44 protein-coding genes and 2 tRNA genes (1 of these 46 running past the window's edge) are annotated in these 57,671 nt (G+C 71.1%); 27 read left to right on the top strand and 19 right to left on the bottom strand.

Features of this window, described 5'->3' with window-relative positions; genetic code table 11:
• A protein-coding gene (pepN, locus tag AC07FK_RS08940; protein ID WP_479103808.1) for an aminopeptidase N crosses the window boundary here: on the bottom strand, positions 1–2,386 show its 5' portion. The gene continues 209 nt to the left of window position 1, outside the view; only the first 2,386 of its 2,595 coding nucleotides appear in the window; it begins with the start codon at positions 2,384–2,386; the stop codon falls past the left edge of the window.
• Positions 2,387–2,513: 127 nt separating this feature from the next.
• On the opposite strand from pepN, the gene AC07FK_RS08935 reads away from it, so the two are divergent.
• A complete protein-coding gene (locus AC07FK_RS08935) occupies positions 2,514–3,224 on the top strand; it encodes a mycothiol-dependent nitroreductase Rv2466c family protein (RefSeq protein WP_479103807.1) in 711 nt (236 codons plus the stop codon).
• 108 nt (positions 3,225–3,332) lie between these two features.
• On the opposite strand, the gene AC07FK_RS08930 is transcribed toward AC07FK_RS08935, so the two are convergent.
• The 10 genes from AC07FK_RS08930 to AC07FK_RS08885 all read right to left on the bottom strand — a co-directional run bounded on the left by AC07FK_RS08930 (position 3,333) and on the right by AC07FK_RS08885 (position 14,214).
• Positions 3,333–3,974, bottom strand: a complete 642-nt coding sequence (locus AC07FK_RS08930) for a superoxide dismutase (RefSeq protein ID WP_479103805.1) — start codon at positions 3,972–3,974, stop codon at positions 3,333–3,335.
• 84 nt (positions 3,975–4,058) lie between these two features.
• A complete protein-coding gene (locus tag AC07FK_RS08925; protein ID WP_479103804.1) occupies positions 4,059–5,111 on the bottom strand; it encodes a glycerophosphodiester phosphodiesterase family protein in 1,053 nt (350 codons plus the stop codon).
• A 229-nt stretch (positions 5,112–5,340) separates the two neighbouring features.
• On the bottom strand, positions 5,341–6,774 hold the full coding sequence (locus tag AC07FK_RS08920; RefSeq protein ID WP_479103951.1) for an FGGY family carbohydrate kinase: 1,434 nt from the start codon (positions 6,772–6,774) through the stop codon (positions 5,341–5,343).
• A gap of 107 nt (positions 6,775–6,881) precedes the next feature.
• Positions 6,882–7,895, bottom strand: a complete 1,014-nt coding sequence (locus tag AC07FK_RS08915) for a 2-hydroxyacid dehydrogenase (RefSeq protein ID WP_479103802.1) — start codon at positions 7,893–7,895, stop codon at positions 6,882–6,884.
• Positions 7,892–9,028 carry an ABC transporter ATP-binding protein gene (locus AC07FK_RS08910; protein WP_479103800.1) on the bottom strand — a complete coding sequence of 379 codons (1,137 nt, stop codon included), beginning with the start codon at positions 9,026–9,028 and terminating at the stop codon, positions 7,892–7,894. The genes AC07FK_RS08915 and AC07FK_RS08910 overlap by 4 nt, the downstream gene beginning before the upstream one ends.
• On the bottom strand, positions 9,021–9,869 hold the full coding sequence (locus AC07FK_RS08905; protein WP_479103798.1) for a DeoR/GlpR family DNA-binding transcription regulator: 849 nt from the start codon (positions 9,867–9,869) through the stop codon (positions 9,021–9,023). Before AC07FK_RS08905 ends, AC07FK_RS08910 begins: the two co-directional genes overlap by 8 nt.
• Complete coding sequence (locus tag AC07FK_RS08900; RefSeq protein ID WP_479103796.1) at positions 9,866–11,005, bottom strand: ABC transporter ATP-binding protein; 1,140 nt, start codon at positions 11,003–11,005, stop codon at positions 9,866–9,868. The genes AC07FK_RS08905 and AC07FK_RS08900 overlap by 4 nt, the downstream gene beginning before the upstream one ends.
• The gene (locus tag AC07FK_RS08895) at positions 11,002–11,832 is read right to left on the bottom strand and encodes a carbohydrate ABC transporter permease (RefSeq protein WP_479103794.1); all 831 of its coding nucleotides are present in this window, start codon (positions 11,830–11,832) and stop codon (positions 11,002–11,004) included. The genes AC07FK_RS08900 and AC07FK_RS08895 overlap by 4 nt, the downstream gene beginning before the upstream one ends.
• Entirely contained in the window at positions 11,829–12,788 is a 960-nt protein-coding gene (locus tag AC07FK_RS08890) for a carbohydrate ABC transporter permease (RefSeq protein ID WP_479103793.1), read from the bottom strand. Before AC07FK_RS08890 ends, AC07FK_RS08895 begins: the two co-directional genes overlap by 4 nt.
• 7 nt (positions 12,789–12,795) lie before the next feature.
• Positions 12,796–14,214 (bottom strand): ABC transporter substrate-binding protein, encoded by a 1,419-nt coding sequence (locus AC07FK_RS08885; RefSeq protein ID WP_479103791.1) that lies wholly within the window; start codon positions 14,212–14,214, stop codon positions 12,796–12,798.
• Positions 14,215–14,434: 220 nt separating this feature from the next.
• Here AC07FK_RS08885 and AC07FK_RS08880 point away from each other — a divergent pair, with 220 nt between their 5' ends.
• Positions 14,435–15,865, top strand: coding sequence for an FGGY-family carbohydrate kinase (locus tag AC07FK_RS08880; protein WP_479103950.1), 1,431 nt, complete (start codon positions 14,435–14,437; stop codon positions 15,863–15,865).
• 67 nt (positions 15,866–15,932) lie between these two features.
• On the opposite strand, the gene AC07FK_RS08875 is transcribed toward AC07FK_RS08880, so the two are convergent.
• Both AC07FK_RS08875 and AC07FK_RS08870 read right to left on the bottom strand, forming a co-directional pair.
• On the bottom strand, positions 15,933–17,555 hold the full coding sequence (locus tag AC07FK_RS08875; RefSeq protein WP_479103790.1) for an amino acid permease: 1,623 nt from the start codon (positions 17,553–17,555) through the stop codon (positions 15,933–15,935).
• A 120-nt stretch (positions 17,556–17,675) separates the two neighbouring features.
• Positions 17,676–19,040, bottom strand: coding sequence for an amino acid permease (locus AC07FK_RS08870; protein WP_479103789.1), 1,365 nt, complete (start codon positions 19,038–19,040; stop codon positions 17,676–17,678).
• A 268-nt stretch (positions 19,041–19,308) separates the two neighbouring features.
• On the opposite strand from AC07FK_RS08870, the gene AC07FK_RS08865 reads away from it, so the two are divergent.
• Positions 19,309–19,911 (top strand): biotin transporter BioY, encoded by a 603-nt coding sequence (locus tag AC07FK_RS08865; RefSeq protein ID WP_479103787.1) that lies wholly within the window; start codon positions 19,309–19,311, stop codon positions 19,909–19,911.
• Positions 19,912–19,979: 68 nt separating this feature from the next.
• Here AC07FK_RS08865 and AC07FK_RS08860 read toward each other — a convergent pair whose 3' ends face one another.
• Entirely contained in the window at positions 19,980–21,446 is a 1,467-nt protein-coding gene (locus tag AC07FK_RS08860) for an amino acid permease (RefSeq protein ID WP_479103785.1), read from the bottom strand.
• Positions 21,447–21,628: 182 nt separating this feature from the next.
• Here AC07FK_RS08860 and AC07FK_RS08855 point away from each other — a divergent pair, with 182 nt between their 5' ends.
• Both AC07FK_RS08855 and AC07FK_RS08850 read left to right on the top strand, forming a co-directional pair.
• A complete protein-coding gene (locus AC07FK_RS08855) occupies positions 21,629–22,117 on the top strand; it encodes a ribose-5-phosphate isomerase (RefSeq protein WP_479103784.1) in 489 nt (162 codons plus the stop codon).
• A gap of 221 nt (positions 22,118–22,338) precedes the next feature.
• Positions 22,339–23,154: an Fpg/Nei family DNA glycosylase gene (locus tag AC07FK_RS08850; protein ID WP_479103782.1), complete on the top strand. Its 816-nt coding sequence runs from the start codon at positions 22,339–22,341 to the stop codon at positions 23,152–23,154.
• 27 nt (positions 23,155–23,181) lie between these two features.
• Here AC07FK_RS08850 and AC07FK_RS08845 read toward each other — a convergent pair whose 3' ends face one another.
• Positions 23,182–24,402: a GNAT family N-acetyltransferase gene (locus tag AC07FK_RS08845; RefSeq protein ID WP_479103780.1), complete on the bottom strand. Its 1,221-nt coding sequence runs from the start codon at positions 24,400–24,402 to the stop codon at positions 23,182–23,184.
• A 106-nt stretch (positions 24,403–24,508) separates the two neighbouring features.
• On the opposite strand from AC07FK_RS08845, the gene AC07FK_RS08840 reads away from it, so the two are divergent.
• Both AC07FK_RS08840 and AC07FK_RS08835 read left to right on the top strand, forming a co-directional pair.
• On the top strand, positions 24,509–25,654 hold the full coding sequence (locus AC07FK_RS08840; protein ID WP_479103778.1) for a PP2C family protein-serine/threonine phosphatase: 1,146 nt from the start codon (positions 24,509–24,511) through the stop codon (positions 25,652–25,654).
• A 52-nt stretch (positions 25,655–25,706) separates the two neighbouring features.
• The gene (locus AC07FK_RS08835; protein ID WP_479103776.1) at positions 25,707–26,168 is read left to right on the top strand and encodes an HD domain-containing protein; all 462 of its coding nucleotides are present in this window, start codon (positions 25,707–25,709) and stop codon (positions 26,166–26,168) included.
• 4 nt (positions 26,169–26,172) lie between these two features.
• On the opposite strand, the gene AC07FK_RS08830 is transcribed toward AC07FK_RS08835, so the two are convergent.
• Positions 26,173–27,408: an acyltransferase family protein gene (locus AC07FK_RS08830; RefSeq protein WP_479103774.1), complete on the bottom strand. Its 1,236-nt coding sequence runs from the start codon at positions 27,406–27,408 to the stop codon at positions 26,173–26,175.
• 517 nt (positions 27,409–27,925) lie between these two features.
• On the opposite strand from AC07FK_RS08830, the gene AC07FK_RS08825 reads away from it, so the two are divergent.
• The gene (locus tag AC07FK_RS08825; protein WP_037649254.1) at positions 27,926–28,120 is read left to right on the top strand and encodes a hypothetical protein; all 195 of its coding nucleotides are present in this window, start codon (positions 27,926–27,928) and stop codon (positions 28,118–28,120) included.
• A 106-nt stretch (positions 28,121–28,226) separates the two neighbouring features.
• Here AC07FK_RS08825 and AC07FK_RS08820 read toward each other — a convergent pair.
• Positions 28,227–28,300 (bottom strand) — tRNA-Gly (locus AC07FK_RS08820).
• A 137-nt stretch (positions 28,301–28,437) separates the two neighbouring features.
• On the opposite strand from AC07FK_RS08820, the gene AC07FK_RS08815 reads away from it, so the two are divergent.
• From AC07FK_RS08815 to clpX, 5 genes are all read left to right on the top strand, one after another.
• Positions 28,438–28,514: transfer RNA gene (locus AC07FK_RS08815), tRNA-Pro, on the top strand.
• 180 nt (positions 28,515–28,694) lie between these two features.
• On the top strand, positions 28,695–30,074 hold the full coding sequence (gene tig, locus AC07FK_RS08810; RefSeq protein WP_479103772.1) for a trigger factor: 1,380 nt from the start codon (positions 28,695–28,697) through the stop codon (positions 30,072–30,074).
• Between the two features lie 249 nt (positions 30,075–30,323).
• Complete coding sequence (locus tag AC07FK_RS08805) at positions 30,324–30,929, top strand: ATP-dependent Clp protease proteolytic subunit (protein ID WP_138894507.1); 606 nt, start codon at positions 30,324–30,326, stop codon at positions 30,927–30,929.
• A gap of 41 nt (positions 30,930–30,970) precedes the next feature.
• Positions 30,971–31,642, top strand: coding sequence for an ATP-dependent Clp protease proteolytic subunit (locus tag AC07FK_RS08800; RefSeq protein WP_138894505.1), 672 nt, complete (start codon positions 30,971–30,973; stop codon positions 31,640–31,642).
• A gap of 148 nt (positions 31,643–31,790) precedes the next feature.
• Positions 31,791–33,086 (top strand): ATP-dependent Clp protease ATP-binding subunit ClpX, encoded by a 1,296-nt coding sequence (clpX, locus tag AC07FK_RS08795; RefSeq protein ID WP_214905055.1) that lies wholly within the window; start codon positions 31,791–31,793, stop codon positions 33,084–33,086.
• A gap of 74 nt (positions 33,087–33,160) precedes the next feature.
• Here the strand turns inward: clpX and AC07FK_RS08790 are convergent, their stop codons facing one another.
• Positions 33,161–34,132 (bottom strand): hypothetical protein, encoded by a 972-nt coding sequence (locus AC07FK_RS08790; protein WP_479103769.1) that lies wholly within the window; start codon positions 34,130–34,132, stop codon positions 33,161–33,163.
• Positions 34,133–34,268: 136 nt separating this feature from the next.
• Between AC07FK_RS08790 and AC07FK_RS08785 the strand changes: the two genes are divergently transcribed.
• Complete coding sequence (locus tag AC07FK_RS08785) at positions 34,269–36,893, top strand: valine--tRNA ligase (protein ID WP_479103767.1); 2,625 nt, start codon at positions 34,269–34,271, stop codon at positions 36,891–36,893.
• A 71-nt stretch (positions 36,894–36,964) separates the two neighbouring features.
• On the opposite strand, the gene AC07FK_RS08780 is transcribed toward AC07FK_RS08785, so the two are convergent.
• Positions 36,965–37,987 (bottom strand): rod shape-determining protein, encoded by a 1,023-nt coding sequence (locus tag AC07FK_RS08780; RefSeq protein WP_479103765.1) that lies wholly within the window; start codon positions 37,985–37,987, stop codon positions 36,965–36,967.
• 150 nt (positions 37,988–38,137) lie between these two features.
• Here AC07FK_RS08780 and folC point away from each other — a divergent pair, with 150 nt between their 5' ends.
• The 13 genes from folC (at position 38,138) to AC07FK_RS08715 (ending at position 57,565) form a co-directional block, all read left to right on the top strand.
• Entirely contained in the window at positions 38,138–39,652 is a 1,515-nt protein-coding gene (gene folC, locus AC07FK_RS08775; protein ID WP_479103763.1) for a bifunctional tetrahydrofolate synthase/dihydrofolate synthase, read from the top strand.
• Positions 39,653–39,657: 5 nt separating this feature from the next.
• Positions 39,658–40,020, top strand: coding sequence for a DUF4233 domain-containing protein (locus AC07FK_RS08770; protein ID WP_479103761.1), 363 nt, complete (start codon positions 39,658–39,660; stop codon positions 40,018–40,020).
• A gap of 94 nt (positions 40,021–40,114) precedes the next feature.
• Positions 40,115–40,528 carry a nucleoside-diphosphate kinase gene (ndk, locus tag AC07FK_RS08765; RefSeq protein ID WP_453404167.1) on the top strand — a complete coding sequence of 138 codons (414 nt, stop codon included), beginning with the start codon at positions 40,115–40,117 and terminating at the stop codon, positions 40,526–40,528.
• A gap of 289 nt (positions 40,529–40,817) precedes the next feature.
• Positions 40,818–41,837, top strand: a complete 1,020-nt coding sequence (locus tag AC07FK_RS08760; RefSeq protein WP_028813452.1) for a rod shape-determining protein — start codon at positions 40,818–40,820, stop codon at positions 41,835–41,837.
• A gap of 101 nt (positions 41,838–41,938) precedes the next feature.
• Complete coding sequence (gene mreC / locus AC07FK_RS08755) at positions 41,939–42,892, top strand: rod shape-determining protein MreC (RefSeq protein WP_479103759.1); 954 nt, start codon at positions 41,939–41,941, stop codon at positions 42,890–42,892.
• A gap of 12 nt (positions 42,893–42,904) precedes the next feature.
• Positions 42,905–43,576 (top strand): rod shape-determining protein MreD, encoded by a 672-nt coding sequence (gene mreD / locus AC07FK_RS08750; protein ID WP_479103757.1) that lies wholly within the window; start codon positions 42,905–42,907, stop codon positions 43,574–43,576.
• A 37-nt stretch (positions 43,577–43,613) separates the two neighbouring features.
• The gene (mrdA, locus tag AC07FK_RS08745; protein ID WP_479103755.1) at positions 43,614–45,782 is read left to right on the top strand and encodes a penicillin-binding protein 2; all 2,169 of its coding nucleotides are present in this window, start codon (positions 43,614–43,616) and stop codon (positions 45,780–45,782) included.
• Positions 45,782–46,981, top strand: coding sequence for a rod shape-determining protein RodA (gene rodA / locus AC07FK_RS08740; protein ID WP_479103753.1), 1,200 nt, complete (start codon positions 45,782–45,784; stop codon positions 46,979–46,981). The genes mrdA and rodA overlap by 1 nt, the downstream gene beginning before the upstream one ends.
• Positions 46,982–47,020: 39 nt before the next feature.
• Positions 47,021–48,568: a CYTH and CHAD domain-containing protein gene (locus AC07FK_RS08735; protein WP_479103752.1), complete on the top strand. Its 1,548-nt coding sequence runs from the start codon at positions 47,021–47,023 to the stop codon at positions 48,566–48,568.
• Positions 48,569–48,619: 51 nt separating this feature from the next.
• Positions 48,620–50,548: a TIGR03960 family B12-binding radical SAM protein gene (locus AC07FK_RS08730; RefSeq protein ID WP_479103751.1), complete on the top strand. Its 1,929-nt coding sequence runs from the start codon at positions 48,620–48,622 to the stop codon at positions 50,546–50,548.
• 571 nt (positions 50,549–51,119) lie between these two features.
• The gene (locus AC07FK_RS08725; RefSeq protein WP_479103750.1) at positions 51,120–52,292 is read left to right on the top strand and encodes a hypothetical protein; all 1,173 of its coding nucleotides are present in this window, start codon (positions 51,120–51,122) and stop codon (positions 52,290–52,292) included.
• Positions 52,293–52,421: 129 nt separating this feature from the next.
• Positions 52,422–53,204 (top strand): TIGR03936 family radical SAM-associated protein, encoded by a 783-nt coding sequence (locus AC07FK_RS08720; RefSeq protein WP_479103749.1) that lies wholly within the window; start codon positions 52,422–52,424, stop codon positions 53,202–53,204.
• Between the two features lie 230 nt (positions 53,205–53,434).
• Complete coding sequence (locus tag AC07FK_RS08715) at positions 53,435–57,565, top strand: Rne/Rng family ribonuclease (protein ID WP_479103747.1); 4,131 nt, start codon at positions 53,435–53,437, stop codon at positions 57,563–57,565.
• The last annotated feature ends 106 nt before the right edge of the window (positions 57,566–57,671 follow it).

Here is a 57,671-nt window from a genome sequence, read left to right as displayed (position 1 = left end):
CCCACACCCGCTCGATCGCCGCGAAGTACTTCTGCGCGTACGGAGCGAGCAACTCCCGCTGCGCCGGCTGGACGAAGCCGTCGATCGTGGCCACCACCAGCGCGTTCGACAGCGAGTCGGACTCCACGACCGCCGCCCACGCCTGCGCCTTGACGGCCGCCGAGGGGCGCGAGGCGAGGCACCGCACCTGGTGCCGCTTGCCCGACGCGGTGTCGTCGCGCGCCAGCTCCGCGTCGATCACCTTCTCGTCGGCGACGCCGTGCGACGCGAGCGGCCCGAGGAAGGCCCAGCGCAGCTCCTGGTCGACCTCCAGGCCGTCGATCCTGGCCGTGCCCTCCAACAGTCCCTGGAGCAGCTGGAAGTCCGCGTCCCGGCAGGCCGTCGCGGCGAAGAACCGCGCCCAGGTGAGCTGGTGCTCGCTGCCGGGCTCGGCGATCCGCAGCTCCCGCAGCGCCCCTTCCGCGAGCGCGCGCCCGCCCTCCTCGCGCCACTCGGGCGCCGCGTAGTGCGTCAGCGCGGACCGGGTCCACGCGTGCAGCATCTGGAGGACGCCGATGTCGGTCTCGCGCCCGGCGAACCGCAGCACCAGGCCGACGAAGTCCCGGGCCGGCATCAGCGCGTCCCGCGTGAGGTTCCACAGGGCCGACCAGCACAGCGCCCGTGCCAGCGGGTCGCTCACCTCGCCGAGGTGCGCGCGGAGGGTGGCCAGCGACTCCGCGTCGAAGCGGATCTTGCAGTACGTCAGGTCGTCGTCGTTGACCAGCACCAGGTCCGGCTTCTCGCTCCCCGCGAGCTCCGCGACGACCGTGCGGGGCCCGGCGACGTCCACCTCCGCCCTCGCGTACCGCACCAGCTCGCCGCCGGTTTCCTCGCGCCGGTACAGCCCGACGGCCACCCGGTGGGGCCGCAGCTCGGGGTGCGACTGGGCACTCTCCTGGAACACGGCCAGCTCGGTGATCCGCCCCGCCGCGCCGTACACCACCTGCGGGGTGAGCGAGTTGACCCCGGCCGTCTGCAGCCACGCCCGCGACCAGGACGCGAGATCCCGCCCCGAGGTCTCCTCCAGCACCGCCAGCAGGTCCTCCAGCCGGGTGTTCCCGTACGCGTGGCGCTTGAAGTACCGCCGGGCGCCCTCCATGAAGGCGTCCTTCCCGACGTACGCGACGAGCTGCTTCAGCACGGACGCGCCCTTGGCGTACGTGATCCCGTCGAAGTTCAGCTTCGCGTCCTCCAGGTCACGGATGTCGGCCGTGATCGGATGCGTCGAGGGAAGCTGGTCCGCCCGGTACGCCCAGGACTTCCGGTTGTTGGCGAAGGTGATCCACCCGTTGGTGAAGCGGGTGGCCTCCACCATCGAGTACGACCCCATGAAGTCGGCGAAGGACTCCTTCAGCCACAGGTCGTCCCACCACTGCATGGTGACCAGGTCGCCGAACCACATGTGCGCCATCTCGTGCAGGATGACGTTGGCCCGGCGCTCGTACGACGCCCGGGTGACGTTGCCGCGGAAGACGTACTCCTCGCGGAAGGTCACGCAGCCGGGGTTCTCCATGGCGCCGATGTTGTACTCGGGCACGAACGCCTGGTCGTACTTCCCGAAGGGGTACGGACAGTCGAAGTTCTCGTGGAAGAAGTCGAGGCCCTGCTTGGTGACGGTGAAGATGTCGTCCGCGTCGAAGTGCCGGGCGAGGCCCTTGCGGCACATGGCGCCGAGCGGGATCTCGATCTCCGTGCCGTCGGCGAGGGTCCGCCGGTAGAGATCGCTCTCGTAGTGGTACGGGCCCGCGACGACGGCGGTGATGTAGGTGGAGATCGGCGCGGTCTCACGGAAGCGCCACACCGTGGCGTCGCCGTCGTCCGCCGCCTCCCCGACCCCGTTGCTCCACACCGTCCACCCGGCGGGCGCGGTCACCTCGAAACGGAACGGCGCCTTCAGATCGGGTTGTTCGAAGGTGGCGAAGACCCGCCGCGCGTCGGCCGGCTCGTACTGCGTGTAGAGGTACACCTCGCCGTCCTCCGGATCGACGAACCGGTGCATGCCCTCGCCGGTGCGGCTGTACGCGCACTGCGCGTCCACGACCAGGACGTTCTCCTCGCGCAGCCCGGCCAGCGCGACCCGCTTGCCGTCGAACACGGCGGCGGGGTCCAGCGACTCCCCGTTGAGTGTGACGGCTGTCACGGACGGAGCCAGCAGATCCGCGAAGGTGCCGGCCCCGGGCCGCGAGCACCGGAAGCGGAGCGTGGTGACGGAGCGGAACGTGCGCGGCTCGTCCTTCCCGGTCTCGCCGACCGCCGATCGCAGGTCGAGGGCCACTTCGTAGCCGTCGACGGACAGCAGCTCGGCCCGCTCGCGGGCCTCGTCGCGGGACAGATTCTCACCGGGCACGGGCACTCCTTCGTGTCTCGTTCGAACGCCCCGATCCTCCCACGCGGCCGTGACCGGGAAGGCCCGGGGAATGCCGCCGGTGGCCGGTGGTGTTGCCCGGGCAGGTTGCGACCCCACGAGGAGAGACATGCCCGAGAACCTTGAGACCGCTGACCCGCTCGTGACCGCCCAGAGGTCCGCAGGCCCGGCCCGGTCCACGAGCGTCGACAGCGGCAGGACCACGGCGGACTTCTGGTTCGACCCGCTGTGCCCGTGGGCCTGGATGACCTCCCGGTGGATGCTGGAGGTCCAGAAGGTCCGCGACGTCGACGTCCGCTGGCACGTCATGAGCCTTGCCGTACTGAACGAGGACAAGCTGGACGAGCTGCCGGAGCAGTACCGCGAGCTGCTCGGCCCCAAGGGCTGGCGACCGGTGCGCGTGGTGGCGGCGGCGCGTGAGCTGCACGGCGACGAGGTCGTCGGCGCGCTCTACACGGCACTCGGCACGCGCTTCCACAACAACGGCGAGGGCGCGACCCTGGAGGCGATCGCGGGCGCGCTGGAGGACGCGGGCCTGCCGGCCGAGCTGATCGAGTACGCCGACAAGGACACGTACGACGCCGAGGTGCGCGCGTCGCACAAGGTGGGCATCGACAAGGTGGGCCAGGAAGTGGGCACCCCGGTCATCTCCGTCCCCGGCGCGAACGGCGACGAGGTCGCCTTCTTCGGCCCGGTGGTCACCCCCGCCCCCAAGGGCGAGGAGGCGGCGCGCCTGTGGGACGGCACGCTGATGGTGGCGTCGATCCCCGGCTTCTACGAGATCAAGCGCACGCGCACCCAGGGACCGATCTTCGACTGACCCGGAACGCAGCCGGCCCCCGCGAGTCACGTCCTCGCGGGGGCCGGCCCTTTTCCGCCCGCACGTGAAGGGTGAGAAGACGATCACGAGCAGGACGACATCACGCGCCTACGGCGCGAGCAGCAGGTTGAACGCGCGCTCCCTGGCGGCGGCGTAACGCTTCGCCACGTCCTGCCAGTTGACGACCTTCCACATCGCCTCGACGAAGTCCACCTTCTGGTTCTTGTACTGCAGGTAGAAGGCGTGCTCCCAGGCGTCGAAGACCAGGATCGGGACCGACCCCTGGCCCACGTTGCCCTGGTGGTCGTAGATCTGCTCGACGATCAGACGGTGGCTGACCGGCTCGTACGCGAGCACGCCCCAGCCCGAACCCTGTGTCGTAGCGGCGGCCTTGGTCAGCTGGGCCTTGAACTTGCCGAAGGAGCCGAACGACTCGGCGATCGCGTCCGCGAGCTCACCGACACCGTCCGCGGCCACCGGCTCACCGCCGCCGTCGCCGGTCATGTTGTGCCAGTAGATGGAGTGCAGGATGTGGCCGGAGAGGTGGAATGCGAGGTTCTTCTCCAGGCCGTTGATCGCTCCCCACGACTCCTTGTCGCGGGCCTCTTCCAGCTGCTCCAGCGTGTCGTTCGCGCCCTTCACGTAGGCCGCGTGGTGCTTGTCGTGGTGCAGCTCGATGATCTGCGCGTTGATGACGGGTTCGAGGGCCGCGTAGTCGTACGGGAGTTCAGGAAGTGTGTACATGGCCATGTCCGAGCCCTCCGACTGCTTATTGCGACTGGTATGCAAGTGCAGATTAGCAGCAAGAGGTTCGGTGTGGATCATCCATGGGTCCTAGGACCCGGCGACACTCCTCGCGAGGACGGCCAGATCGGGAAAGTCGGTCACCACCGCGTCGACGCCCATCCCGTAGTGCAGGGCGTACTCCGCGAACGCGTCGCCGAAGTCGTTGGGCGCGGCGCCGCGCCGGAACTGCGCGGGCAGGAACTGGTTCTCGCAGCGGAAGGTGTACGCCCCCACCTTCAGCCCCGCCGCGTGCGCGTCCGCGAGCAGCGTCGAAGGCGGCAGGAGCGACGACTTGTCCGGTCCGATCCAGTCGGCGTACTCCGCGATCCCCGCCAGACCGGCCGGCGTCATCATCTCCTTGTACGTCTGCGGGTGGCCGTACGGCCCGCCCGTCGTCCCGAGCGCCTGCCACAGCGGCAGCCGCAGCCGCGCCTCCGCCACGCGGGCCAGGCTCGACGGCTCGAACGACTGGACGACGCACTCGTGGGCGCGGAGCCGGTTGCGCCGGACGACCGCGACGAGCGCGGGTTCGAGGGGCAGACCGATGGAACGGAAGTAACCCGGGTGCTTGGTCTCCGGGAACACGGCGACGGTCCGCCCGTACCGCCTGGACAACCTCCTTGCCAGGTCAACGACTTCCTGGAAGGTCATGACCTCCATACGGCCGTCGAAGACGGTGTTCCGGTTCCTGACGAGCGGCAGGCGCTCCACGGCGCGCAGGGTCTTCAGCTCGGCGAGCGTGAAGTCCTCGGTGAACCAACCGGTGACCGACCGGCCGTCCACGGTCTTCGTCGTACGGCGCGACGCGAACTCCGGGTGGTGCGCGACGTCCGTGGTGCCGGAGATCTCGTTCTCGTGCCGCACGACGAGGACGTGGTCCTTGGTCGGTACGAGATCGGGCTCGATCCAGTCGGCGCCGGTCTGGACGGCGTGGGTGTACGAGGCGACGGTGTGCTCGGGTCGCCACCCGGCCGCACCCCGGTGTCCGATCACCACGGGCCCCGGCCGCCGCGGCCCGGCCGCCGCTCCGCCGGCGCCGGTGACGGTGACCGCCCCGGCGGCGAACAGAACGGACCGGCGTCTCGGCAGTGCTGCGGGCATAAGAGCCTCCCTGACGTCTCGACCGACACACGAGCCCCACCAAACCCCACGACCCCACCGGCCCCCGCAGCAGTGGTGTGCCGAGGGCCCACGCACGCTCCGCCCGCCCTCTCGCGGTGGTGGGAGGGGACGTGCCGGGGTGCTCCCCGCAGGGCGTCGAACGCAACCCGGGCGCGGCACCGGCCCCCGAGCCCCCGTAAACGGGCCGCGCCCCACCTCGCAGAAGAACTCACCCCGCACCGCCCCGCGTCCCCGCCCGCGCCTGACCCAACCGCGCCAGATGCGCCGCGTACCCCACCGCGTAGAACTCCGCCCGCTCTACGTCCGGCTCGACCACCGCCGTGGGCCGGGTCCAGGCGGCCACATCCAGGGCCACCCCGAACCGCTCCGCCGCCGCCAGCACCGCCCCCCGCGCCCCGACCTCGCCCTCGACCACCCGCAACGGCCGGCCAAGGACGTCGGCGAACAGCCGCAGCCACGCCGGCGAGCGTGTCCCGCCGCCGCACACCGCCAGGTCGCCCGTGAGGCCCGCCGCCTCCAGGCAGTGGCGCGCGGCGAAGGCGATGCCCTCACAGGTGGCCCGCACCAGATCGCCCTTGGTCGTTTCGAGCGACACACCGGTCAGCTCCGCCCGCAACCGCGGCTCCACGAACGGCGCCCGCTCGCCCGACGGCGCGAAGTACGGCAGGACCCGCACCCCGTTCGCTCCCGGCGGCGTCGCCTCCAGCAGGGCGTCGACCTCCGCGTGCCGTACGCCGGTGGTCCGCAGCACCCAGTCCAGCGCCGCCGTGCCCACCATGGCCGGCATCGCCCGCAGCCACTGCCCCCGCCGGTCGGTCGAGATGTGCAGCCCGGCCGGTTCGCCGCGCTCCAGGTCGAGTTCGTCCGTCGCCACCAGCGACGCCAGGCACGTACCGATGATCAGCAGCCCGTCCCCCGGCCGTGTCACCCCCGCGCCGAGCGCGCACGCGGGCAGGTCGTACGGGCCGTCCGCGATCCGGGTGCCGGGCGGCAGGCCGGGGCCGCGCGTCTCCCCGGTGGCCACCGGGTCGGCCACCGGGGCCAGGAGACCGCGCCGGTGACCGAGGCCCAGCAGGGCCAGGGTCTCGTCGTCGTACTGCCGGGTGCGCGGGTCCAGGAACGGCATGGACGCGTCCGAGACGTCCGTCGCCCGGACATTCGTCAGGCGCTGGAAGACCATGTCCTTGCAGTACAGAGCGGTGGCGGCCGCATCCAGAACCTCCGGCTCGTGCCGGTCGAGCCAGGCCAGCACGGGCCCCGGGCAGCCCGGGAACATCGCGCTGCCCGTCCGCCGGAACACGGAGGTGAAGACGCCCGAAACCATCCACGCGTCGAGTGCTTCGTGCGCCCGGCCGTCCATCCACGAAATGGCCGACCGCACCGGGCGGCCGCCCGCGTCCACCAGCCACACACCGTCGCCCTGGCCGGTGAGCCCGGCGAGTCCTACGGGACCCGGGAGCCCGGGCACCAGCGTGGCGAGGACGTCCACGACCGCCGCGTACACCTCGTCCATGTCCTGCTCGACGAAGCCGTCGCGGATGTCGAGCGCGACGGGACGGGACTCGACCGCGACCTGCCGCCCCGACGGGTCGAAGGCCGCCGCCTTCACCATCGACGTGCCCACATCAATACCGACGTACAGCATTCCCGCACTCCCCACGGACCACGTCCACGCATCGCCACACCCGCCGCACCCACGTCACACCCGCCGCACCCACATCCACCTCCACGCCCGCACCCACGCGCACGTCACGTCAGGCAGTGCGCCGGCGGCGACCCGGCCGCATACCGCGCCACCTCCGCCGCGGCGATCCGCGCCGCCTTCTCCGCCACCTGACGGCTCGCACCGCCCAGATGCGGGGTCATCACGACCCCCGGCACACCCCGCAGCCGCGCGTCGGCCGGCAGCGGCTCCCGCTCGTAGGTGTCCAGCGCGGCCGCCGCCAGCCGCCCGCTCTCCAGCGCGTCGCACAGCGCGTCCGTGTCGACGAGCGGCCCGCGCGCCACGTTGACCAGCACCGAACCCCGTGGGAGCAGGCCCAGTTCGCGCGCGCCGAGCAGACCCCGCGTCTCATCGGTGAGGCGCGCGTGCAGGGTGAGCACCCGCGAGCGGGACAGCAGCTCGTCGAGCGAGGCGACCCGCACGCCGTGCACGTCACCGCGCACGTACGGGTCGTACACCTCCACCTCCGCGCCGAACGCGCACAGCACCCGCGCGACCCGGCTGCCGACCGCGCCGTAACCGACCAGCCCGACCCGCGTGTCCTCCAGCTCCGCCCCGCACCGCTCGTACGTGTAGTACGAGCCGTCCCACACCCCGCGCCGCGCGAGCGCGTCGTGGGTCTGCGGGATCCGGCGCATCGCGGCCAGCATCATCCCGACCGTGAACTCGGCGGTGGCGGCCGCGTTGCGGCCCGGCGCGAAGCACACCCGCACGCCGCGGGCCCGCGCCGCCGACACGTTGACGTTGACCGGGCCGCCCCGGCAGACGACGACGAGCCGCAGCGCGGGGCAGGATTCCAGCACCCGCTCGGTGAACGGCGCCATCTGGGTCACGCACACCTCGACGCCCCGCAGAGCCTCGATCAGCGCGTCCTCGCAGTCGGCGGCCTCGTCCACCTCGGCCACCTTCGTGAAGGGTTCGAGCGGCCAGGGGAGGGTGAGTTCGGTGAGTTCGAAGGGGGACGTGGTGACGGCGGCCTCCAGGGCCTCGCCGATCAGCGAGTTGAGGACGAAGTGGTCACCGGCTGCCAGGATTTTCATCGCAGTACCTCTCCTGTCTCGGCGTCGAAGACGTGCGTGAGCCGCGGGTCCGCGGTCACCCGCACGGTGTCGTCCCGGTTGAGGCGCACCTCGGGACCGGTCTGTACGACGAGCGGCTCGGCCACTCCGTCGAGCGCGAGCGTGGCGATGCCCGCTTCGAGGAGCGGCTCGTACGCGCTGACCCTGGCCGGCACCGAGCCGCCCGCACCCTCCGCGTCGCCGGAGGGCCGCCCCCCGGCGCCCCGCCCGCCGACGAGACGCTCCCCGGCGAGCCGGAGATCCTCGGGCCTGATCCCCAGTACCACCTCCCGCCCCGCCGCGAGCCGCACCGCGACGGCCGGCCGCACCGCGTCCGAGAGCCGCACGCGCCCGTCGGCGCAGGCCACCCCCGGCAGCAGATTGATCGCCGGCTCCCCGACGAAGTCGGCCACGAAGAGGTTCGCCGGGCTGTCGTAGATCTCGTACGGCGTGCCGAGCTGCTGGATGACGCCGTCCTTCATCACCGCGATCCGGTCGGCCAGCGACAGCGCCTCCTCCTGGTCGTGGGTGACCAGGATCGTGGTGTGCCCCAGATCCTGCTGGATGCGCTTGAGCTCCCGGCGCGTGGTGTCGCGCTGCGCCGCGTCCAGGTGCGACAGCGGCTCGTCGAGCAGCAGGACGTCCGGCTCGCGGATCAGCGCCCGCGCCAGCGCCACCCGCTGCTTCTGGCCGCTCGAGAGCCCGCCCGGCCTCGCGTCGAGCAGCTCCGTGAGGCCGATCCGCTCGGCCATGTCCCGTACCCGCGAGTCCACCTCGGCGCGTGGCCGGCCGCGCGCCGCGAGCCCGAACCCGAGGTTGTCGGCCACGGTGAGCGGCGGATAGAGCGCGTAGTTCTCGAACGCGACTCCGATGTTGCGCCGCTGGGCGGGGACCTTCACCACCGACGCGCCGCCGACGAGGATGTCCCCGCCGGTCACCTCCTCGAGGCCCGCGATCATCCGCAGGGTGGTGGACTTGCCGCAGCCGGAAGGGCCGAGCAGCCCGAGCAGTTCACCGGAGCGCAGGTCCAGGTCGATGCCGCGCACGGCCTCCACCCGCGGACGCCCGCGCACCGCGTAGGTCTTGCGCAGCGCCCGCAGTGCCAGCTCAGTCATGGTCCGCGCCTCCCGTCGCCGTCGGGCACACCTCGTACGGGACCTTGTGCTCGTCGAGGTCGCGCAGCAGCTCCGCCGACGCCCCGTCGTCGACCAGGACGAGGTCGAAGCGGGAGAGCGGGGCGAGCCGGTGCAGGGCGACGCGGCCGAGCTTGGAGTGGTCCAGCAGCAGCACGTTCCTCGCTGCGGAGTCGAGCATGGCGCGTTTGACGGAGACGATGTGCTGCTCCTGGTGGTAGGCGAAGCCGCCCGAGACGGCCGAGGTCGACGTGAAGCAGATGTCGACCCGCAGGAGCTGGATCGCCTCCGTGCAGGAGACGCCCAGGAACGACGAGTGCAGCGGATCGTAGTCGCCGCCGAGCGCCATCAGGTGGATGCCGCGCTCTCCCGACAGCAGTGTCAGCGCTTCGAGGAAGTTGGTGACGACGGTCAGCGGAGTGATCTGTGAGGGACCGCCCGGCCCGCTCCCCGACGATCCGCCCGGGGAGCCGAGCCGACGGGCGATCTCCAGCGTGGACGTCGAGTCGTCGAGCATCACGGCCATGCCGGGCTCGATGAGCCGCAGCGCCCGTTCGGCCACGGCGGCCTTCTGCGCGCGCATGGTCTTGAGCCGGTAGGCGACGTTCGACTCGAAGACGCCGGACGGCTGCGCGGTCACGCCGCCCCGGAACTTGCGTACCAGCCCCTGCCGTTCGAGTTCGTCCAGGTCCCGGTGGATGGTCATCAGGCTGACGTCGAAGCGCTCGGCCAGTTCGGCGGCGGTCGCCGAGCCCGCCGCGAGCACCCGTTCCGCGATGGCCGCCTGGCGGGGCGCGGGACCGCGCTGCTGGTCGCCGCTCATCCGGTGATCCTCCGCCCCGGCCGGCCCGGCCCCCCGGTGTCGTCCGCCTCGAACAGCAGCAGGCTCTCCGGCCGTACCGACAGCCGCACCGGCGCGTCGGGCCGCAGCCCGGCGGCGTCGGCGCGCGGCACGACCAGCGACAGGTGCTGCGCCCCGAGCCGTACGGTGACCTCCGTGGCCCGGCCCAGGGCCTCGGTGATGTAGACGCTGCCCATCAGCTCGATGCCGCCGGGACCGAGTGCGGAGGAGCCCAGCGACAGGTCGCGCGGCCGCACCCCGATCTGCACGGGCGTGCCGGGGGAGACGGACCGTACGCCGGGAAACGCGACCGCGCTCGGCGGGATCTCGAAGAAGCGGTCGGCGGAGACGAAGCCGCCGCCTTCCGTGACGGAGCCCGGCAGCAGGTTGATGCGCGGCCTGCCGAAGGAGCGTGCGACGAACGTGTCGTACGGCTGGTGCCAGATCTCCTCGCGCGTCCCCGTCTGCACGATCCGGCCCGCGCGGATCACCCCGATGCGGTCGCCGAGCGCCAGCGCCTCCACCGAGTCGTGGGTGACGTACAGGGTCGTGGTGCGCCGCACCGCGCCGATGGCCTTCAACTCGGCGCGCATCGCCTGGCGGAGCTTCGCGTCGAGGTGGGACAGCGGCTCGTCGAGGAGGAACGCGCGCGCCGGCCGCACCAGGACGCGGCCCAGGGCGACGCGCTGGCGCTGCCCGTTGGACAGCCGGCCCACCGGCCGCTCCAGGAGCGCCCCGATGCCGAGGAGGTCCGCGACCTCGCCCACGCGCTCGCGCGCCTCGGCGGCCGGCAGCCTGTAGCGGGGGGAGCGCAGGGGAGAGGCGAGGTTGTCGTACGCGCTGCGGTGCGGGTAGAGGGCGTACGACTCGAAGCACATGGCCACGCCCCGGTCGTACGGCTCGACCCCCGTCATGTCGGCGCCGTCGAGCGAGACCGTCCCCGACTGGGGTTCCTCGAGCCCGGCGACGGTCTTCAGCGTCGTCGTCTTCCCGGCGCCCGAGGGGCCGAGCAGGCAGAAGAACTCGCCCTGTGCGACGTCGAGGTCGAGACCGTCGAGCGCGGTGTTCCGGCCGTACGCCTTGTGGACGCCGCGCAGCGATATGGCGGAACTCGTCACGACTTCACCGCCCCGAACGACAGCCCGCGCACCAGGTACCGCTGGATGGTGAGCGCGAGGAGCAGCGGCGGGATCACCGACACCAGCGCGGCGGCCGCCGTCAGGTTGTACTTGGGGCGGTCGCCCCCGAGGAAGGACAGCGCGCCGACGGTCACCGTCTGGGCCCGGGACGAGGTCAGGATCAGCGGGAAGACGAAGTTGTTCCAGGCGAAGATGAAGGCGAGCAGCGACACCGCCGCGATGCCCGGCTTGACCAGCGGCAGCGCGATCCTGAAGAACGCCTGCTTCCTGGTGTAACCGTCGAGCAGCGCGGCCTGCTCCAGCTCGGGGGAGAGGTCGGAGAAGTACGAGCGCATGATCCAGACGATCAGCGGCAGCGTGACGAGCTGGAGCACCCAGATCATGCCGACGTACGTGTCGAAGAGCCCGAGCTGCTGGTAGAGCACGAACAGCGGGATGATGACCGTCAGTTCGGGCGCGAACCGGAAGGACAGCAGGGTGAACATCAGGTTCTCCGAGCCCCGGAACCGCCACCGGGCGGCCGCGTAGGCGGCGGGCAGCCCGATCACCAGCGAGAGCCCCACGGCCCCCAGCGACACCACCAGGCTGTTGACGAAGAACCGCAGGAACGGCACGCCCTCGTCGTCCCCCGCTCCGAGGACGGTCCGGTACGCGTCGAGGGTGGGCGTGAACGAGAAGTACGTGCTGAACAGCTCGTCGGCCGGCTTCAGGGACAGGATGACCATCCAGGCGATCGGGAAGAGCGCGAAGACGAAGTAGAGGATCAGCGCCCCGTCGGCGGCGATCGCCAGCAGTCTGCGTTTCACCTGGGCACCTCCGCCGCCCGGTTCTGGACGGTGCCCAGGTAGCGCACCAGCACCATCGTCACCAGGTAGACCACGGCCCACAGCACGATCATGTAGCTGATCCCGAACGAGTACCGCTGGAAGCGGATGGCCTCCAGGTACGCCCGGATCTGGAGCACCACGGTCGAGTCACCGGGACCGCCCTCGGTCAGGGCGTAGATGATGTCGAAGACCTTCAGCGAGTCCATGAACCGGAAGATCACCGCGACCAGGACGTACGGCCAGAGCATCGGCAGCGTCAGCTTCCGGAAGGTGAACCACCAGCCGGCCCCGTCCACCGCCGCCGCCTCGAACGGCGACGTGGGCAGCGACCGCAGCCCCGCCAGCGCCAGGATCGCCACGAACGGCGTGTAGACCCACACGTCCACGGCGATCGAGGACAGCAGCGCGCCCGCCGGGGTGTCCGTCCACTGCACCCCGCCCAAACCGAAAGGTTTCAGCAGGTGGTTGACGACCCCGACACTCGGCTGGAGCATCAGCTTCCACATGATCGCGGCGATCACCGGCGCGATCATCAGCGGCAGGATGAGGATCTTCTCCAGCACCCGCCCCACCCGCGTCGAGCGGTGCAGCAGCAGCGCCACGCCCACCCCGAGCACCGTCTCGAACGCCGCCGCGCCCACCGCGTACAGCACCGTCACCCACGCCGAGTCCCAGAAGGACGACTCGCCGAAGATGCGCCGGTAGTTCTCCAGGCCGACCATGTCCGGCTGCGGCCTGCTCGCCGCGAAGTCGAAGAGCGTGTAGTACAGCCCCAGCCCGAAGGGGTAAAGGATCCCGCCGGTGAGCAGCAGGGCCGGAACGATCAGCAGGTACGGCCGCAGCCCGCGCCGCCAGCGCGGAACGACACGCGCCGGCGGCCCGCTTCCCCCGTGCGAGGCCGCCCCGTGGCCGGTCTCGGTGAGGGACGACGACACGGAGCCGTCACCCGACCTTCGCGGCCAGGTCGCTCGCCAGCCCGTTCAGCACCGCCGAGGCGTTCTTGCCGCCGTAGATCTCCTGGAGGGACGCCGCCCAGCTCGTCGTCGCGTCGAAGAACTGCTCCTGCGGCGTGAACTGGATCTTCGTCTGGTCGACGACCGTCTCGAAGGTCTCGATGAAACCCTCGATCCCCTTCATCTTGTCCTTGTACGCCGCGTCCTGGCTGACGGACTTCCGTACGGGGTCGATGTGGTTGCCCTCGATCGCCGCCTTGCGCAGGTGCTCCTTGCCGGTCGCCCACTGGAGGAACAGCCACGCCGCGTGCTTGTTCCTGCTCTTGGCGTTCATGCCGAGCGACCAGATCCACATGTTCGTGGCGAGCGACCCGTCCGGCCCCTTCGGCCCCGGATGGAAGGCGATCTTCCCCGACGCGGGCGACGCGCCCTTCACCGCCTGGAAGTACGCGGCCGTGTCGGCGTCGAAGAGCATCCCCGCCTTCTTCGCGCCGAGGTCGCTGGAGCACTGGTACCAGCTGTACGAGGTCCAGGACGGCGGCCCGCCCTTCTTGACCATCTCGGCCCAGTCCCGGGTGAAGGCGACGGCTTCGGGGGTGTTCATGGCGGGCTTGATCTCTCCGCCGTCCACCGTGAAGTCCTTCAGCCCGAACCGCGAGTACATCGTCATGAAGCCGGGGTGGATCGTCGCCCAGCTCCGCGACCCGCGCACCGCCACGCCGTACATCCCGTCGAAACCGGCCCCGGGCGCCTTGCGCTTGATGACGCCGGACATCTCCCGCAGCTCGTCGAAGGTCTCGGCGGGTCTCAGCCCCAGCTTCTCGAAGACCTCGGTGTTGTACGCGACGACGTTCGTCTCCCAGCCCCACGGCAGCGCGTACTGCCCGCCCTGCCCGAGCGGGGCGCCCGCCTCGAGCGACCACTGGCCGGCCTGGAGCAGGTTGGGGAAGAAGTCGCCCTGGTCCCACTCCGCGCCGGTCGCCGAGGAGTTGCTCATCCACGGCCCGAGATCCTCCAGCCAGCCCGGCGGCCCGTACTGCCACACCATGTAGGCGCCGAGCATGAAGACGTCGTACGAGGCGCGACCGCTGGACAGGTCGACGGTGAGCTTGTCGAAGTAGTTGTCCTCGGGGAACACGTCGTACTCGACCTCGACGCCGGTCTTCTCGGTGAAGGACTTGAGGTCGGCGATCAGCGCGTCCGTGTACGGGTGCTTGTTGAGCAGCGCCTTGACCGTCCGGCCCCCGGCCTTCTTCCAGTCGAACGAGCCGGTGACGTCGTCGGCCGCGGACCCGCCGTCCTTCGCGCCGCCGTCACCGCCGAATCCGGCGCCGCACGCGCTCAGCAGCGGGGTGGCGGACGCGGCCGCCGTGAGGGCGAGGAACCGCCGCCGGTCAGGTGCGCGCATCTCCATCACGACCTCCGCCAACACGTGCAGTCGATTGGTTAACAGAGCTTGGAACAGCGGTAGTTGAGCGTCAATCCCTCGCGCAACGGAATATCTCGGTGCACAGTGAGAACTTCACAGACGCCGCCGATACGCGCGGGAGGCTCGTGTGCCGTCCGAACAGCCCGAAGAGCCGAAAGAGTCCGTCACGTCCGGCGGGTCCGCCAGGGACACCGCATGGCTGGGAATCGACCTCGGTACACAGAGCGTCCGGGCGGTCGTCGCGACCACCCGCGGGCACCTGCTGGGCAGCGGCTCGGCCCCGCTGACCGGCCGGCGCACCGGCGTACGCCACGAGCAGGACCCCGGCGACTGGTGGACCGCCGTCTGCGCCGCGACCCGGGCCGCGCTCGCCGGCACGCCCGCGCACCGGGTCCGCGCGCTGGCCGTCTGCTCCACCTCGGGCACGGTCCTGCTCACCGACCCGTACGGGCACCCGCTCACCCCCGGCCTGATGTACGACGACGCGCGCGCCGCTCCCGAGGCCCACGAGGCGGGGGTGGCGCCGAGCTGGGGTCTGCCGAAGGCGCTGTGGCTGGCCCGGCGGTGGGGCGTGACGGGACGCGCGAGCCGGCTGCTGCGGCTGGCCCACCAGGCCGACACGGTGACGGCCCGGCTGACCGGCGGCCCGGTCGCCACCGACTCCAGCCACGCCCTCAAGACGGGTTACGACCTGGACCACGACACCTGGCCGAAGGGAGCCCTCGCCCTCCTCAGCCTGGACACCGGCCTCTTCCCCGACGTCGTACGCCCCGGAACCCGCCTCGGGCGGGTCACCGCGGCGGCGTCGGGCGAGACCGGCATCCCCGCCGGAACCCTGGTCGTCGCAGGGATGACGGACGGCTGCGCGGCCCAGATCGCCTCGGGCGCGCTGCGCGTCGGCGCCTGGAACTCCGTACTCGGCACGACCCTCGTCCTCAAGGGCGTGGCGTCCGAGCCCGTCCGCGACCCCGCCGGCATCGTCTACAACCACCGCTCCCCGGACGGCAACTGGCTGCCCGGCGGCGCGTCGAGCGTGGGTGCGGGAGCGCTGAGCGCCGCCTTCCCCGGCGCCGACCCGGCCCGCCTCGACCGCCTCGCCGCCCGCCACGAGCCGTCGGTGGCCCTCGCGTACCCCCTGACCTCGCGGGGCGAGCGCTTCCCGTTCCGCGCCCCGGACGCCACCGCGTTCGTGTGCGGCGCGGGCACGTCGGAGGGCGACCGGTGGGCGGCGCTGCTCCAGGGCGTCGCGTACACGGAACGCCTGTGCCTGGACTATCTCCACTACCTGGGCGCCCCCGTGGACGGCCCGCTCACCTTCACCGGCGGCGCGGCGCGCAGCGCGTACTGGAACCGTCTGCGCTCCGACATCCTGGGCCGCCCCGCCCACATTCCCGAACAGACCGAACCGGCACTCGGCATGGCGGTACTGGCGGCCTACGGGGCGGGGGCGGCGTCCGACCTGGCGGGGGCGGCGCACACCATGGTCCGTATCCGCGAGGTCGTGGAACCGCGCCCGCGCCGCACGGCGGCCTTCGCGGAGCCGTACGCCCGCCTGGTCGGCGAACTGGAGCAGCGCGGCTGGCTGCCGGGCCCGGTGGCGGCACACGCGCTGTCGCGGCTGGGCGCGTGACCGGACGCACGGAACCCCCCCGGCCGCGAGGGCCGGGGGGTTCCGGGGGCGAGCGTCGACGACCGCCTCAGTCGTCCTTGCCCCCGCCCGCCTCATCGACGGGCTTCGGGTCGGTCGCGGGCTTCGCCCCATCCGCGGGCTTCACGTCCGCCACGGGCTTCGGGCCGGCCGCGGGCTTCGCCACATCGACGGGCTTCGGGTCCGCAGCCGGCTCCGCGTCGGCCACGGATTCGGCGCCGCCGGTGACGGCGACCGTGCCCGGCTCGGCCATCGGCGTCCGCACGTTCTGGAGCACGAAGCCCACCACCGCCAGGAACAGCGTGAGGCCACCGCTCCAGTACAGCTGCAGCCGCGTCCCCTCCTCGCGCGCCATCAGGACGAACACCGCCGCCATGCCCGCGAGCGCCACGTACGTCAGCCCCGGGTAGAACCACATCTTCACGACGAGCTTCTCCGGCGCCTCGCGCTCGGTCCGCCGGCGCAGCACCAGCTGCGAGACGGCGATGAAGATCCAGACGACCAGGATCAGCGCGCCGATCATGTTGAGCAACCACTGGAAGATGTCGTTCGGCCGCCAGTAGCTGAGCAGCACGCACACGAAGCCGAACACGGAGGACACCAGCACGGCGACGCGCGGAACACCGCCGAAGACCCTTCCGAGCGCCTTCGGCCCCTGCCGGCGGGAGACGAGCGAGCAGGCCATGCGGGAGGCGCCGTACACGTTGGCGTTCATCGCCGACAGCAGCGCGATCAGCACGACCACGTTCATGATCTGACCGGCGGCGGGGATGCCGAGGTGGTTGAGGGTCGCGACGTACGGCCCGTCCGCGACGACGGCCTTGTCGTTCCACGGCACCAGCGTGACGATGACCGCCATCGAGCCGATGTAGAAGATCGCGATGCGCCACATCGCGGTGCGCACCGCCTTCGCGACGCCCTCGACCGGACGCTCGGACTCCGCCGCGGCGATGGTGACCGTCTCCAGGCCGCCGTACGCGAACACCGAGGCCAGCAGGCCGACGATGAGGCCCTCGGTGCCGTTCGGCATGAAGCCGCCGAGGCCCGTGAGGTTCTCCGCGCCGGGCGACGGCGTGTCGGAGCCGGGCAGGATGCCCAGGATCGCGAGGGCGCCGATGCCGAGGAAGAGGGCGATCGCGCCGACCTTGAGCGCGGCGAACCAGAACTCGAACTCGCCGAAGTTCTTCACCGCCGCCAGGTTCGTGCCGCAGAACACCAGCATGAAGAGGGCGACCCACGCCCACTCGGGCGAGTCGGGGAACCAGCCCACCATGATCTTCGCCGCGCCGATGCCCTCCAGGCCGACGGCGACACAGAGCAGGAACCAGAAGCCCCAGCCCGCCGTGAAGCCCGCCCACGGGCCGATCGCGCGCTCCGCGTGCACCGAGAAGGAGCCGGACGCCGGATTCGCGGCCGACATCTCGCCGAGCATGCGCATCACCAGCATGACCAGCAGCCCGGAGATCGCGTACGCGACGATGATCGACGGTCCGGCGGCGGCGATGCCCGCGCCCGACCCGACGAAGAGTCCCGCGCCGATGACACCGCCGAGGGCGATCATCGACAGATGGCGTTGCTTGAGTCCGTGCGTGAGCGGCGAGTCGACCTTGTGGTCGACGCCGTCGGCGGTGCCGACGTCCTCGACAGGCGCCGGCGCGGGGGTCCGAGACATGGGTGTGCCCTGTTCAGTAGCTGATACCGGGGGGAACAGACGGAACAGTCTGAGTACGGGCACCGCTCACAGGGAACACTTGACCGCTATACGGACACCACGCTCACACCTTGTGAACGATCACGCACGCCGTGCACGCATTTCCCTCACCAGTGCGACCAGCAGCACCAGCCCCGTCGCCCCGGCCGACCACAGCAGCTGCGGCCGGGCCGCGTCGTCGGTGAGCATGAGCAGCAGTACGCCGCCGAGCCCGGCCAGCGTCACCCAGGTGAGCCAGGGAAAGCCCCACATCCGCAGGGTCAGCGTCTGCGGGGCCTCCCGCTCGATGCGCCGGCGCAGCCGCAGTTGCGAGGCGGCGACCAGTCCCCAGACGAACAGCAGCACCGCGCCGACCGCGTTGAGCATGTAGAGGAAGACGGTGTCCGGCCAGATCAGGTTCAGCAGTACGGAGACGAACCCGAACGCCACCGAGGCCAGCACGGCCCGCCGCGGCACCCCGCCGCCCGACACCTTCAGCAGGCCCCGGGGCGCCTCGCCGCGTTCGGCGAGCGAGAACACCATGCGGGAGGACCCGTACAGATTGGCGTTGAGCGCCGACAGCAGCGCGACGAACACCACGATGTTCATGATCTGCCCGGCGGCCGGGACGCCGATCGCGTCGAGCACGGTGACGTACGGGCTGAGCCCCGCCTGCTGCGCGGTCCAGGGCAGCACCGTCACGATGACCAGCATCGACCCGACGTAGAAGAAGAGGATGCGCCACACGGCGGCGCGCACCGCGCGGGCGACGTTGCGGGCCGGGTCCTCGGTCTCGGCGGCGGCGATCGTGACGACCTCCAGGCCGCCGAAGGCGAAGACGACGGCCAGGACGCCGGAGACGACGCCCGCCCACCCGTTCGGCAGGAACCCGCCCTGGCCGGACAGGTTCGTGAACCCGACGGCCTCGGTCTCGGGGAGCACCCCGAACACGGCGAGCAGCCCGAGCCCGAGGAACAGGACGATCGCGCCGACCTTGAGCGCGGCGAACCAGAACTCGAACTCGCCGAAGTTCTTCACGGCCGCCAGGTTCGCGCAGGTGAACACCACCATGAAGAGCAGCACCCAGCCCCACTGCGCGATGCCCGGCACCCAGCCGTGGGCGATCTGCGCCGCGGCCGTCGCCTCCACGGCCAGCACCACGACCAGCAGGAACCAGTACAGCCATCCCACGCTGAACCCGGCCCAGCGCCCCAGCGCCCGCTCGGCGTGCACCGAGAAGGACCCGGACGCCGGCATCGCCGCCGACATCTCACCGAGCATCCGCATCACGAACATCGCGAGCGTGCCCGCGATCAGATACGAGACGACGATGCCGGGGCCCGCGACCGCGATCCCGGCGCCCGAGCCCACGAACAGCCCGGCGCCGATCACCCCGCCGAGGCCGAGCATGGTCAAGTGGCGCTGCTTGAGCCCGTGGGCCAGCGGCTCGGCCTGATCGTCGTGCATGTCGCTCGCAGCTCTGGTCGTTCGGCAGCGGTTTTGGCAAGAACCTACAGTTTCTCCGGGGCGACCGCTTCTGTGCAAAATGGACGGTCATGCCTCCGACCTCCGTGACGAGAGTCACCTCAGGGCGGGATTGCGGCCCCACCTTTGTGCGAACCCGACCACCGGGCCGACGTCCCCTTTGTCGGCGACTGACGGTGATCGCTCGTTGACTCCTGGGCTACGGTCACGAGGTCCCTTCTGCCCAGCCCCTCCCACCCCGGAGTTCCCGATGAGCACTGCCGCCGCCCCCGCCCGCTCCGGAGCGGTCCTCGCCGACCTGCTGCCGTCCACCACCACCGCCGCCCGGGCGTTCGCCCGCGACGCGGCCCTGGTGCTCGGCGGCGCCGCGCTCACCGGCATAGCGGCCCAGATCGCGGTCCCGGTCCCGGGCTCCCCGGTCCCGGTCACCGGCCAGACCTTCGCGGCGCTGCTCGTCGGCACCGCCGTGGGCGCCCGCCGCGGCTTCCTCTCCCTGGCGCTGTACGCCCTGGTCGGCATGGCCGGCGTGCCGTGGTTCGCGGGCGGCACCTCGGGCGCGGGCGGCGCGTCCTTCGGCTACGTACTCGGCATGCTGCTGGCCGCCACCGTGGTCGGCGCGCTGGCCCGTCGCGGCGGTGACCGCTCGGTGCTGCGCACCGCGGGCACGATGGTCCTCGGCTCGGCGGTCGTCTACGCCGTCGGCGTCCCGTACCTCGCCCTCTCCACCGGCATGTCGCTGGGCGCGGCGGTGGCGGCGGGCATGGTGCCGTTCCTGATCGGCGACGCGCTGAAGGCGGCGCTGGCGATGGGCGCGCTGCCGGCGGCGTGGAAGCTGGTGGGCGACCGCGGCTGAGCCCGGCACGCCAAGGGCCCGCACCTCGTCGTACGAGGTGCGGGCCCTTTCGCAGGTCCGGACGACGGCTACGGCGCCTCGACCGGTGCCTCGACCGGCTCCACGGCGTCACCGCGACGGCGCCGCAGGTTCTCGCGCACGAACGCGATGCCGACGACCACGGCCGCCACCAGCAGCGACAGCAGCACCTGCTCGCGGGCCGCGTCGTCGAACGCCATGTAGACGATGACGAACGTGATCATCGCGGCGGTCGCCCACGTCAGGTACGGGAAGAGCCACATCTTCACGATCAGCTTCTCCGGCGCCTCGCGCAGGATGATGCCGCGCATGCGCAGCTGCGTGAAGCAGATGACCAGCCACACGAACAGCGCCACCGCGCCCGACGAGTTCAGCAGGAACGCGAAGACCGTGTCGGGCCACTTGTAGTTGAAGAAGACCGCGACGAAGCCGAAGGCGACCGACGACAGGATCGCCGCCGTGGGCACGCCCTGCTTGTTCGTGACCGCGAACGACTTGGGCGCGTCACCGCGCTGCCCCAGCGAGAACGCCATGCGCGAGGCGGTGTAGAGCCCGGAGTTCAGGCACGACAGCACCGCGGTCAGCACGATGACGTTCATGATCTGGCCGGCGTGCGGGATGCCGATCGAGTTGAGGGCGGCGACGTACGAGCCGTCCTTCAGGATCGACTTGTCGTTCCACGGCAGCAGCGTCAGCACGACGAAGATCGAACCGAGGTAGAAGACGCCGATGCGCCAGATCACGCTGTTCGTGGCCTTGGTGACGGCCCGCTGCGGGTCGGCCGACTCGCCGGCCGCGAGCGTGACGATCTCGCTGCCCATGAAGGAGAAGACGACCATCAGCACACCGGTGAGGATCGCGCCGGGTCCGTTCGGGAAGAAACCGCCGCTGTCCGTCAGATGGGCGAACCCGGTGCCGGGGTTGTCGGACCCGGGCAGCACGCCGAAGACGGCCAGCAGGCCGATGACGACGAAGCCGCCGATCGCGACGACCTTGATCCCGGCGAACCAGAACTCGAACTCTCCGTACGACGAGACGGACACCAGGTTCGTGGCGGTCAGCACGACCATCACGATCAGCGCCCAGCCCCACTGCGGCACGGCCGGTATCCACCCTTCGAGGATCTTCGCGCCCGCGGTCGCCTCGACCGCCAGCACGACCACCCAGAAGAACCAGTACAGCCAGCCGATGGAGAAACCGGCCCAGCGCCCGAGCGCGCGGTCCGCGTACGCGGAGAAGGAGCCGGACGTCGGGTTGGCGGCCGCCATCTCGCCGAGCATCCGCATCACGAAGACGACCAGGGCGCCGACGAGTGTGTACGACAGAAGAATCGCCGGGCCCGCGGCGGCGATGCCGCCGCTCGATCCCACGAAGAGGCCGGCGCCGATGACACCGCCAATGGCGATCATGGACAGATGGCGGTTCTTGAGACCGGCCTGAAGACCGTCGGAGGACTGCGGATTCCCTGGTTCCACGGGGTTTCCGCCTGCCTTCGCAAGGGTCGGCTGCGCGTTCATGCACAATCCTTAGCTTCTCGGGTTACGAGCCCATGCATTTAAACGGCAAGTGACACGAGACGGAAGGCCCGATTCCGGATCGTTGTACGAAATCCGCAGCCGCACCCGATCCGCACCCCTTCCCGCCCCGTGTCCCCACCCCGGCGACGGCTGCCCGGCCGCACCCGTGCCACACTCGTCCCATGCGCGTGTACCTCGGTTCCGACCATGCCGGATACGAACTCAAGAACCACCTCGTCGAGTGGCTGAAGGCCCACGGGCACGAGCCCGTCGACTGCGGCCCCCACATCTACGACGCCCTGGACGACTACCCGCCGTTCTGCCTGCGGGCCGCGGAGAAGACCGCCGCGGACCCCGAGAGCCTCGGCATCGTCATCGGCGGCTCCGGCAACGGCGAGCAGATCGCCGCGAACAAGGTCAAGGGCGTACGCGCCGCGCTGGCCTGGAGCGAGCAGACGGCGGCGCTCGGCCGTGAGCACAACGACGCCAACGTGATCTCGATCGGCGGCCGGATGCACTCGCAGGAAGAGGCCACGAAGTTCGTGGAGATCTTCCTGGCCACGCCGTACTCGGGCGAGGAGCGCCACCAGCGCCGCATCGACATGCTCGCGGCGTACGAGCAGACCGGTGACCTCCCCCCGGTCCCGGCCCACCACCCGCAGCAGCCGTAACCCTCCGCACCCCCCGCACCATAAACCGGTGCGGGGGAGGCCCCCTCCGGCGACCGGGGGCGGTCGAGCGCCCGAGGAGACGCCCCGGCGCGGCACCGACCCCGCAGCCCCCGCGCACCTCGCCCCCGGGAGCCCCCGCCCCCGCCCCCGCCCCGGCCCGCAGCCCCCGGGCCCCGAACCGCACCCCCACGCAGCACGCGGCACCCGCAGGAGACGCAGCCATGCCCGAGGGGCACACCATCCACCGCCTCGCGGACGATCACCGTGCCCGTTTCGCCGGCGCCCCCGTCCGCGTCACCAGCCCGCAGGGCAAGTTCGCGGACAGCGCGGCCCTCCTGGACGGCGTACGGCTGGAGGACGTCGACGCCCACGGCAAGCACCTCTTCCTCGGCTTCGAGGACACCGGCTGGGTGCACGTCCACCTCGGTCTCTTCGGCAAGCTCGGCTTCGGCGGCGCGACCCCGGCTCCGCCGCCCCCCACCGACACCGTCCGCCTGCGCCTCGTCAACGACGACCACTACGCCGACCTCCGCGGCCCCACCACCTGCGCCCTGATCACCGACGCCGAGAAGCAGGCGATACACGACCGGCTGGGCCCGGACCCGCTGCGCCCGGACGCCGACCCCGACCAGGCGTGGCAGCGCATCTCCCGCAGCCGCACCACCGTCGCCGCGCTCCTCATGGACCAGCAGGTGGTGGCAGGCGTCGGCAACGTCTACCGCGCCGAAGTGCTCTTCCGGCACGGCATCGACCCGTACCGCACGGGCCGGGACCTCACGCGCCCCGAGTGGGACGCGATCTGGGGCGACCTGGCCGTCCTCATGCGCGAGGGCGTACGGAACAACCGCATCGACACGGTCCGTCCCGAGCACATGCCCGAGGCGATGGGCCGCCCGCCGCGCGTCGACGACCACGGCGGCGAGGTCTACGTGTACCGCCGGGCGAACCTGCCCTGCCACATCTGCGGCGGCGAGATCCGCACCGCCGGTCTCGCCGCCCGCAACCTCTTCTGGTGCCCGGCCTGCCAGGGCCTCTGAGCGAGGCCCGGACCGGGCCTCAGCACGTCAGAACCCGTGCGGCAGCCACGGCGCGGTGGCGGACCCGAACGCCACCGACGCCTCCGCCAGCGCCCCCGGCCGCAGCTCGCGCACCCGGCCCGCCGCCGCCAGCGCCGCCAGGCTGACGCCGCCCAGATACGCCGCGCCCAACTCCCGGACGGACAGCGCCAGATCCGCCGCCTCGTCGGTCCGCTTGCACGCCGCGCCCCCCTTCGCGTCGCCGGTGAGCCGCCAACGCCCCTCGTTCCAGGGGCAGAACGCGTCCGTCACCTCGAAGACGACATCCACCGGCGCCAGATACGCACGCGCCTCCAGCGCCGCCCCCAGCCCCACCAGCCGCACGTACAGGGAGTCCCGCAGCCGTACGTCGCAGCGCCGGATGTCGGAGACGAGGTGCTGCCAGGCGTCGTCCACGGGCCGGTTGCGCACCCGGATCGCCGACGTCAGGTCGATGTCGAAGAGGAAGCGCCACAGCGCCGCGTACGCCGCGGGGTCGAGCGCCTCCATGTCGCGCAGTACGACCGTGCCGTCGGCCCCGGCCGGCTTGAAGTGGAAGCGGGCGTACCCGGCGACCTCCCCGTCCCGCTCGGCCACCACGCACCGCAGCGGCGAAGCGCCGTCCCGGTCGCTCTCCGGGTCCAGGAGCGGCACCCGCTCCCAGTGCGGCCGGCGGGCGAGCATTCCGGGCCGGGCCGCCACGTTCCGCGCGTACACCGTCTCGCAGGCGTCCCGGACGGCCACCGGGTCCGCGAACCGGAGCCGTACGCCGTCGACGCCCTCCGGCGTCTCCAGCCGCACCCGCGCGGTGTCGATCTCCGCCGTCAGCGACTGCGTCGCCACGCCGTACCCGAACCGGCCGTAGATCGCGGGCTCCGAAGCGGTGAGCAGCGCGAGCGGCTCGCCCCACTCCCGTACGTCGTAGAGCTGGCGGCGCATCATCGCGGTCAGCATCCCGCGCCGCCGGTGCGTCGTCGCGACGCTCACCAGGCTGACGCCGGCGGCCGGTACCAGAGCGCCGCCGGGAACGGACAGCCGGAAGGAGAACGCGCTCGCCGTGCCGACGCAGGTGGCCCCGTCCCAGACGCCCAGGCTCCGCGCGGGATCGGTCACCGCGCGGTCGATTTCCCGTTCCTCCGCACTCTGGGGCACACCCCCGAAGGCGAGTTCGACCGCCTCCAGCCAGTCGTCCCACTCACTCACCCGCAACACGCGTAATTCGGTGGTCATATGCCATGCCTACCAGGCGTCAGGCATCCGAGCGACCCAATTTCGAACACAATGTCACAGGGGTCCCCCTGCGGAGCAGTGGCGAGGATGGATAGGGTCCACCGCAATGGCAGGTGGAGCAGGAACCGAATCGTTCTCGGCCCGGACGCGCAAGAGCGCACACCGGGCCCGGATCGCGCTGCGCAAATCCGGCGTCGACTACTTCAGGGGCGACGGCTCGGACTGGATCGCCCTGGCGGGCCTGCTGCTGACCGTCCCGGCCATCGTCGCGGGCACCATCGCGTCGCCGGCCTGGTGCGCGCCGGCCCTGCTGGTCCTGCCGATCGTGGCCGGCGGCCTGCTGCTGCGACCGGCCAGCCTCCTCGGCCTGTACGCCGCGGCCGCCACCGGACTGATCGTCGAATCGGTGGTGCTGGGCCCCTACACACAGGGCCCCGGCACCGTGACGCCCGGCACCGTCCTCACGGTCGCCGCCTGCGGTTTCTTCGGCCTGATCATCGCCCAGTTCCGCGCCAGGGTCGGCGTCCCCTGGCGACGCGGCGGCACGATGCTCTTCGACCTGCGCGAACGCATCCGGGTGCAGAGCGCCCTGCCCCGCCTCCCCAAGAGCTGGCACAGCGAGATGGCGCTGCGCCCCGCGGGCGGCCAGTCCTTCTCCGGTGACTTCGTCGTCGCGGCCCGCACGAACGGCGGCCGCACCCTGGAGATCGTCCTCACCGACGTGTCCGGCAAAGGGATGGACGCGGCCTCGCGCGCCCTGCTCCTGTCCGGGGCGTTCGGGGGCCTGCTGGGCTCGCTCCCCCCGCACGGCTTCCTGCCCGCCGCCAACGGCTACCTCCTGCGCCAGGACTGGGAGGAGGGCTTCGCCACCTCCATCCACCTGGTGCTCGACCTGGAGTCGGGCGACTACGAACTCCTGTCGGCGGGCCACCTCCCCGCCCTCCAGCTGCACGCCGGAAGCGGCCGCTGGGAGGAGAAGTCGGGCGAGGGCCCGCTCCTCGGGGTGTACGACGGCGCGCAGTTCGACTCCTGCAAGGGCTCGCTGGCGCCGGGCGACGTACTGATGCTGTTCACGGACGGACTGGTGGAAGCGTCCGGCCGGGACATCGCGGAGGGCATCGACCGCCTGACGGGCGAGGCAGACCGTTATGTGTCCTGCGGTTTCCAGGGCGCGGCGTGGCACCTCATCGAAGCGGTGGCCAAGGACGTCAACGACGACCGCGCACTCCTGCTGATCTGCCACGACGCGTAACGACGGGGCGGGCGCCGTACGCGGTGCGGGCCCGTGTCCGTACAGTCGGACCATGCCGCATCTGACCCTCGCCCAGGTCGAGGCCATCGCCCGGGCCGCGCACGCCACACAGACCGACAAGGCCGGCCGGCCGTACACCGAGCACCTCGCCGCCGTCGCCGAGGGCGTCCGCGCGCGGGGCGGCTCCGGGGAACAGATCGCCGCCGCCTGGCTGCACGACGCCGTCGAGGACGGCGCGCTGTCCGAGCAGTGGCTGGCGGCGGCCGAACTGCCGCAGGCCACCAAGGACATGGTGCTCGCCGTGACCAAGCGTCCGGGGGAGGAGCTCGCCGCGTACACCCGGCGCATCCTCGCGACGCCCGGCGCGCTCCTGGTCAAGGAGGCGGACCTCGCACACAACGCGGACCCCGGCCGTCTCGCCGTGCTCGACGAGGCGACCAGGGTCCGTCTCACGCTCAAGTACGCGCAGGTGCACCGTCTCCTGGGACTGGAACCCGGGCCCGGGACCGCCTAGAAGGTCACGAGGACACCTTGGCGGCGGGGCGGTGCTCCCGCTGCCGGGCGTTCTCGACCGGGTCGCGGCGGAACGCCCACTTCATCTCCGGCTCCATCGCCCATCGGAACATCCGCCGGACGAACGGGGTGCAGAGCAGCGTGACCGCCACGGCCATCGCGACCGTCACCACGACCTCGCCCACCGGGCCGGCGAGCCAGGGGTACGTCTCGAAGAGGTCCGCGTAGCTCGCGCCCTTCACCAGGAAGCCGTGCAGCAGGTAGCCGCCGAGCGTGCCGGCGCCGAGCACCGTGAACCACATGGTGCGCCCCGGGACCCAGGCCAGGAAGCAGGCCGTGAGGACCAGCGAGCAGCCGAAGAGGGCGAAGGTCATGACGACCCCGGTCCACCACGGAGCGCCGATCTGCTGGGCGGCACTGCTGTGGTAGAACCACCGGAGCCCGAGGCGGGGCGCGGCCCAGTACGCGAAGAGCAGCGTGCACAGCACGACGGGCAGGGCCAGCAGCCGGACCTCACGCCTGCGCACCATCCGGAAGTGCTCCGGCTTCAGCAGCAGTCCGAGCACGAAGTACGGCAGGAACTGCAGCACGCGCTGGAGGTTGAGGTCGTCCCCGATGTTGGGGGTCACGGAGGCGAGCACGGCGATGGCGAGCGCCACCGGCAGGGGATGGCGCAGCGACTGCCAGACCGGGGTGGTCAGCCGCCAGACGAACAGGGCGATCAGGAACCAGGTCAGGTACCAGGGGTCGAGCAGGCTGATGGACTGGCCGGGGTCGTCCGCCCACCGCTTGAAGAGCGTGTAGGCGGTTTCGAAGATCACGTAGGGGACGGCGACGCCCGTGATCAGACGCTGGAGCTTCTTGCGGCTCATGTCGAAGCCGCGCGAGAAGTATCCGGAGATGATGATGAACGCCGGCATGTGGAAGCTGTAGACGACGATGTACAGCGCGCGGGTGGCACGGCTGCCGTCCATCATCGGTTCCCACATGTGGGCCATCGCCACGAACACGATCGCCAGGTACTTCGCGTTGTCGAAGAAGGCGTCGCGCTGCTTCGGGGCGGAGGCCGCACCGGGGGTGCGGGCGGGGGTGGCGGCACGGGCCGGGATGGTGGGCGTGGGGATCGCGCCGGTCCCGGACCGGGGGGTGGCGGTGGCGGTGCGTGCGAGGGGTGTTTCGGGCTCCTGCTCCCGGGCCGGGGGGAGCGGGGCCCTCTGATATCCGTGCGGAGCGTGAAACATCTGAGGCACCCTAGCGTCGCCGGATGGATTTCGTAAAACCCCGTTCGCGGCTCTCTTTGATACCTGCGAGTACCCCGTCGACGGAGAAGTCGACATAACGATGGCTCTTTATGGTTCGGCTCACATCTTCACGCCGGTATGGGGTAGCTCATCCTGATTAAATGGTGCATACCGCCAGCGGGTGACTCCGGTGATATGTCCTGTTCATTGCGCCTTTGTCGCCTGCCGATGTGTGGGCGTCCACGCAATTCGAATTTCCTGCGAACATGATGTGTGGATGGCGAAACGATCACGCCTGTTAAGTCCCGGGCGGGGCAGATGAATTCAGCGGCGCGCATATGAGGCGCCCGCGCCCCGGGGTGTACGCCGGGCCTCCCGTCGGCGCGGGCCCCCCGTCGACGTTCCGTCACCCGGCAGCCACCAGTGGTGAGTTGGTGGCACGATGGTGCCTGCGGGAGTGCGCTGGGCCGTGCGCTCCCGGGCCGGCAAGGCGGACCGACCGAGGGTGTGATCAGTTGTGGCCATTTCACTGTCTGTGGTGCTTCTGTTGGCGATCGTCCTGGTGGTGTTGATCCGCGGGGGCTCGATCAAGGCGGGACCGGCGGTGGTGGCCGTGCTCTTCGGCTTCTTCCTCGCGTCCACCGGGATGGCGCCGTCGATCAACCGCTTCCTGAATTCGATAGCGGAGACGATCAACCAGATCAGCTTCTGAGGCCGACCGGCTTCCGGGGGAGCGGCGCGGCGTCCGCGCGCGGGGCGGCTCCGTGAAACGCCGCCGGCCCGGCCGGTGACGTATCACCGAGCCGGGCCGGGGGCAGTGGAGCGGGCGACGGGAATCGAACCCGCGTAGCTAGTTTGGAAGACTAGGGCTCTACCATTGAGCTACGCCCGCACAGCGCACCGCAGGTCACGCGACCGCGGCACGAAGAGCATCGTAGCGGGTTCCCGGGCGTTGATGCACACCCGATACGACCCCCGTGAAGCGGCGGCCGTACTGTCCCCGGCCATGTACCCTACGTGTCGCACCGACGGGGTGTGGCGCAGCTTGGTAGCGCGTCCGCTTTGGGAGCGGAAGGTCGTCGGTTCGAATCCGGCCACCCCGACCATCGTCCAGACACGATCCCGCGCGATCACCGGATCAAGATCGCATTGTGGGAGTCTTCCTGCTTGCCGTTACTATGCAAACTCGTGCCCGTGTGTCTGATTGTGCCGGGCCCGAAACGGCGAAGCCGCCTCCAGCGCGGCCCAGCAGAACCCCAGAAGTCAGCCCCCAAGGAGACCGAACCGTGAAGAGCGCCGTGGAGACCCTGAACCCGACCCGGGTTCGGCTCAGCATCGAGGTGCCCTTCGAGGAGCTCAAGGACAGCCTCGACGCGGCGTACAAGAAGATCAACCAGCAGGTCACGGTGAAGGGCTTCCGCAAGGGCAAGATCCCGAACCGAGTCATCGACCAGCGGTTCGGCCGTGGTGCTGTGCTGGAGGAGGCCGTCAACGACGCCCTTCCGAAGTTCTACACCGAGGCTGTCAACGAGGGTGAGCTGAACGTTCTCGGCCAGCCCGAGGTCGACATCACCGAGCTGAAGGACGGCGAGCTGCTCTCCTTCACCGCCGAGGTCGACATCCGCCCGACGATCGAGATCCCGGACTACTCCGGCATCGAGGTCGAGGTCGACGCGGTCGAGGTCAAGGACGAGGACGTCGACAAGGCCGTGGAGGACCTGCGCGCGCGCTTCGCCTCCACCAACCCGGTCGAGCGCCCCGCCGCCGACGGTGACGTCGTGACGATCGACCTCGAGGCCAAGGTCGAGGGCGAGGTCCTGGAGGACGGCGTCGCCGAGGGTGTCTCGTACACCATCGGTTCCGGCGAGCTCCTCGACGGCATCGACGAGGCCGTGACCGGCCTGGAGGCCGGCGGCGAGGCCACCTTCACCTCCTCGCTCAAGGGCGGCAGCGCCGAGGGCAAGGAGGCCGAGGTCACCGTCAAGGTCACCGCGGTCGCCGCCCGCGAGCTGCCCGAGCTGGACGACGACTTCGCGCAGATGGCGAGCGAGTTCGACACCCTCGACGAGCTCAAGGCCGACAGCCGCAAGCGCCTCGAGAACATGAAGCAGTACGACCAGGCCACGCAGGCCCAGGAGCGCGTCCTGGAGAAGCTGCTGGAGCTGGTCGAGGTCCCGATCCCCGAGAAGCTGCTCGAGGACGAGGTCAAGACCCGCAAGCACAACCTGGAGCACCACCAGCTCGGCCAGATGGGTCTGGACATCGAGAAGTACCTCGAGATCCAGGGCAAGTCGGCCGAGGAGTTCGACGCCGAACTGCGCGAGCAGGCGGTCAAGGGCATCAAGACGCAGTTCGTCCTCGACGAGCTCGTCAACAAGGAGAAGCTGAACGTCAACCAGGAGGAGCTCACCGAGCACCTCATGCGGCGTGCGCAGTCCTCCGGCATGAGCCCCGACCAGTTCGCCCAGGCCGTCGTCGAGGGTGGCCAGGTGCCGATGCTCGTCGGCGAGGTCGCCCGCGGCAAGGCGCTCGCCGTCGTCGTCGAGGCCGCCAAGGTCACCGACACGAACGGTGAACCCGTCGAGCTGGAGGACGAGGAGGACGAGGCCGCCGAGACCGCCGACGCCGCCGAGGCCTCCTCCGAGGAGAAGACGACCGAGGCCTGAGCCTCGATCCGATCCGCTTGATCTGCGGCGACGGGCCCGGACGCAGCACGCGTCCGGGCCCGTCGCCGTACGCGGGCGACGGCCCGTAGCTTGCGCTCCCAGCGAACAGTTCGGGAAGCGGGATGGTGTTGTCCTACCTGCGCGTTAGGGTCCATGAAGAGGAGAGTGGGGAGTCCCCGCACTCCGGTACGAAGACGCTGAGACGGCCGATGCCGTCAGAGACGAGCAGGTGTATACGTGACGAATCTGATGCCGTACGCCGCGGGTGAGCCGTCCATCGGTGGGGGCCTCGGCGACCAGGTCTACAACCGGCTGCTCGGCGAGCGGATCATCTTCCTCGGCCAGCAGGTCGACGATGACATCGCCAACAAGATCACAGCGCAGTTGCTCCTCCTTGCGGCCGATCCGGACAAGGACATCTACCTCTACATCAACAGCCCCGGCGGCTCGGTGACGGCGGGCATGGCGGTCTACGACACCATGCAGTACATCCCGAACGACGTGGTCACCATCGGTATGGGCCTCGCGGCCTCGATGGGCCAGTTCCTGCTGACCGGTGGCACCGCGGGCAAGCGCTTCGCGCTCCCCAACACCGACATCCTGATGCACCAGGGCTCGGCCGGCCTCGGCGGCACCGCCTCGGACATCAAGATCCAGGCCGAGCAGCTGCTGCGCACGAAGAAGCGCATGGCGGAGATCACCGCCCGGCACTCCGGCCAGACCGTCGAGACGATCATCCGTGACGGTGACCGCGACCGCTGGTACTCGGCGGAGGAAGCCGTGGAGTACGGCCTCATCGACGAGATCATCAGCTCCGCCTCGGGCGTTCCGGGCGGCGGCGGCACCGGGGCCTGACCCCGCAGCCGAGCCACCCCAGCCCACCGAACGCCACCAGGATGGTGAATACCCACATGAACGAATTCTCCGCGAGCGGCCTCTACACCGGCCCGCAGGTGGACAACCGCTACATCGTGCCGCGCTTCGTCGAGCGCACCTCGCAGGGCGTGCGTGAGTACGACCCGTACGCGAAGCTCTTCGAGGAGCGCGTGATCTTCCTCGGTGTGCAGATCGACGACGCCTCCGCCAACGACGTCATGGCGCAGCTGCTGTGCCTGGAGTCGATGGACCCGGACCGCGACATCTCGATCTACATCAACAGCCCCGGCGGCTCGTTCACGGCCCTCACGGCCATCTACGACACGATGCAGTTCGTGAAGCCGGACATCCAGACGGTCTGCATGGGCCAGGCGGCCTCCGCCGCCGCCGTCCTGCTCGCCGCCGGCACGCCGGGCAAGCGCATGGCGCTGCCGAACGCGCGGGTGCTGATCCACCAGCCGTCCTCGCAGACCGGCCGTGAGCAGCTCTCCGACCTGGAGATCGCGGCGCAGGAGATCCTGCGGATGCGCTCGCAGCTGGAGGAGATGCTCGCCAAGCACTCCACCACGCCGATCGAGAAGATCCGTGACGACATCGAGCGCGACAAGATCCTGACCGCTGAGGACTCTCTTGCGTACGGTCTGATCGACCAGATCGTGTCCACCCGCAAGAACGCGCCAGTGGGCGCCTGACGCGTGGCAGCCGTCCCCTTGGCACCGGGCACGTCAATGTGAACCGTGCCAAGGGGGGCCCGAACGGGGGCCCAGGCAAGGTACCGTCGGATATGAGGCACCAGGAGACGCTGAACGTGGCGTCTCCCAGGCGAAGGGGAAGCACCTCGTGGCACGCATCGGTGATGGCGGCGACCTGCTCAAGTGCTCGTTCTGCGGCAAGAGCCAGAAGCAGGTGAAGAAGCTCATCGCAGGTCCCGGTGTGTACATCTGCGACGAGTGCATCGACCTCTGCAACGAGATCATCGAGGAGGAGCTCGCGGAGACCTCCGAGGTGCGGTGGGAGGAACTCCCCAAGCCGCGGGAGATCTACGAGTTCCTCGAGGGGTACGTCGTCGGCCAGGAGCCCGCCAAGAAGGCGCTCTCCGTGGCGGTCTACAACCACTACAAGCGCGTACAGGCCGGCGAGAACGCGGGTGCGGGCTCGGGCCGTGACGACGCGATCGAACTGGCCAAGTCCAACATCCTCCTGCTGGGCCCCACGGGCTCCGGCAAGACGCTGCTGGCGCAGACCCTCGCGCGCATGCTGAACGTCCCGTTCGCCATCGCCGACGCGACGGCGCTGACGGAGGCCGGGTACGTCGGCGAGGACGTCGAGAACATCCTGCTCAAGCTGATCCAGGCGGCCGACTACGACGTCAAGAAGGCCGAGACCGGGATCATCTACATCGACGAGATCGACAAGGTCGCCCGAAAGAGCGAGAACCCGTCGATCACGCGCGACGTGTCGGGTGAAGGCGTCCAGCAGGCCCTGCTCAAAATCCTTGAGGGCACGACGGCCTCGGTCCCGCCGCAGGGCGGCCGTAAGCACCCGCACCAGGAGTTCATCCAGATCGACACGACGAACGTGCTCTTCATCGTGGGCGGCGCCTTCGCCGGCCTGGAGAAGATCATCGAGTCGCGCGCGGGCGCCAAGGGCATCGGTTTCGGCGCGACGATCCGCTCGAAGCGGGAGATCGAGGCGAGCGACCAGTTCCAGGAGGTCATGCCGGAGGACCTGGTGAAGTTCGGGATGATCCCGGAGTTCATCGGCCGTCTGCCCGTCCTGACCTCGGTCCACAACCTGGACCGCGAGGCCCTCCTCCAGATCCTCGTCGAGCCGCGCAACGCGCTGGTCAAGCAGTACGAGCGGCTCTTCGAACTCGACGGCGTGGAGCTGGAGTTCGAGCGTGAGGCGCTGGAGGCGATCGCGGACCAGGCGATCCTCCGCCAGACGGGCGCGCGGGGCTTGCGCGCCATCATGGAGGAGGTGCTGATGTCGGTGATGTACGAGGTCCCGTCCCGCAAGGACGTGGCCCGCGTGGTCATCACGGCGGACGTGGTCCACAGCAACGTCAACCCGACCCTGGTCCCGCGCGAACCGCGCATCATCAAGAACGACGGCCGCCACGAGAAGTCCGCGTAGCGGTCCGGTCCCGTACGCCGAAGGGGCGCCCGCCAGTCCAACTGGCCGGGCGCCCCTTCGCGTTGTACGTACGGCTACTTGATCTCGACGCGTACCTCGTTGCGGACCTTGGCCGCCGTGGCGGCCGCCTCCTGGATCGTCTGGCCCTTTCCGGTGAGGAAGGACGCCGGGTCGGCCTGGCTCGCGGTGCCCAGGGTGCTGTGGTCGGCCCAGATGCACGACGGAATGGTGATCTCGGAGGGGGCGCCCGAAGAGCCGGCGCCGGCGAGACCGGACATCTTCATCATCCGGCACTTCATCACGCCGTTCTCGAACCCGTCGGGAGTGACCGCCTCCGGTTCGCCGACGAGCTCGATCTTCAGGCCCTCGCCCGTGTTCTTGGCGACGCTTTCCTGCTGCTTCGCGAACATCGCGTCGAGGACGGCCTCCGGGTCCTTGATCTCGCCCCAGACGCCGCTGAAGTTCAGCTGCTTGGCGGTCGGCCCCTCGCCGACCTTGTAGGCGGCGCCCTCCTGCTGGGCATTGGCGATGCCCACGGCTTCCAGCTCCGCCGCGTCCTTGGCGGGCAGGCCACCGCTCGACCCGCTGGGGTTGGCGGCGTTCTTCTTGTACTCGCCCAGCATCGTCTCCGGTGCCGTCAGCTTGTACCGCTTGCCGTCGTCGGCGACGTCACCGCTGCCACCGCCCGACGTCAGGAAGTACACGCCGCCCGCGATCACCGCGAGCGCCACCACGACCACGCCCACGATCAGGCCCGTCTTCTTCTTCGGCGCGCCGGGCGGGGGCGGGACCATGCCGCCGGGGTACTGGGGCTGCTGGCCGTAGGGACCCGGGTGCTGCGGCTGGCCGTACGGCGGCTGCTGTCCGTACGGGGCCTGCTGGGGGTAGCCGTAACCCTGCGGCGGCGGGGCCTGCTGGGGGTAGCCGTAGCCGGGCTGGCCCTGCGGGGGCTGCTGTCCGTACGGGTTCGGCTGGCCCTGCGGCGGCTGCTGGCCGTAGGGACCGGGCTGCTGCCCGCCGTACGGGCCCGGCTGGTTGTAGCTCATGGACTGGGTTCCCCTCAGATACTTATGCGTTGCGGACATCCTGACGGAACCGGCCGCCTCCTGGGGACCCGGGGGCCCTCACCGTTACCAAGAATCCGGTTTCGGTACGGGGCTGTGACGCCCGTAAACTGAGCCCGTGACCGAGAACTCATCGCAGCAGCCAGCCGCCCCCGCCCCCGAACTGCCGACCCAGTACGCGCCGGCCGAGGTAGAGGGGAAGCTGTACGAGCGCTGGGTGGAACGCGGTTACTTCGAGGCGGACGAGAAGAGCGACAAAGAGCCGTACACCATCGTCATCCCGCCGCCGAACGTCACGGGATCGCTCCACCTCGGCCACGCCTTCGAACACACCCTGATCGACGCCCTGACCCGCCGCAAGCGCATGCAGGGTTACGAGACCCTGTGGCAGCCCGGCATGGACCACGCCGGCATCGCCACCCAGAACGTCGTCGAGCGCGAGCTCGCCAAGGAGGGCAAGTCCCGCCACGACCTGGGGCGTGAGGCGTTCGTCGAGCGCGTCTGGCAGTGGAAGGACGAGTCCGGCGGCCAGATCTCCGGTCAGATGAAGCGCCTCGGGGACGGCGTCGCGTGGTCGCGTGAGCGCTTCACGATGGACGAGGGCCTGTCCAAGGCCGTCCAGACGATCTTCAAGAAGCTGTACGACGACGAGCTGATCTACCGCGCCGAGCGCATCATCAACTGGTGCCCGCGCTGTCTGACCGCCATCTCCGACATCGAGGTCGAGTACCAGGAGGACGACGGCGAGCTCGTCTCCATCCGGTACGGCTCGGGGGACGCCGAGATCGTCGTCGCCACCACCCGCGCCGAGACGATGCTCGGTGACACCGCCGTCGCCGTCCACCCCGACGACGAGCGGTACGCGCACCTCGTCGGCACCGAGATCGAGCTGCCGCTCACCGGCCGCCGCATCCCGGTCGTCGCCGACGAGCACGTCGACCCGGAGTTCGGCACGGGCGCCGTCAAGGTGACGCCCGCCCACGACCCGAACGACTTCGAGATCGGCCAGCGCCACGGCCTGCCCAACCTGGCCGTGATGGACGAGCGCGCGGTCATCACCGCGCACGGTCCCTTCCAGGGGCTCGACCGCCTGGAGGCCCGCAGCGCCATCGTCGCCGCCCTGCGCGCCGAGGGCCGGATCGTCGCGGAGAAGCGTCCGTACGTCCACTCCGTCGGGCACTGCTCGCGCTGCAAGACGACCATCGAGCCGCGCCTGTCCCTGCAGTGGTGGGTCAAGGTCGGCCCGCTGGCCAAGGAGGCCGGCGACGCGGTCCGCGACGGCCGGGTCACGATCCACCCGAAGGAGATGGAGCCCCGCTACTTCGGCTGGGTCGACAACCTCCACGACTGGTGCATCTCACGTCAGCTGTGGTGGGGTCACCGGATCCCCGTCTGGTACGGCCCGAACGGCGAGGTCGTCTGCGTCGGACCCGACGACGAGGCGCCCACCGGCGAGGGCTGGCACCAGGACACGGACGTCCTGGACACCTGGTTCTCCTCCGGCCTGTGGCCGTTCTCCACGCTCGGCTGGCCCGAACAGACCCCGAGCGTCGAGAAGTTCTACCCGAACTCGGTCCTGGTCACCGGCTACGACATCCTCTTCTTCTGGGTCGCCCGGATGATGATGTTCGGCCTGTACGCGATGGACGGCACCCCGCCGTTCCACACCATCGCCCTGCACGGCATGGTCCGCGACCAGTTCGGCAAGAAGATGTCGAAGTCCTTCGGCAACGCGGTCAACCCGCTGGACTGGATGGACGAGTACGGCTCCGACGCGGTCCGCTTCACCCTGGCGCGCGGCGCCAACCCGGGCGTCGACGTCCCGATCGGCGAGGACTGGGTCCAGGGGTCCCGCAACTTCGCCAACAAGATCTGGAACGCCACCCGCTTCGCGCTGATGAACGGCGCGACGGTCGAGGGCGAACTGCCGCCCGCCGAGCAGATGTCGGCGACCGACCGGTGGATCCTGTCCCGGCTCAACGCCACCGTGGCCGAGGTCGACGCGTACTACGAGGACTACCAGTTCGCGAAGCTCTCGGACGCGCTCTTCCACTTCGCGTGGGACGAGGTCTTCGACTGGTACGTCGAGCTGTCCAAGACCACCTTCTTCGCGGGAGGCGAGCCGGCCAAGGTCTCCGCCCGCGTCCTGGGCGAGGTTCTCGACGTCATGCTGCGGCTGCTCCACCCGGTCGTCCCCTTCGTCACCGAGACGCTGTGGACCACGCTCACCGGCGGGGAGTCGCTCGTCGTCGCGGACTGGCCGAAGGACTCCGGCTTCCGTGACGCGGAGGCCGAGAAGGAGATCGGCCTGGTCCAGCAGGTCGTCACCGAGGTCCGCCGCTTCCGTTCCGACCAGGGCCTGCAGTCCGGCCAGAAGGTCCCGGCCGAGCTGACCCTGGACGGCACGGCGCTGGCTCCGCACGAGGCGGCCATCCGCCAGGTGCTGCGCCTGACGCCCGCCGGCGAGGGCTTCCACGCCACCGCCTCCCTGCCGGTCGCCGGCGCGCGGGTCGCCCTCGACCTGTCGGGCACGATCGACGTCGAGGCGGAGCGCAAGCGCCTGGCGAAGGACCTCGCGGCGGCCGAGAAGGAGAAGGCCCAGGCGAACGGAAAGCTCGGCAACGAGGCGTTCCTGGCCAAGGCGCCGGACAACGTCGTCGACAAGATCCGCGGCCGGCTCTCCAAGGCCGAGGCGGACATCGAGCGGATCACCGCCCAGCTCGCGGCGCTGCCGCAGCAGTAGGGGCGCGTACGTCGCACACCGGGGGCCCCGCGCACGCCGCGCGGGCCCCCGGTGTGCGTGTCCGGTCTCCGCTAGTCCGCCAGGAAGTCCTCCAGCACGTCGAAGTTCTCGACGCACTTGCCGGCTCCGAGCGCCACGCAGTCCAGCGGTTCGTCCGCCACGAACACCGGGACCCCCGCCCCGGCCGCTATCCGCAGGTCGAGGCCCGGCAGCAGCGCGCCGCCGCCGGTCAGCACGATGCCGTGCTCCATCACATCGTCCGCGAGCTCCGGCGGGCACTCCTCCAGAGTCGACTTCACCGCCGAGACGACCGCTTCGCACGCCTCGTCGAGCGCCGCCCGCACCTCGGCCGCCGACAGCTCCAGCGTGTGCGGCAGGCCGCCGGGGATCTTCTCCCGCCCGCCGACGGCGAACGTGCGGTTCTCCAGCTCGGGGTCCTCCGGGACCGGCCACGCCGAACCGATCGCGAGCTTCACGGCCTCGGCCGTCCGCTCGCCGATGAGCAGCCCGTGCTCCTTGCGCACGTGGTCGGCGATCGCGGCGTCCAGCCGGTCGCCGCCCACCCGCAGCGACCACGCCGCCACGATCCCGCCGAGCGAGATCACGGCGACCTCCGTGGTGCCGCCGCCGATGTCGACCACCATCGACCCGTGCGCCTTCGACACCGGCAGCCCGGCGCCCATCGCCGCCGCCATGGGTTCGTCGACGAGGTGCACGCTGCGGGCGCCCACCCGCTCGGCCGCCTGGACGATCGCGCGCTCCTCGACCGGAGTAATGCCGCTCGGTACGCACAGGACCATGCGGGGGCGGGCCTTGCGGCCGGGCACGGCCTTGCGCACGAAGTGCCGGATCATTTCCTCGGCGGCCCGGTAGTCACTGATCGCACCGCCCTTGAGCGGGCGGATCGCCGTGATCGAACCCGGCGTCCGGCCGATGGTGTCCCTGGCCTCGCGGCCGACCGCGAGAGCGGTGCCGGAGCCCGCCTGCACCGCCACCACGGAGGGCTCGTTGAGCACGATGCCCTTGCCGCGGGCGTAGACGATGGTGTTCGCCGTACCCAGGTCTATGCCGATGTCGTTGGCCGTGTCACCCATCTGGAGAAACCTCCGATCGTGTTTCCCCAGGCTGGCACGACATCGCCGGATCCGCCGCCGCAGAGGGGCCGAAGGCGGTCCGCGCGGGGCCCCGGGGCGGTGGACAGGTCCTGGCGGGGCGCTGTCGGCGGTGCTCCGTAGACTGGTCCCGTGAGCCAGCTCCCCCCGCACGATGACAGCGACACTCCCGACGCCTTCGAAGAGATCGTCGAGGCCGAGACCGGCCGCGACCCCGACCTGGCGGTGATCGAGGCAGGCAGCCGCACCCTGCGCACCCAGGGCGCCCCGCGCCAGGGCGACGACGCCGCCGGGCGGCCGCAGGACCCGGAGGTGGACAAGGCGCTGCGGGCCGTCGAGCAGGAGCTTCTGGGCCGCTGGCCCGAGACCAAGCTGGACCCGTCGCTGGTCCGTATGGCGGCGCTGATGGACGTCCTGGGCGAGCCCCAGCGCGCGTACCCCTCGGTCCACATCACCGGCACCAACGGCAAGACCAGCACGGCCCGCATGATCGAGGCGCTGTTCGGCGCCTTCGAGCTGCGTACCGGCCGGTACACCAGCCCCCACGTGCAGTCGATCACCGAGCGCATCAGCCTGGACGGCGCCCCGATCGCCCCGGAGCGCTTCATCGAGACGTACCGGGACATCGAGCCGTACGTCGAGATGACCGACGGCATGCAGGAGCACCGCCTGTCGTTCTTCGAGACGCTGACGGGCATGGCGTACGCCGCGTTCGCCGACGCGCCGGTGGACGTGGCCGTCGTCGAGGTCGGCATGGGCGGCAGCTGGGACGCCACGAACGTGATCGACGCGTCCGTCGCCGTCGTCACGCCGATCGACCTGGACCACACCGACCGGCTCGGCGCCACGCCCGGCGAGATCGCGGTCGAGAAGTCCGGGATCATCAAGCGGGGCGCCACGGTCGTCCTGGCCCAGCAGCCGGTCGACGCGGCGCAGGTGATGCTGAAGAAGGCCGTGGAGGTCGACGCCACGGTCGCCCGCGAGGGCATGGAGTTCGGCGTCGTCTCCCGCGAGGTCGCGGTCGGCGGCCAGCTCGTCACCCTGCGCGGACTCGGCGGCGAGTACGAGGAGATCTTCCTGCCGCTGCACGGCGCGCACCAGGCGCACAACGCGGCGGTGGCCCTGGCGGCCGTCGAGGCGTTCTTCGGCATCGGAGCCGAGCACGCCCGCACGCTCGACATCGACACGGTCCGCAAGGCTTTCGCCTCGGTCACCTCGCCCGGCCGGCTGGAGGTCGTACGCCGCAGCCCGACCGTGGTGCTGGACGCGGCGCACAACCCGGCCGGCGCGCGGGCGGCGGCGGAGGCCGTCACCGAGGCGTTCAGCTTCAGCCGCCTGATCGGGGTCGTCGGCACGAGCGGCGACAAGGACGTGCGAGGCGTCCTCGAGGCCTTCGAGCCGGTCTTCGCCGAGGTCGTCGTCACGCGCAACTCCACGGCCCGTGCGATGGACGTGGACGAGCTGGCCGCTGTCGCCGTCGAGGTCTTCGGCGACGACCGCGTCCAGGTCGAGCCGCGCCTCGACGACGCGCTGGAGGCCGCCGTCACACTCGCCGAGGAAGAGGGCGAGTTCGCCGGCGGCGGCGTTCTGGTGACCGGTTCCGTCATCACGGTCGGCGAAGCCCGGCTGCTCCTGGGGAGGGGCTGAATCCTGTGCGTATGCTCTGCGCGTCCACTCTGATCAGCGAGTTCTTCGTGGTGGCCTTCGCCGGCCTCGTCGCGATGAAGTCCGACGACCTGTCGATGACGGCGGTCTGGACGGTCTGCGGCGTCGCCATGCTGCTCTCCGTGCTGCTCTGCGGAATGCTCGGCCGGCCGGGCGGGGTGCAGCTCGGCTGGGCGCTCCAGATCGGGCTGATCGCGAGCGGCTTCGTGGTCCCGGCGATGTTCTTCCTCGGCGCGGTCTTCGCGGGCCTGTGGTGGGCGTCGATCCACTACGGCCGCAGGATCGACGAGGCGAAGGCACGCTGGGCCGCGCAGGCGGAGGCGGAGGAGGCGCAGGCCCCGGCGCAGTAGGGGCCGCTGCCGCCAGTGCCGGGTGCCGCTCCCGCGACGCGTCCTTGTAGCCTCTGGGCATCGCATTCGCCATGCCCTGCAAGGAGCCCCGTACATGTCTCAGCGCACTCTCGTCCTTCTCAAGCCGGACGCGGTCCGACGCGGGCTGATCGGCGAGGTCGTCGGCCGCATCGAGCGCAAGGCCGGCTGGAAGATCACCGCGCTGGAGATGCGCAGCCTCGACCACGAGACGCTGGAGCAGCACTACGGCGAGCACAAGGGCCGCCCCTTCTATGAGCCGCTGGTCGAGTTCATGTCGTCCGGTCCGGTCGTCGCCCTCGTCGTCGAGGGCGAGCGCGTCATCGAGGGTGTACGCCAGTTGGCGGGTCCGACTGACCCGATCGCGGCGGCTCCTGGGTCCATCCGGGGTGATTTCGGAACGATCGTCCGCGAGAACCTGATCCACGCCTCGGACTCCGAAGGCTCGGCGGAGCGGGAGCTGAAGCTTTTCTTCCCCGGTCTTTCCTGACATCAGGTCAGCCAAATAGAGGTCAAGCCCTGGGGCGACCGAAGTAATTCGGCCGCCCCCCGGCATACGCGGGACGATGTGGGGAACGGATCCCCCCGACACGACGTCACCATTACTGGGACGGGTACGTGTTCCGCTCACAATGGCGAAGGACCCTCGCGCCGCTTCCGTGCACGCGGCACTACGATGGAAACCGCCACGCTCGCACCACCCACTCCGCCGTCCTAAAAAGCCAACCGCTCCACTTGGGAAGGCCCGACGCATCCTCATGGGGAACAAGGGGAACTCAATGTCGTTCATCGGCCGTGACATGGCTGTCGACCTCGGGACCGCCAACACGCTGGTGTACGTCAGGGGCAAAGGGATCGTGCTCAACGAGCCCTCCGTCGTCGCCATCAACACCAACACCGGCGGCATCCTGGCCGTAGGTGCCGAGGCCAAGAAGATGATCGGCCGGACGCCGGGCAACATCGTTGCCGTCCGGCCGCTGAAGGACGGCGTCATCGCCGACTTCGAGATCACCGAGCGGATGCTCCGCTACTTCATCCTGAAGATCCACAAGCGCCGCTACCTGGCCCGCCCCCGCGTCGTCGTCTGCGTGCCCTCCGGCATCACCGGGGTCGAGCGCCGTGCCGTCATCGAGGCGTCCACCCAGGCCGGCGCCCGCCAGGTGCACATCATCGAGGAGCCCATGGCCGCGGCCATCGGTTCGGGCCTGCCCGTCCACGAGGCCACCGGCAACATGGTCGTGGACATCGGCGGCGGCACCACCGAGGTCGCCGTCATCTCCCTCGGAGGAATCGTCACAGCACAGTCGATCCGGGTCGCCGGCGACGAGCTGGACAGCTCGATCATCCAGCACATCAAGAAGGAGTACTCCCTCCTGCTCGGCGAGCGCACCGCCGAGCAGATCAAGATCACGATCGGCTCGGCGTTCGACCTGGAGAAGGACGAGCACACCGAGATCCGCGGCCGCGACCTCGTCTCCGGTCTGCCCAAGACCGTCGTCATCTCGGCGGCCGAGGTGCGCAAGGCCATCGAGGAGCCGGTCAACGCCATCGTCGACGCCGTGAAGACGACGCTCGACAAGTGCCCGCCCGAGCTCTCCGGCGACGTCATGGACCGCGGCATCGTCCTCACCGGCGGCGGCGCGCTGCTGCGCGGCCTCGACGAGCGCCTGCGCCGTGAGACCGGCATGCCGATCCACATCGCCGAGGACCCCCTCGACTCCGTCGCCCTCGGAGCGGGCAAGTGCGTCGAGGAGTTCGAGGCGCTCCAGCAGGTACTGGACGCCCAGCCCCGCCGATGAGCCAACCCGACGAATCCGCCGCACGAGGCCTTCCCTCTCGTGCGGCGGATCGTTGATATACAGACACGAGAATTCCGACGAGGAAGGCACGGCCGCCGCACGTGAGGGACACACGAGAGAGCCGGCTGCTCCTGGTGCTGCTGATCGCCATCGCATTCGCGTTGATCACGGTGGACATCCGTGGCGGCGAGGATTCGCCGGTCGACGGCGCCAGGCGGGCCGCCGCCACCGTCTTCGGACCGGTGGAGAACGGGGTCGCCGCAGCCGTCGACCCGATCGGCAACGCGGTCGGGGCCGTTCGGGACTCGGGGGAGCGGCACGACCGCCTCGCCGTCCTCGAGCGCGAGAACGCCGCGCTCAAGCACAAACTCGGCAGTGACGACCGCAACCGCAGCGGCGTACGCCAGCTCGACAAGATGCTCAAGAGGGCGGGCGCCGGCCAGTACGGCATCAAGGGCGCCGAAGTCATCGCGATAGGAGCGGCCCAGGGCTTCTCCTGGACCGTCACCATCGACTCGGGCAGCAACGACGGCATCAAACGCGACATGACCGTGCTCAACGGCGACGGACTCGTCGGCCGCGTCACCACCGTCGGCCCGGACACCGCGACCGTACTGCTCGCCAACGACCCCGACTTCACCGTCGGGACCCGTCTGGAGAAGACCGACGAACTCGGCTTCGCCACCGGCCAGGGCGACCGCCCGCTGCGCGTCCAGATGCTCAACGGCAAGGCCAAGGTCAAGGCCGGCGACCGGCTCGTCACCTTCGGCTCCGAGGCGTCCAAGCCGTTCGTGCCCGGCGTACCGGTCGGCCGCGTCGTCCGCGTCGACCCGTCCGGCGGCGACCTCACCCGTACCGTCTACGTCCGCCCGTACGTCGGCTTCACCAAGCTCGACATCGTCGGCGTCGTCGTCCAGGCGCCGCGCAAGGACCCGCGCGACATGGTCCTGCCGCCGAAGCCCGCGGGCCCCAAGCCCACCCCCACGGTCACCGTCACCGTCACCCCCTCGGGGCCGGCCGCCGACGGCGGAGTCGTCGCCGACGGCGCCGAGTAGGAGCTGAACCCCATGCGCTTCAACCGGATGCTGCTCTCCACCACCCTGGTGATCGTCGCCCTCGTCGTCCAGGTCACCGTCCTGGCCCGGCTTCAACTGCCCGGCGCCGTACCGGACCTGATGCTCCTGACCGTCCTCGGTCTCGCCTTCGTGTACGGCAGCACCAGCGGCGCCCTCATCGGGTTCGGCGCGGGCCTCCTCGCCGACTTCGCGCCGCCCGCCGACCACGCGGCCGGCCGCTACGCGCTCGTCCTGTGCGTCATCGGCTACCTCGCCGGACTCGCCAAGCCGGAGACCGGCCAGCTCAGGTCCGCGACCGCCCCGATGGTCGCGGTCGTCGTCGCCGCGATCGGCTCCACCCTCCTGTACGCCGGAGTGGGCGCCCTGGTCGGTGACACGGCCGCCCGCCACGTGGGCATCGTGAACCTGCTGCTCACCTCCGCCCTGTACGACCTGCTGCTCGCCCCGTTCGTCGTGCCGGGCGTCATGGCACTGGCCAGACGCGCCGAGAACGACCCGCTCGCCGACAGCCAGAGCGGCGCCAACGGCGCCGACGTGGCCAGCGGCTGGCTCGCCTCCGGCACGGGCCTGCGCATCGGCAGCCAGCGCGCGGGACTGCGGGTCAAGGCCGCCCGGTCGCGGGCCGCCCGGGCCGGACGCATCAAGGGGGTCAAGCGCCTGTGACGACCGCGCGCACCACGGACCACGAGGAGGGGACGCCGTGAGCAACATCCCCGAGACCGGGCGGACCCCCCGGGTCCAGATCCGGCTCATCATCATCCAGGTCCTCGTCTTCTCGCTCCTGCTCACCCTCGGCGGCCGGCTCTGGTACCTCCAGATCCGCAACGGCGACGAGTACACCGCCGAAGCCGCCGGCAACGGCGTGCAGCAGGTCGTCCAGCCCGCCGTCCGCGGCTCGATCCTCGATGCCCGCGGCGTGCCGCTCGCCGACAACGAGACCCGCCTCGTCGTCTCCGCCAGCCGCACCGAGCTGATGAAGATGAAGGACGACGGCAAGGGCGTACTGGCCCGCCTCGCCGGCGTACTCGGCATGAAGCCGAAGGAAGTCGCCGACAAGGTCAGGCTCTGCGACTCCAAGACCCCGCAGCCCTGCTGGAACGGCTCGCCCTACCAGCCGATCCCCGTCACCGACGAGGCCACCACCAAGCAGGCCCTGCAGATCCGCGAGCGCGCCGAGGACTTCCCCGGCATCACCGCCGAACCGACGGCCGTACGCCGCTACACCGCCCCGGCCAAGGCCAGGACCGCCCAGGTCCTCGGCTACCTCTCGCCCGTCACCGACGAAGAGATCGAGAAGGCCAAGGACGGCCCGTCGCCGTACCTGCGCTCCGACATGGTCGGCCGCTCCGGGCTCGAGCGCACGTACGACAAGGAGCTGCGCGGCAAGGCCGGCGTCACGCGCTACGAGGTCGACAACCTCGGCCGCGTCATGGGCGAGGCGGAGAACGACCCGACGGTTCCCGGCTCCAGCGTCGTCACCAGCCTCGACGCCCGGGTCCAGGCCGTCGCCGAGTACGAACTCCACCAGGCGATGAAGACCGTGCGCAAGGAGACCGACAAGATCACCGGCCGCCCGTACGAGGCCGACTCGGGCGCCGTCGTCGTCATGGAGTCCAAGACCGGGCGCGTCGTCGCGATGGCCTCCCAGCCCGACTACGACCCCAACGCCTGGGTCGGCGGCATCTCCGGCAAGGAGTACGCCAGGCTCACCGGCAAGAACTCCAACTATCCACTGCTCAACCGGGCCATCCAGGGCCAGGCGCCCGCCGGCTCCGTCTTCAAGGTGGTGTCGGCCAGCGCGGCCGTGCGGGCCGGCCACCCCTTCGACGGCCGCTACAACTGCAGCAGTTCCTACAGCATGGGCGGCCGCAGCTTCGCGAACTTCGAGTCCAAGGGGCACGGTCCCATCACCCTCGGCGACGCCCTCAAGTTCTCCTGCAACACCGTCTTCTACCGTCTCGGCCACGAGGAGTGGCAGCGTGACGGCGGAATAAAGCCCAAGAAGGGCGCTCACGACTGGTTCTACCGGACCGCCCATGACTTCGGGTTCGGCGGCGAGACCGGGATCGACCTGCCCAACGAGGTCAAGGGCCGCATCCCCGACCGCCAGTGGAAGCAGAACTTCTGGAAGGCCAACAAGGACTCGTGGTGCAAGCAGGGCAAGAAGGGCGGCAGCTACGTCGAGCAGATCGCCTACGAGAGCTGCCTCGAAGGCAACCAGCTGAAGGCCTTCGACAGCATCAACTTCGCCATCGGCCAGGGTGACGTCCTGATCACCCCCGTCCAGCTGGCCACCGCCTACGCCGCCATCAGCAACGGCGGAACCCTCTACCAGCCCACCGTCGGCAAGGCAGTGATCAGCCCCGACGGCAAGAAGATCGAGGAGATCCGGCCCAAGCCCCAGGGCAAGCTGCCGGTGAACGCCGAAACCATCAGCGACCTCGACAAGGGCCTGCGCTCCGTCGTCGAGCCCGGCGGCACCGCCGCCTGGCGGTTCGGCGGCTGGCCGCAGGACAAGATCCCGATGCGCGCCAAGACCGGCACCGCCCAGGTCTACGGCAAGCAGACCACGTCGTGGTTCGCGACCTACACCGACGACTACACGATCGTCATGACGATCTCCCAGGGTGGCACGGGCTCCGGCGCCTCCGGCCCCGCCGTGCGCAACATCTACGACGCCCTCTACGGCGTCAGTGACGACGGCGACGTCAACCCGAAGAAGGCGCTGCTCCCCAAGCCGCAGAAGGACCTCCCGAAGATCGGCTCGGACGGCTCCATCGAAGCCCCGGAGATCCGGCCCTACGTACCCGAAAAGCCCAAGGATCCGGCTGCCGACCAGCAGATCGCGATCGGCAGGAGTGGCGACTGATGGCCGGCCCGCACGGTTTCTCCGTCCAGCGCTACGCCCCCGAGCGCGGCACCCTCGCCAAGCTCACCGCCCGCGACTCGGTGGTGCGCCGGCTCGACTGGCCGCTGCTCTGGGCGTCGCTCGCGCTGTCCGTCATCGGCGCGCTGCTCGTCTGGTCCGCCACTCGGACCCGCGACCAGCTCAACCAGGGCGACCCGGAGTACTTCCTCTGGCGTCACATCCTCAACACCGGCATCGGGCTCGCCCTGATGATCGGCACGATCTGGCTGGGACACCGCACCCTGCGCGGCGCGGTCCCCGTGCTCTACGGCCTGTCCGTGGTGCTGGTCCTGCTCGTCCTCACACCGCTCGGCGCCACCATCAACGGCGCGCACGCGTGGATCGTGCTCGGCGGCGGGTTCTCCCTCCAGCCCTCCGAATTCACCAAGATCACCATAATCCTGATCATGGCGATGCTGCTCGCCGCCCGCGTCGACGCGGGCGACCAGGACCATCCCGACCACAGCACCGTCGTCAAGGCCCTGTGCCTCGCCGTCGTACCGATCGTCGTCATCATGCTGATGCCCGACCTCGGCTCGGTCATGGTCATAGCGGTGATCATCCTGGGGGTCCTGCTCACCTCCGGGGCGTCCAACCGCTGGGTCTTCGGCCTCATCGGCACGGGCGCCGTCGGCGCCCTCGTCGTCTGGCAGCTCGGTGTGCTCGACGAGTACCAGATCAACCGCTTCGCCGCGTTCGCCAACCCCGAACTCGACCCGGCGGGCGTCGGCTACAACACCAACCAGGCACGCATCGCGATCGGCTCCGGCGGCCTCACCGGCACCGGCCTGTTCAAGGGCAGCCAGACCACCGGGCAGTTCGTCCCCGAGCAGCAGACCGACTTCGTCTTCACCGTCGCCGGCGAGGAGCTCGGATTCGTCGGCGCCGGCCTGGTCCTGCTGCTGCTCGGCGTCGTCCTCTGGCGCGCCTGCCGCATCGCCCGCGAGACGACCGAGCTGTACGGCACGATCGTCGCCGGCGGCATCATCGCCTGGTTCGCCTTCCAGTCCTTCGAGAACATCGGAATGACCCTCGGCATCATGCCGGTCGCGGGACTCCCGCTGCCGTTCGTGTCGTACGGCGGCTCGTCGATGTTCGCCGTCTGGGTGGCCATCGGACTGCTCCAGTCGATCAGGGTCCAGCGGCCCCTGACGGCATAAGCACCTGCCCCGAGCCGCGATCGCGTCTAGATTCGGTTTATGGCGGACACGAAGCGCGAGATCGAGCGGAAGTACGAAGCCCCGGCGGAGACCGGCGGCGAGCCCCGGCTGCCCGACCTGTCCAAGGTGGCCGGGGTCTCGTCCGTACGGGACGACGGCGTCACCCCACTGGACGCCCTCTACTACGACACAGCCGATCTGCGGCTCGCCGCGGACTCGCTCACCCTGCGCCGCCGCACCGGCGGCGACGACGCCGGCTGGCACCTCAAGCTCCCGGTCGCCCCGCACGTGCGCGACGAGGTCCGGGCCCCGCTGACGGACGACCTGCCGCCGGCCCTGGCCGCCCTCACCCGGTCCCGGACCCGCGGCGAACCGCTCGTCCCCGTCGTACGGCTGCGCAGCGTGCGCGACGTACGCCGTCTCCTCGACGCCCGCGGCGAACCGCTCGCCGAGGTCAGCGTCGACACCGTCACCGCGCAGCGCGTCGGCGTCCCGGCCGACGGGGCCACCACCCGGTGGACCGAGGTCGAGGTCGAACTGTCCGACGGCGGCGACCCGGCCCTCCTCGACGCGGTCGAGAAGAAACTCCGCAAGGCCGGTCTGCGCCCCGCCGCCTCCACGTCCAAGCTCGCCAGGGCGCTGGAGGGCACGACGCCGTCGTGGACCAGGCCCCGGCACGGCACGCCGGACGCGACCGGCTCACGGACCGCGGGCGACCACGTCCTCGCCTACCTGCGCGAGCAGTACGCGTCCCTGGTGGCGTACGACCCGGCCGTGCGGCGGAACCTGCCCGACTCCGTGCACCAGATGCGCGTCGCCACCCGCCGCCTGCGCAGCGCCCTGCGCACGTACCGCAAGGTCCTCGACCGGACCGTCACCGAACCGGTCGCCGCAGAGCTGAAGTGGCTCGCCGGGGAACTGGGCGTCGACCGCGACCAGGAGGTGCTGGACGCCCGGCTCCGCTCCCGGATCGACGACCTGCCCGAGACCCTCCTCCTGGGCCCGGTACGAGGACGGCTGCGCATCTGGTCCGTGGCCGGCCGCGACAGCGCGCACACCCGGACCCTCGCGGCACTCGACAGCCCCCGGTACCTCGACCTCCTCAGCGCCCTGCACACCCTGCTCACCGAGCCGCCGCTGCGCCCCGCCGCGTCCCGTCCCGCCGCCGACGTCCTGCCCCGGGCCCTGCTCAAGGACTACGGGCGGCTGGCCCACCGCATGGAGGCGGCCCTCGCCCTGCCCCACGGCGAGGAGCGGGCCCACGCCCTGCACCGCGCGCGCAAGGCCGCCAAGCGCACCCGCTACGCCGCCGAGGCCGCCCGCCCCGCCCTCGGGAAGCCCGCCGAACGGTTCTCGAAGCGGCTGAAGGCCGTGCAGTCCGCCCTGGGCGCGCACCAGGACTCCGTCGTCGCCCGCGAGACGCTGCGGACCCTGGCCGCCCAGGCCCACGCGGCGGGGGAGACGGCGTTCACCTGGGGCCTGCTGTACGGGCGCGAGGAAGCCGCCGCCGACGCCGGCGAGTGGGAACTGGCGCACGCGTGGAAGCGGGCCGCCGCCCGGAAAACGCGGGCGGATCTGGGCGGCTGACGGCCGGGGTACGCTTGATGGTCACCCCTGCCAGCTCATGAGAGACACACGATGCCTGTCGAGTCGGTCTTCCCACGCCTGGAAGCGCTTCTCCCGCACGTCCAGAAGCCGATCCAGTACGTCGGCGGCGAACTCAACTCCACCGTCAAGGACTGGGACGCCACGGACGTCCGGTGGGCGCTCATGTACCCCGACGCGTACGAGGTCGGGCTGCCCAACCAGGGCGTCATGATCCTTTACGAGGTGCTGAACGAGCGCGAGGGAGTCCTGGCCGAGCGCACGTACAGCGTGTGGCCGGACCTCGAAGCCCTCATGCGCGAGCACGGCGTACCGCAGTTCACGGTGGACGCGCACCGGCCCGTCAAGGCGTTCGACGTCTTCGGGCTGAGCTTCTCCACCGAACTCGGCTACACCAACATGCTCACGGCCCTGGACCTCGCGGGCATCCCGCTGGAGTCCAAGGACCGTACCCTCGACGACCCGATCGTCCTCGCGGGCGGCCACGCCGCCTTCAACCCCGAGCCGATCGCGGACTTCATCGACTGCGCGGTCATCGGCGACGGCGAGCAGGCCGTCCTGGAGATCACCGAGATCGTCCGCGCCTGGAAGGCCGAGGGCCGTCCCGGCGGGCGCGACGAGGTGCTCTTCCGGCTGAGCAAGACCGGCGGCGTGTACGTTCCGCGCTTCTACGACGTCGAGTACCTGCCCGACGGCCGTATCGCCCGCGTCGTGCCCAACCGCTCCGGCGTGCCGTGGCGGGTGTCCAAGCACACCGTCATGGACCTCGACGAGTGGCCCTACCCCAAGCAGCCCCTGGTCCCGCTCGCGGAGACCGTCCACGAGCGGATGTCCGTCGAGATCTTCCGCGGCTGCACCCGCGGCTGCCGTTTCTGCCAGGCCGGCATGATCACGCGCCCCGTGCGGGAGCGAAGCATCACCGGCATCGGCGACATGGTGGAGAAGGGTCTCAAGGCGACCGGCTTCGAGGAGGTCGGCCTGCTGTCGCTGTCCTCGGCCGACCACACCGAGATCGCGGACGTCGCCAAGGGCCTCGCGGACCGGTACGAAGAGGACAAGATCGGCCTCTCGCTGCCGTCGACCCGCGTGGACGCCTTCAACATCGACCTCGCCAACGAGCTCACCAGGAACGGCCGCAGGTCCGGCCTGACCTTCGCCCCCGAGGGCGGCTCGGAGCGCATCCGCAAGGTCATCAACAAGATGGTCTCGGAAGAGGACCTCATCCGGACGGTCTCGACGGCGTACGGCAACGGCTGGCGTCAGGTGAAGCTGTACTTCATGTGCGGCCTGCCCACCGAGACCGACGAGGACGTGCTCCAGATCGGCGACATGGCCGTCAAGGTCATCGCCGAGGGCCGCAAGGTGTCGGGCCAGAACGACATCCGCTGCACCGTCTCCATCGGCGGATTCGTACCCAAGCCGCACACCCCGTTCCAGTGGGCGCCGCAGCTCTCCGCCGAGGAGACGGACGCCCGCCTGGAGAAGCTGCGCGACAAGATCCGCGGCGACAAGAAGTACGGCCGTTCCATCGGCTTCCGCTACCACGACGGCAAGCCCGGCATCGTCGAGGGCCTGCTCTCGCGCGGCGACCGCCGCATCGGTTCGGTCATCCGCGCCGTCTACGAGGGCGGCGGCCGTTTCGACGGCTGGCGCGAGTACTTCAGTTACGACCGCTGGATGCAGGCCGCGGCGAAGACGCTGCCCGACTTCGGCGTGGACGTCGACTGGTACACGACGCGCGAGCGTACGTACGAAGAGGTCCTGCCCTGGGACCACCTGGACTCCGGCCTGGACAAGGACTGGCTCTGGGAGGACTGGCAGGACGCCCTCGACGAGACCGAGGTCGAGGACTGCCGCTGGACCCCGTGCTTCGACTGTGGTGTGTGTCCTCAGCTCGATCTCGACATCCAGATCGGCCCGACGGGCAAGAAGCTCCTGCCGCTGACGGTCGTCAACAAGTAGGAACGCGTGCGGAGGCCGGCCCTGTCCTGTGACAGGGCCGGCCTCCGCATCGGCATGCGTTCGCGAACGTGTCCTGCTTGACGACCAGGCGGTCTTCCACGTCTCGCGGGACGGCCGGCTCCAGGAGAACCTCAGGCGCTCTGGTTCTGGGAATCTTGTTCCTGCTGACCCGGCAGATGACTCCGGCTCGCCGCAGATCGCCGGCCAGTACCTCCCTGCCGCCTCGTTCCCAGCGCTCGCGGAAGGTCTCGCCGCCGTGCGTGCGCGTCCAGCGGTCCCGCGCCGTCTCCTGAACCAACTCGTCCAGCTCTGTGCTCAGCTGCTCCAGGCGCTTTTCCGCCTGCTCGCTGGTGAAGGAGGTCCGGACGTACCGCCCGCCGGGCTCCAGCCCCCCATGTACTGGACGATGGCGCCTTCGGGCGGTTTCCGCCGATCGCGGTCGTCTGCTGATGATCGAGTGGTGTCTCCGCCGTGGGCGTGTCCTCGGGTGGACACGCAGATTCAGATAACGGATCAAGATCATTGCCGGGGCGGTGGGATCCGGACGGCGGGGTGCTGCGTCTCTTTCGGCATGGACTTCGAGAAGCAGCCGGCGCAGCCGTCCCCGCCGCAGTCGCCCGCTCCGGGTCGCGCGGCGCCGCGGGCGGAGGGCTGCCTGACCGTCGCCGTCCGGATCCCGGTGCGGATCGTCGTGCTGGTCCTGGTCGTGCCCGTGCGGATGGTGTGGGACCTGCTCGCCGTCTGCGGCAAGGCGGTCGGCCGCGCGCTCGGCGCGCTTTTCCGGGCGCTGGTCGTGACGCCACTGGTGTGGCTGTACGGGAAGGTCCTCGTCCCCGTCGCCAAGGTGCTCGGGTACGTCGCCCACGCCGTGCTCGTCATGCCGTGGGTGCTGCTGTGGACGTACGTCGTGGTGCCCGTGGTGCGGTACGGGATCATGGCGCCGGCGGTGTGGTGCTACCGGTGGGTGCTGACGCCGCTGGGGCACGCGATCGCCCGGCTCGGGCGCGCGGTCGGCGCCGCGGTGGCTTGGCTGGTGCGCGTCCTCGTGGTGGCGCCGCTGGTGTGGCTGTACGCGTGGATCCTCACCCCCCTCGGGCACGTGCTGGCCTGGGTCGGCAGGGCTTTGTTCGTGTGGCCGTGGGTCGCCCTGTGGCAGTACGTGCTCGCCCCGCTGGGCCGGGGCGTCGCCTGGCTGGTCACCGGCCTGGCGCGCGGACTGTGCACGGCGACCGCGTGGTGCGTCATGACGTTGCTGGTGCGGCCGGTGGTGTGGGTGTGGCGGGCGGTGCTGGTCCCGGTCGGGCGGGAGGTCGGCGCCGCGTTCGGTCACGCCTGGCGGGTCGCCGGGTACATCTCCCGGGCCGTGGGGCGCGGGCTGAAGTGGCTGGGGTGGAATCTCGTGGGGCGGCCGGTGCGCTGGGTGTGGCTCGGCGTGCGCACGCCCGTGGGGCACTGGGTGCGCGACAACCTGTGGGCGCCGGTGAAGCGGGCCGGCCTCGAAGCGGGCCGGGCGGCCCGCGGGGCACTGCGCGCCGCGCGCGAGACGGTGCGCCAGGCCCGCCGGGACGCGTGGCGTGCGCTGGTCGGGGGCCCGGCGGACACCTGGCCGGCCGACGGTCCGGCCGAGGCCGTGGAACCGGTGCGGGCTCCTGCGCGTACTCTGGGTAGTAAGACCACTGCCTCCAGCGCGGCACCCGCGTCCGAGATCTCCCCGACTGGCGGAAGCACAGCCGGCCGGGGGTGAGCCGGCCGCCGGGACGCGAGGGGGCGATCCCCACGCCGGAAGGGTGACGCGCGGACAGCGCGGCGCCCCGCACGAGGAGAAGAACCACTGGGCAAGCGACAGCCCGAAGGCCCGCCGCCCGCACCGGCGGTGCAGCGCATCCGACTGCGCTACACCAAGCGCGGCCGCCTCCGGTTCACCAGCCACCGTGACTTCCAGCGCGCTTTCGAGCGGGCGCTGCGACGCGCCGACGTACCCATGGCGTACTCGGCCGGCTTCACCCCGCACCCGAAGGTCTCGTACGCCAATGCCGCACCCACCGGCACGGGCAGTGAGGCCGAGTACCTGGAGATCGCACTGACCGCCCCGCGCGACGCCGACGAGCTGCGCGAGCTGCTCGACGAGTCGCTTCCGGACGGGCTCGACATCACGGACGCGGTCGAGGCCCGTACGTCGGGCCTCGCCGACCGGCTGCAGGCGTCCGTGTGGGAGATGCGCCTCGACGGCGTGTCGCCCGAAGAGGCGGCGAAGGCCGTCGGGGCCTTCCTCGCCGCCGAGAGCGTCGAGGTGCAGCGCCGTACCAAGAACGGCATGCGGTCCTTCGACGCCCGCAGCGCCGTCGCCGACCTGGAGGCCGTGTCTGCGCCGTCCGATAGGCCGGAGGACAAGCCCTGTGCGATACTGCGGCTGGTTGTTCGGCATGCGACACCCGCCGTACGACCCGACGACGTCCTGTCCGGTCTCCGAGCTGTGGCCGACCTGGCGCCGCCGGTCCCCGCAGCGGTGACCAGGCTGGCGCAGGGGCTCTTCGACGAGGAGTCCGGCACGGTGACCGACCCGCTCGCGCCCGACCGCGAGGCAGTCACGGCCGCCCCACCCACGGCCGCCGGACTGACCGCCGCGAAGGCGCCGGAAGGTGCAGGTTCCGCGTAGGGCGGACGTTGTAGCGCAGCCCTGGGACTCGGGAGCCACCTGGGTCGGGCGGCGCACTGACCAGAAGACTTTCGCCAGGCCGTGCGCACTCCGTGTACGGAACCGGCGAGCTAGACAACAGCTCCCGTGCGGCGCCCGCGCCCCGGACGGCGGTACCGCGCTCATCGCGCGGACCGGACCGGACCGGACCAAGGCGCGGCGCCCGGGAGCGTGACGGGAGAACCGCCCGCATGCTTGAGCCGAACGATTCCACCGAGCCCTCGGCAGGTACCGCGCGTACCGCCGGGGACACCGACGACAACCACTCGCCCAGCGACACGCTGCCGCCGCGCCGCCGGCGCCGCGCGGCCTCGCGTCCTGCCGGTCCGCCGGCAGGCGACGCGAAGGCCGTAGCACAGTCCGCCGCCAGCACAGAGGCCGCGGCTCCGGCCATACCGGCCGGAGAGGGCGCCGTGAACGAGCCCGCAGAGAGCACCGAGCCCGCAGCAGAGCCCGCGCAGAGCGCCGAGGCCGCTCCGCCGGCCCGTACGCGTCGCCGTGCCACCCGCAAGGCGACCGCGCCCGCCGGCGCGCCGAAGGCCGCCGAGGCCGAGGAGACGCCCGCGCCCGCCGCGGCCGTCGCCGCGGAGCCCGAGCCGGCCGCCGCTCCGGCAGCGGTCGAGGAGGCCGCCGCGCCGGCCCGTACGCGCCGTCGCGCCACCCGTAAGGCGACCGCTCCGGCGGGTGCGCCGAAGCCTTCCGAGGCTGACGAGCCCGCCGCCGAGGCCGAGGCCCCCGCCGCGGAGCCCGAGCCGGCCGCCGCGCCCGCCGCCGTGGAGGAGGCCGCCGCGCCGGCCCGTACGCGCCGCCGTGCCACCCGTAAGGCGACCGCGCCCGCCGGTGCGCCGAAGGCCGCCGAGGCCGAGGCCGAGGTGGAGGCCCCCGCGGCGCCCGCCGCCGGGGAAGCCCCCGCCGCTCCGGCTGTGGAGGCCCCCGTCGCCGACGAGGCCGTGACCGAGGAAGCGCCGCGTGGCCGTACGCGTCGCCGTGCCACCCGCAAGGCGACCGCGCCCGCCGGTGCTCCGAAGGCCGCCGAGGCCGAGGTCGAGACGGAGGCCGAAGAGACGCCCGCCGCCGAGCCCGCCCCGGCGGAGCCCGTGGCCGCGCAGGCCGAAGAGGCGCCCCGCGGCCGTACGCCGCGCCGCCGCGCCGGCCGCAAGGCCGCCGCCGACGAGGCTGCCGTCTCGGACGAGGCCGCCGAGGCGAAGCCCGCCGCCGTGCCCGCCGAGGAGCCGACGCGTTCGCGCCGCCGTGCGACGCGGCCCGCCGTGGCCGTGTTCCAGGCGCCGGTCTTCACCGAGCCGATGTTCCAGACCCCCGAGACGGCCGCCGCTGCCGCCGCCGCGCGGGTGACGGAGCCGGACTACATCGAGGACGTGGAAGAGGACGAGGAGGCGGAGGAGACCGTCACCGTCGAGACTCCTCCCGTGCAGCAGGCCGCCCCGCGCGGCCGCCGTCGCCGCCGCCGCGGCGAGCCGGCTGAGGACGAGCGGTCCGAGCGCGCCGAGCGTGCGGAGCGCGCCGAGCGTCCCGAGCGCGCCGTCGAGGCCGCGCCCGCCGAGCCGGCCGAGGCCGTCGAGGAAGAGCGCGACGAAGAGGCGCACGACGAGTCCGACGAGGCGGAGGACCGCAGGGCGCGCCGCCGTCGCCGCGGTGGCCGTCGCCGTCGCCGCGGCGAGCTCGCCGACGCCGAGGAGGCCGAGGAGCCGGAGCCGTCCGAGGAGGCCGCCGCCGAGCGGACCGAGGAGGAGGAAGCGCGCGGCGAGGAGGAGGACGACGAGTCGGGCGCGGGTTCCGCCTCCAGCCGTCGCCGCCGCCGTCGCCGCCGCCGCAGCGGTGACGCGGGCCCGGAGGCCGAGACGAACGGGGCGGACGACCCCGAGCGTACGGTCGTCAAGGTCCGTGAGCCGCGGGAACGGCGTGGGAAGGAAGCGGCCGAGCGCGAGCCCGGCACCGGCTTCGACGAGGTCCAGTCCATCAAGGGCTCGACCCGTATGGAGGCGAAGAAGCAGCGCCGCCGCGAGGGCCGCGAGCAGGGCCGCCGCCGCGTCCCGATCATCACCGAGGCCGAGTTCCTGGCCCGCCGCGAGGCCGTCGAGCGCGTGATGGTCGTACGGCAGAACGGCGACCGCACCCAGATCGGCGTGCTCGAGGACAACATCCTCGTCGAGCACTACGTCAACAAGGAGCAGTCGACCTCGTACGTCGGCAACGTCTACCTGGGCAAGGTCCAGAACGTACTGCCGTCCATGGAGGCCGCGTTCGTCGACATCGGCAAGGGCCGCAACGCGGTCCTGTACGCCGGTGAGGTGAACTTCGACGCGCTCGGCATGGGCCACGGCCCGCGCCGCATCGAGACGGCCCTCAAGTCCGGCCAGTCGGTCCTCGTGCAGGTGACGAAGGACCCCATCGGCCACAAGGGCGCCCGTCTCACCAGCCAGGTCTCGCTGCCCGGCCGCTACCTGGTCTACGTGCCCGAGGGCTCGATGACCGGCATCAGCCGCAAGCTGCCCGACACCGAGCGCGCGCGTCTGAAGACCATCCTCAAGAAGATCGTCCCCGAGGACGCCGGCGTCATCGTGCGCACCGCCGCCGAGGGCGCGAGCGAGGACGAGCTGCGCCGCGACGTCGAGCGTCTGCAGCAGCAGTGGGAGGACATCCAGAAGAAGTCGAAGAGCAGCGGCGCGACCAGCGGCCCGACGCTCCTGTACGGCGAGCCGGACATGACCGTCCGCGTCGTGCGCGACATCTTCAACGAGGACTTCTCGAAGGTCATCGTCAGCGGTGACGAGGCGTGGCAGACCATCCACGGTTACGTCGCGCACGTCGCCCCGGATCTGACGGACCGGCTGTCGCGCTGGACGTCGGAGGTCGACGTCTTCGCGACGTACCGGATCGACGAGCAGCTGATGAAGGCGCTGGACCGCAAGGTCTACCTGCCGAGCGGCGGTTCGCTGGTCATCGACAAGACCGAGGCGATGATCGTCGTCGACGTCAACACCGGCAAGTTCACCGGGCAGGGCGGCAATCTCGAAGAGACCGTCACCAGGAACAACCTGGAGGCGGCCGAGGAGATCGTGCGTCAGCTGCGGCTGCGCGACCTCGGCGGCATCGTCGTCATCGACTTCATCGACATGGTCCTGGAGTCGAACCGCGACCTGGTGCTGCGGCGTCTGCTGGAGTGCCTGGGACGCGACCGTACGAAGCACCAGGTCGCCGAGGTCACCTCGCTCGGCCTGGTGCAGATGACCCGCAAGCGGGTCGGCCAGGGCCTCCTGGAGTCGTTCTCCGAGACCTGCGTCCACTGCAACGGCCGTGGCGTCATCGTGCACATGGAGCAGCCGACCGCCGCGGGCGGCGGCGGTGGCGGCAAGCGCGCCAAGAAGCGCGGCCGCGGTGCGGAGGCCGAGCACGAGCACGTGGAGCCGGCCGGTACCGAGGCGGAGGCCGAGACGGAGGCCGAGACGGAGGCCGAGGTCGCCGCCGAGGTGGCTGCCCCGGTGGCGCTTCCGGAGCCGGAGTTCGTGCCCGACGAGGAGCTGTACAGCAGCGCCGCGGAGGCCGAGGCGGCTGCGGGACGCGGCCGTTCGCGCCGTCGCGCCTCGCGCAAGGCGTCGGCCCCGGCCGGTGCGCCGAAGGCCGCGGAGCCGGTGTACGCGCCGGAGCCGGAGCCCGTGGTCGCCGCCGAGCCCGTGGCCGAGCCCGAGCCGGTCGTCGAGGCCGCGCCCGAGCCGGTCGTCGAGCCCGAGCCCGCCGTGCAGGAGGTCGCCCCGGCCCGTACGCGCCGCCGTGCGACGCGTAAGGCGACGGCTCCGGCCGGTGCGCCGAAGACCGCCGAGCCGGTCGTCACCGACGCGGTCCAGGTCGTGGCCCCCGCCCCCGTGGCGGAGGAGCCGAAGGCCGAGGAGCCGCAGGCCGCCGCACCGGCGGCCGAGGAGCCGGCGGCGGCTGCTCCGCCGCGTGCGCGCCGTCGCGCGACCCGCAAGGCCACCGCGCCGGCCGGGTCGCCCAAGGGCGCGGAGGAGGCGGCCGTACTGGTCGTCGAGGCCCCGGCCGACAAGGCGGCCGAGCCCGCCCAGGCGGAGTCCGAGGCGGGTGCGCAGGCCGGCGCCGAGTCCGACGGCGAGGTCGCGGCCCCGGCCAAGAAGGCGGCCCGCAAGACGGCCGCCAAGAAGGCCCCCGCGAAGAAGGCGGCGGCCAAGAAGACGGCCGCGAAGAAGACGACGGCGAAGAAGACGACGGCCAAGAAGGCGTCGGCTTCGAAGAAGACCTCGGCGGCGGAGCAGTCGCAGCCGTCGGTCTCGGCCACCACCGAGGACTGACCTCGGGGTACGTCGCGCTCTACGGCAGTGGGGGGGGGGGGGGGGGGGGGGGGGGGGGGCCGGGACTCCCTCCCCCCCCCTTTCCCGTGGGAGGCGAGGGGGAAAG

It is taken from the genome of Streptomyces sp. NPDC046122, assembly GCF_056429965.1.
This window is presented reverse-complemented; position numbering and strand designations above follow the sequence as displayed.

Excerpts from the sequence above, each read along its gene's own strand:
- AC07FK_RS08935 (WP_479103807.1), top strand. The coding sequence starts at position 2,514 with ATGCCCGAGAACCTTGAGACCGCTGACCCGCTCGTGACCGCCCAGAGG.
- AC07FK_RS08930 (WP_479103805.1), bottom strand. The coding sequence starts at position 3,974 with ATGGCCATGTACACACTTCCTGAACTCCCGTACGACTACGCGGCCCTC.
- AC07FK_RS08925 (WP_479103804.1), bottom strand. The coding sequence starts at position 5,111 with ATGCCCGCAGCACTGCCGAGACGCCGGTCCGTTCTGTTCGCCGCCGGG.
- AC07FK_RS08915 (WP_479103802.1), bottom strand. The coding sequence starts at position 7,895 with ATGAAAATCCTGGCAGCCGGTGACCACTTCGTCCTCAACTCGCTGATC.
- AC07FK_RS08910 (WP_479103800.1), bottom strand. The coding sequence starts at position 9,028 with ATGACTGAGCTGGCACTGCGGGCGCTGCGCAAGACCTACGCGGTGCGC.
- AC07FK_RS08905 (WP_479103798.1), bottom strand. The coding sequence starts at position 9,869 with ATGAGCGGCGACCAGCAGCGCGGTCCCGCGCCCCGCCAGGCGGCCATC.
- AC07FK_RS08885 (WP_479103791.1), bottom strand. The coding sequence starts at position 14,214 with ATGCGCGCACCTGACCGGCGGCGGTTCCTCGCCCTCACGGCGGCCGCG.
- AC07FK_RS08875 (WP_479103790.1), bottom strand. The coding sequence starts at position 17,555 with ATGTCTCGGACCCCCGCGCCGGCGCCTGTCGAGGACGTCGGCACCGCC.
- AC07FK_RS08870 (WP_479103789.1), bottom strand. The coding sequence starts at position 19,040 with ATGCACGACGATCAGGCCGAGCCGCTGGCCCACGGGCTCAAGCAGCGC.
- AC07FK_RS08865 (WP_479103787.1), top strand. The coding sequence starts at position 19,309 with ATGAGCACTGCCGCCGCCCCCGCCCGCTCCGGAGCGGTCCTCGCCGAC.
- AC07FK_RS08860 (WP_479103785.1), bottom strand. The coding sequence starts at position 21,446 with ATGAACGCGCAGCCGACCCTTGCGAAGGCAGGCGGAAACCCCGTGGAA.
- AC07FK_RS08855 (WP_479103784.1), top strand. The coding sequence starts at position 21,629 with ATGCGCGTGTACCTCGGTTCCGACCATGCCGGATACGAACTCAAGAAC.
- AC07FK_RS08850 (WP_479103782.1), top strand. The coding sequence starts at position 22,339 with ATGCCCGAGGGGCACACCATCCACCGCCTCGCGGACGATCACCGTGCC.
- AC07FK_RS08845 (WP_479103780.1), bottom strand. The coding sequence starts at position 24,402 with ATGACCACCGAATTACGCGTGTTGCGGGTGAGTGAGTGGGACGACTGG.
- AC07FK_RS08840 (WP_479103778.1), top strand. The coding sequence starts at position 24,509 with ATGGCAGGTGGAGCAGGAACCGAATCGTTCTCGGCCCGGACGCGCAAG.
- AC07FK_RS08835 (WP_479103776.1), top strand. The coding sequence starts at position 25,707 with ATGCCGCATCTGACCCTCGCCCAGGTCGAGGCCATCGCCCGGGCCGCG.
- AC07FK_RS08830 (WP_479103774.1), bottom strand. The coding sequence starts at position 27,408 with ATGTTTCACGCTCCGCACGGATATCAGAGGGCCCCGCTCCCCCCGGCC.
- AC07FK_RS08805 (WP_138894507.1), top strand. The coding sequence starts at position 30,324 with ATGCCGTACGCCGCGGGTGAGCCGTCCATCGGTGGGGGCCTCGGCGAC.
- AC07FK_RS08800 (WP_138894505.1), top strand. The coding sequence starts at position 30,971 with ATGGTGAATACCCACATGAACGAATTCTCCGCGAGCGGCCTCTACACC.
- AC07FK_RS08790 (WP_479103769.1), bottom strand. The coding sequence starts at position 34,132 with ATGAGCTACAACCAGCCGGGCCCGTACGGCGGGCAGCAGCCCGGTCCC.
- AC07FK_RS08780 (WP_479103765.1), bottom strand. The coding sequence starts at position 37,987 with ATGGGTGACACGGCCAACGACATCGGCATAGACCTGGGTACGGCGAAC.
- ndk (WP_453404167.1), top strand. The coding sequence starts at position 40,115 with ATGTCTCAGCGCACTCTCGTCCTTCTCAAGCCGGACGCGGTCCGACGC.
- AC07FK_RS08760 (WP_028813452.1), top strand. The coding sequence starts at position 40,818 with ATGTCGTTCATCGGCCGTGACATGGCTGTCGACCTCGGGACCGCCAAC.
- mreD (WP_479103757.1), top strand. The coding sequence starts at position 42,905 with ATGCGCTTCAACCGGATGCTGCTCTCCACCACCCTGGTGATCGTCGCC.
- rodA (WP_479103753.1), top strand. The coding sequence starts at position 45,782 with ATGGCCGGCCCGCACGGTTTCTCCGTCCAGCGCTACGCCCCCGAGCGC.
- AC07FK_RS08735 (WP_479103752.1), top strand. The coding sequence starts at position 47,021 with ATGGCGGACACGAAGCGCGAGATCGAGCGGAAGTACGAAGCCCCGGCG.
- AC07FK_RS08730 (WP_479103751.1), top strand. The coding sequence starts at position 48,620 with ATGCCTGTCGAGTCGGTCTTCCCACGCCTGGAAGCGCTTCTCCCGCAC.
- AC07FK_RS08725 (WP_479103750.1), top strand. The coding sequence starts at position 51,120 with ATGGACTTCGAGAAGCAGCCGGCGCAGCCGTCCCCGCCGCAGTCGCCC.
- AC07FK_RS08715 (WP_479103747.1), top strand. The coding sequence starts at position 53,435 with ATGCTTGAGCCGAACGATTCCACCGAGCCCTCGGCAGGTACCGCGCGT.